Annotated in this window: 59 protein-coding genes (1 of these 59 only partly in view); 32 read left to right on the top strand and 27 right to left on the bottom strand. The window is 67.9% G+C overall.

The features are described from left to right. The 4 genes in view from AC3ENO_RS09360 to allB are tightly spaced (each overlapping or abutting the next) and all read right to left on the bottom strand, a layout consistent with a single transcriptional unit that may run on beyond the window. Positions 1-323: the 5' end (the start) of a pyridoxal-phosphate-dependent aminotransferase family protein gene (locus AC3ENO_RS09360; RefSeq protein ID WP_434970358.1), read on the bottom strand. 910 nt of this gene lie to the left of the window's left edge; only the first 323 of its 1,233 coding nucleotides appear in the window; the start codon lies at positions 321-323; the stop codon falls past the left edge of the window. Further along, positions 320-1,975 carry an AtzH-like domain-containing protein gene (locus AC3ENO_RS09355; protein WP_434970357.1) on the bottom strand — a complete coding sequence of 552 codons (1,656 nt, stop codon included), beginning with the start codon at positions 1,973-1,975 and terminating at the stop codon, positions 320-322. Before AC3ENO_RS09355 ends, AC3ENO_RS09360 begins: the two co-directional genes overlap by 4 nt. After that, positions 1,968-3,059 (bottom strand): acetamidase/formamidase family protein, encoded by a 1,092-nt coding sequence (locus AC3ENO_RS09350; protein ID WP_434970356.1) that lies wholly within the window; start codon positions 3,057-3,059, stop codon positions 1,968-1,970. Before AC3ENO_RS09350 ends, AC3ENO_RS09355 begins: the two co-directional genes overlap by 8 nt. Further along, positions 3,056-4,459: an allantoinase AllB gene (gene allB / locus AC3ENO_RS09345; protein ID WP_434970355.1), complete on the bottom strand. Its 1,404-nt coding sequence runs from the start codon at positions 4,457-4,459 to the stop codon at positions 3,056-3,058. The genes AC3ENO_RS09350 and allB overlap by 4 nt, the downstream gene beginning before the upstream one ends. 83 nt (positions 4,460-4,542) lie before the next feature. Between allB and uraD the strand changes: the two genes are divergently transcribed. The 3 genes from uraD to hpxO are packed head-to-tail and all read left to right on the top strand — an operon-like array spanning position 4,543 to position 6,628. Next, positions 4,543-5,073, top strand: coding sequence for a 2-oxo-4-hydroxy-4-carboxy-5-ureidoimidazoline decarboxylase (gene uraD / locus AC3ENO_RS09340; RefSeq protein ID WP_434970354.1), 531 nt, complete (start codon positions 4,543-4,545; stop codon positions 5,071-5,073). Then, complete coding sequence (uraH, locus tag AC3ENO_RS09335) at positions 5,070-5,390, top strand: hydroxyisourate hydrolase (RefSeq protein ID WP_434970353.1); 321 nt, start codon at positions 5,070-5,072, stop codon at positions 5,388-5,390. The genes uraD and uraH overlap by 4 nt, the downstream gene beginning before the upstream one ends. A gap of 59 nt (positions 5,391-5,449) precedes the next feature. Further along, entirely contained in the window at positions 5,450-6,628 is a 1,179-nt protein-coding gene (gene hpxO, locus AC3ENO_RS09330) for an FAD-dependent urate hydroxylase HpxO (RefSeq protein WP_434970352.1), read from the top strand. A gap of 17 nt (positions 6,629-6,645) precedes the next feature. Here hpxO and AC3ENO_RS09325 read toward each other — a convergent pair whose 3' ends face one another. After that, positions 6,646-7,167, bottom strand: a complete 522-nt coding sequence (locus tag AC3ENO_RS09325; protein ID WP_434970351.1) for an adenine phosphoribosyltransferase — start codon at positions 7,165-7,167, stop codon at positions 6,646-6,648. Between the two features lie 23 nt (positions 7,168-7,190). Here AC3ENO_RS09325 and AC3ENO_RS09320 point away from each other — a divergent pair, with 23 nt between their 5' ends. The 5 genes from AC3ENO_RS09320 to AC3ENO_RS09300 all read left to right on the top strand — a co-directional run bounded on the left by AC3ENO_RS09320 (position 7,191) and on the right by AC3ENO_RS09300 (position 13,787). Then, entirely contained in the window at positions 7,191-8,843 is a 1,653-nt protein-coding gene (locus AC3ENO_RS09320) for a glycoside hydrolase family 13 protein (protein ID WP_434970350.1), read from the top strand. Between the two features lie 65 nt (positions 8,844-8,908). Further along, positions 8,909-11,005: an APC family permease gene (locus AC3ENO_RS09315; RefSeq protein ID WP_434970492.1), complete on the top strand. Its 2,097-nt coding sequence runs from the start codon at positions 8,909-8,911 to the stop codon at positions 11,003-11,005. A 54-nt stretch (positions 11,006-11,059) separates the two neighbouring features. Continuing rightward, the gene (locus AC3ENO_RS09310) at positions 11,060-12,343 is read left to right on the top strand and encodes a SufS family cysteine desulfurase (RefSeq protein ID WP_434970349.1); all 1,284 of its coding nucleotides are present in this window, start codon (positions 11,060-11,062) and stop codon (positions 12,341-12,343) included. Continuing rightward, positions 12,343-12,792, top strand: coding sequence for a Fe-S cluster assembly sulfur transfer protein SufU (gene sufU, locus AC3ENO_RS09305; RefSeq protein ID WP_434970348.1), 450 nt, complete (start codon positions 12,343-12,345; stop codon positions 12,790-12,792). The genes AC3ENO_RS09310 and sufU overlap by 1 nt, the downstream gene beginning before the upstream one ends. Before the next feature lie 158 nt (positions 12,793-12,950). Then, positions 12,951-13,787 (top strand): alpha/beta fold hydrolase, encoded by an 837-nt coding sequence (locus AC3ENO_RS09300; RefSeq protein ID WP_434970347.1) that lies wholly within the window; start codon positions 12,951-12,953, stop codon positions 13,785-13,787. 74 nt (positions 13,788-13,861) lie between these two features. Here AC3ENO_RS09300 and AC3ENO_RS09295 read toward each other — a convergent pair whose 3' ends face one another. The 6 genes from AC3ENO_RS09295 to AC3ENO_RS09270 form a co-directional block, all read right to left on the bottom strand. Next, positions 13,862-14,623: an ABC transporter permease gene (locus tag AC3ENO_RS09295; protein WP_434970346.1), complete on the bottom strand. Its 762-nt coding sequence runs from the start codon at positions 14,621-14,623 to the stop codon at positions 13,862-13,864. Next, positions 14,620-15,417, bottom strand: coding sequence for an ABC transporter ATP-binding protein (locus tag AC3ENO_RS09290; RefSeq protein ID WP_434970345.1), 798 nt, complete (start codon positions 15,415-15,417; stop codon positions 14,620-14,622). The genes AC3ENO_RS09295 and AC3ENO_RS09290 overlap by 4 nt, the downstream gene beginning before the upstream one ends. Continuing rightward, the gene (locus AC3ENO_RS09285; protein WP_434970344.1) at positions 15,414-15,803 is read right to left on the bottom strand and encodes a DUF1048 domain-containing protein; all 390 of its coding nucleotides are present in this window, start codon (positions 15,801-15,803) and stop codon (positions 15,414-15,416) included. The genes AC3ENO_RS09290 and AC3ENO_RS09285 overlap by 4 nt, the downstream gene beginning before the upstream one ends. A gap of 2 nt (positions 15,804-15,805) precedes the next feature. Then, complete coding sequence (locus AC3ENO_RS09280; protein ID WP_434970343.1) at positions 15,806-16,153, bottom strand: PadR family transcriptional regulator; 348 nt, start codon at positions 16,151-16,153, stop codon at positions 15,806-15,808. A gap of 149 nt (positions 16,154-16,302) precedes the next feature. Next, positions 16,303-17,283 (bottom strand): SRPBCC family protein, encoded by a 981-nt coding sequence (locus AC3ENO_RS09275; protein WP_434970342.1) that lies wholly within the window; start codon positions 17,281-17,283, stop codon positions 16,303-16,305. 2 nt (positions 17,284-17,285) lie between these two features. Beyond that, complete coding sequence (locus AC3ENO_RS09270) at positions 17,286-17,654, bottom strand: ArsR/SmtB family transcription factor (RefSeq protein WP_434970341.1); 369 nt, start codon at positions 17,652-17,654, stop codon at positions 17,286-17,288. Between the two features lie 185 nt (positions 17,655-17,839). Between AC3ENO_RS09270 and AC3ENO_RS09265 the strand changes: the two genes are divergently transcribed. The 3 genes from AC3ENO_RS09265 to AC3ENO_RS09255 are packed head-to-tail and all read left to right on the top strand — an operon-like array spanning position 17,840 to position 20,863. After that, positions 17,840-18,664: a TnsA-like heteromeric transposase endonuclease subunit gene (locus AC3ENO_RS09265; RefSeq protein ID WP_036294967.1), complete on the top strand. Its 825-nt coding sequence runs from the start codon at positions 17,840-17,842 to the stop codon at positions 18,662-18,664. Continuing rightward, a complete protein-coding gene (locus AC3ENO_RS09260) occupies positions 18,657-20,693 on the top strand; it encodes a Mu transposase C-terminal domain-containing protein (protein ID WP_036294965.1) in 2,037 nt (678 codons plus the stop codon). The genes AC3ENO_RS09265 and AC3ENO_RS09260 overlap by 8 nt, the downstream gene beginning before the upstream one ends. Positions 20,694-20,695: 2 nt before the next feature. After that, positions 20,696-20,863: a hypothetical protein gene (locus AC3ENO_RS09255; protein ID WP_228179297.1), complete on the top strand. Its 168-nt coding sequence runs from the start codon at positions 20,696-20,698 to the stop codon at positions 20,861-20,863. Here AC3ENO_RS09255 and AC3ENO_RS09250 read toward each other — a convergent pair. Next, positions 20,860-21,552, bottom strand: coding sequence for an AMP-binding protein (locus tag AC3ENO_RS09250; protein WP_228179298.1), 693 nt, complete (start codon positions 21,550-21,552; stop codon positions 20,860-20,862). The genes AC3ENO_RS09255 and AC3ENO_RS09250 overlap by 4 nt on opposite strands. Positions 21,553-21,693: 141 nt before the next feature. Here AC3ENO_RS09250 and AC3ENO_RS09245 point away from each other — a divergent pair, with 141 nt between their 5' ends. Beyond that, a complete protein-coding gene (locus AC3ENO_RS09245) occupies positions 21,694-22,491 on the top strand; it encodes a helix-turn-helix transcriptional regulator (protein WP_454107979.1) in 798 nt (265 codons plus the stop codon). Between the two features lie 232 nt (positions 22,492-22,723). On the opposite strand, the gene AC3ENO_RS09240 is transcribed toward AC3ENO_RS09245, so the two are convergent. The 5 genes from AC3ENO_RS09240 to AC3ENO_RS09220 form a co-directional block, all read right to left on the bottom strand. Further along, positions 22,724-23,653, bottom strand: coding sequence for an alpha/beta hydrolase (locus AC3ENO_RS09240; protein ID WP_228179299.1), 930 nt, complete (start codon positions 23,651-23,653; stop codon positions 22,724-22,726). Positions 23,654-23,795: 142 nt separating this feature from the next. Next, positions 23,796-24,182, bottom strand: a complete 387-nt coding sequence (locus AC3ENO_RS09235; protein WP_195692601.1) for a RidA family protein — start codon at positions 24,180-24,182, stop codon at positions 23,796-23,798. A 55-nt stretch (positions 24,183-24,237) separates the two neighbouring features. Beyond that, on the bottom strand, positions 24,238-24,813 hold the full coding sequence (locus AC3ENO_RS09230; RefSeq protein ID WP_228179300.1) for a flavin reductase family protein: 576 nt from the start codon (positions 24,811-24,813) through the stop codon (positions 24,238-24,240). Between the two features lie 32 nt (positions 24,814-24,845). Then, positions 24,846-26,138 carry an acyl-CoA dehydrogenase family protein gene (locus AC3ENO_RS09225; RefSeq protein ID WP_434970340.1) on the bottom strand — a complete coding sequence of 431 codons (1,293 nt, stop codon included), beginning with the start codon at positions 26,136-26,138 and terminating at the stop codon, positions 24,846-24,848. Between the two features lie 272 nt (positions 26,139-26,410). Further along, complete coding sequence (locus AC3ENO_RS09220; RefSeq protein WP_195692603.1) at positions 26,411-27,067, bottom strand: TetR/AcrR family transcriptional regulator C-terminal domain-containing protein; 657 nt, start codon at positions 27,065-27,067, stop codon at positions 26,411-26,413. Between the two features lie 86 nt (positions 27,068-27,153). On the opposite strand from AC3ENO_RS09220, the gene AC3ENO_RS09215 reads away from it, so the two are divergent. From AC3ENO_RS09215 to AC3ENO_RS09165, 11 genes are all read left to right on the top strand, one after another. Further along, positions 27,154-27,621 carry a DUF6326 family protein gene (locus AC3ENO_RS09215; RefSeq protein WP_195692604.1) on the top strand — a complete coding sequence of 156 codons (468 nt, stop codon included), beginning with the start codon at positions 27,154-27,156 and terminating at the stop codon, positions 27,619-27,621. 8 nt (positions 27,622-27,629) lie between these two features. Continuing rightward, complete coding sequence (locus tag AC3ENO_RS09210) at positions 27,630-28,835, top strand: CPBP family glutamic-type intramembrane protease (protein ID WP_228179302.1); 1,206 nt, start codon at positions 27,630-27,632, stop codon at positions 28,833-28,835. Continuing rightward, positions 28,832-29,014, top strand: a complete 183-nt coding sequence (locus AC3ENO_RS09205) for a hypothetical protein (protein WP_133177950.1) — start codon at positions 28,832-28,834, stop codon at positions 29,012-29,014. The genes AC3ENO_RS09210 and AC3ENO_RS09205 overlap by 4 nt, the downstream gene beginning before the upstream one ends. 536 nt (positions 29,015-29,550) lie before the next feature. Further along, the gene (locus AC3ENO_RS09200; protein WP_434970339.1) at positions 29,551-29,691 is read left to right on the top strand and encodes a hypothetical protein; all 141 of its coding nucleotides are present in this window, start codon (positions 29,551-29,553) and stop codon (positions 29,689-29,691) included. Beyond that, entirely contained in the window at positions 29,688-29,777 is a 90-nt protein-coding gene (locus tag AC3ENO_RS09195; RefSeq protein ID WP_434970338.1) for a potassium-transporting ATPase subunit F, read from the top strand. The genes AC3ENO_RS09200 and AC3ENO_RS09195 overlap by 4 nt, the downstream gene beginning before the upstream one ends. Then, complete coding sequence (kdpA, locus tag AC3ENO_RS09190) at positions 29,777-31,459, top strand: potassium-transporting ATPase subunit KdpA (RefSeq protein ID WP_434970337.1); 1,683 nt, start codon at positions 29,777-29,779, stop codon at positions 31,457-31,459. The genes AC3ENO_RS09195 and kdpA overlap by 1 nt, the downstream gene beginning before the upstream one ends. A gap of 1 nt (position 31,460) precedes the next feature. After that, on the top strand, positions 31,461-33,617 hold the full coding sequence (kdpB, locus tag AC3ENO_RS09185) for a potassium-transporting ATPase subunit KdpB (protein ID WP_434970336.1): 2,157 nt from the start codon (positions 31,461-31,463) through the stop codon (positions 33,615-33,617). Between the two features lie 21 nt (positions 33,618-33,638). Beyond that, positions 33,639-34,247, top strand: a complete 609-nt coding sequence (gene kdpC / locus AC3ENO_RS09180) for a potassium-transporting ATPase subunit KdpC (protein WP_434970335.1) — start codon at positions 33,639-33,641, stop codon at positions 34,245-34,247. Between the two features lie 2 nt (positions 34,248-34,249). Further along, entirely contained in the window at positions 34,250-36,763 is a 2,514-nt protein-coding gene (locus AC3ENO_RS09175; RefSeq protein ID WP_434970334.1) for a DUF4118 domain-containing protein, read from the top strand. Then, complete coding sequence (locus tag AC3ENO_RS09170) at positions 36,760-37,452, top strand: response regulator (RefSeq protein WP_434970333.1); 693 nt, start codon at positions 36,760-36,762, stop codon at positions 37,450-37,452. The genes AC3ENO_RS09175 and AC3ENO_RS09170 overlap by 4 nt, the downstream gene beginning before the upstream one ends. Before the next feature lie 218 nt (positions 37,453-37,670). Beyond that, positions 37,671-39,080, top strand: coding sequence for a cytochrome ubiquinol oxidase subunit I (locus tag AC3ENO_RS09165; protein WP_434970332.1), 1,410 nt, complete (start codon positions 37,671-37,673; stop codon positions 39,078-39,080). Positions 39,081-39,158: 78 nt separating this feature from the next. On the opposite strand, the gene AC3ENO_RS09160 is transcribed toward AC3ENO_RS09165, so the two are convergent. The 4 genes from AC3ENO_RS09160 to AC3ENO_RS09145 all read right to left on the bottom strand — a co-directional run bounded on the left by AC3ENO_RS09160 (position 39,159) and on the right by AC3ENO_RS09145 (position 41,911). Next, a complete protein-coding gene (locus AC3ENO_RS09160; RefSeq protein WP_434970331.1) occupies positions 39,159-39,998 on the bottom strand; it encodes a F510_1955 family glycosylhydrolase in 840 nt (279 codons plus the stop codon). A 66-nt stretch (positions 39,999-40,064) separates the two neighbouring features. Beyond that, positions 40,065-40,769: a DUF305 domain-containing protein gene (locus AC3ENO_RS09155; RefSeq protein ID WP_434970491.1), complete on the bottom strand. Its 705-nt coding sequence runs from the start codon at positions 40,767-40,769 to the stop codon at positions 40,065-40,067. Beyond that, entirely contained in the window at positions 40,769-41,137 is a 369-nt protein-coding gene (locus AC3ENO_RS09150; RefSeq protein WP_488185773.1) for a DUF6153 family protein, read from the bottom strand. Before AC3ENO_RS09150 ends, AC3ENO_RS09155 begins: the two co-directional genes overlap by 1 nt. Before the next feature lie 135 nt (positions 41,138-41,272). Continuing rightward, complete coding sequence (locus tag AC3ENO_RS09145) at positions 41,273-41,911, bottom strand: PadR family transcriptional regulator (protein WP_434970330.1); 639 nt, start codon at positions 41,909-41,911, stop codon at positions 41,273-41,275. A gap of 198 nt (positions 41,912-42,109) precedes the next feature. Between AC3ENO_RS09145 and AC3ENO_RS09140 the strand changes: the two genes are divergently transcribed. Then, entirely contained in the window at positions 42,110-42,790 is a 681-nt protein-coding gene (locus AC3ENO_RS09140; protein WP_434970329.1) for a DsbA family protein, read from the top strand. A 1-nt stretch (position 42,791) separates the two neighbouring features. Here AC3ENO_RS09140 and AC3ENO_RS09135 read toward each other — a convergent pair whose 3' ends face one another. Continuing rightward, positions 42,792-43,700, bottom strand: a complete 909-nt coding sequence (locus AC3ENO_RS09135; RefSeq protein WP_434970328.1) for a TerC family protein — start codon at positions 43,698-43,700, stop codon at positions 42,792-42,794. Positions 43,701-43,773: 73 nt separating this feature from the next. On the opposite strand from AC3ENO_RS09135, the gene AC3ENO_RS09130 reads away from it, so the two are divergent. The 7 genes from AC3ENO_RS09130 to AC3ENO_RS09100 all read left to right on the top strand — a co-directional run bounded on the left by AC3ENO_RS09130 (position 43,774) and on the right by AC3ENO_RS09100 (position 50,115). Further along, complete coding sequence (locus AC3ENO_RS09130) at positions 43,774-44,337, top strand: DUF4395 domain-containing protein (RefSeq protein WP_434970327.1); 564 nt, start codon at positions 43,774-43,776, stop codon at positions 44,335-44,337. 111 nt (positions 44,338-44,448) lie between these two features. After that, entirely contained in the window at positions 44,449-46,788 is a 2,340-nt protein-coding gene (gene purL / locus AC3ENO_RS09125; protein WP_434970326.1) for a phosphoribosylformylglycinamidine synthase subunit PurL, read from the top strand. 9 nt (positions 46,789-46,797) lie between these two features. After that, positions 46,798-46,929, top strand: coding sequence for a hypothetical protein (locus AC3ENO_RS09120; protein ID WP_267189853.1), 132 nt, complete (start codon positions 46,798-46,800; stop codon positions 46,927-46,929). A 58-nt stretch (positions 46,930-46,987) separates the two neighbouring features. Then, positions 46,988-47,923, top strand: coding sequence for a hypothetical protein (locus AC3ENO_RS09115; protein WP_434970325.1), 936 nt, complete (start codon positions 46,988-46,990; stop codon positions 47,921-47,923). A 178-nt stretch (positions 47,924-48,101) separates the two neighbouring features. After that, complete coding sequence (locus tag AC3ENO_RS09110; protein WP_434970324.1) at positions 48,102-48,482, top strand: GntR family transcriptional regulator; 381 nt, start codon at positions 48,102-48,104, stop codon at positions 48,480-48,482. Further along, entirely contained in the window at positions 48,479-49,432 is a 954-nt protein-coding gene (locus AC3ENO_RS09105) for an ABC transporter ATP-binding protein (RefSeq protein ID WP_434970323.1), read from the top strand. The genes AC3ENO_RS09110 and AC3ENO_RS09105 overlap by 4 nt, the downstream gene beginning before the upstream one ends. Next, complete coding sequence (locus tag AC3ENO_RS09100; RefSeq protein ID WP_434970322.1) at positions 49,429-50,115, top strand: hypothetical protein; 687 nt, start codon at positions 49,429-49,431, stop codon at positions 50,113-50,115. Before AC3ENO_RS09105 ends, AC3ENO_RS09100 begins: the two co-directional genes overlap by 4 nt. 79 nt (positions 50,116-50,194) lie before the next feature. Here the strand turns inward: AC3ENO_RS09100 and AC3ENO_RS09095 are convergent, their stop codons facing one another. The 4 genes from AC3ENO_RS09095 to AC3ENO_RS09080 form a co-directional block, all read right to left on the bottom strand. Further along, positions 50,195-51,112 (bottom strand): glycine betaine ABC transporter substrate-binding protein, encoded by a 918-nt coding sequence (locus AC3ENO_RS09095; RefSeq protein ID WP_434970321.1) that lies wholly within the window; start codon positions 51,110-51,112, stop codon positions 50,195-50,197. A gap of 94 nt (positions 51,113-51,206) precedes the next feature. Continuing rightward, positions 51,207-52,166 carry an ABC transporter permease gene (locus AC3ENO_RS09090; RefSeq protein WP_434970489.1) on the bottom strand — a complete coding sequence of 320 codons (960 nt, stop codon included), beginning with the start codon at positions 52,164-52,166 and terminating at the stop codon, positions 51,207-51,209. Continuing rightward, entirely contained in the window at positions 52,163-53,464 is a 1,302-nt protein-coding gene (locus AC3ENO_RS09085; protein ID WP_434970320.1) for a quaternary amine ABC transporter ATP-binding protein, read from the bottom strand. Before AC3ENO_RS09085 ends, AC3ENO_RS09090 begins: the two co-directional genes overlap by 4 nt. A 236-nt stretch (positions 53,465-53,700) precedes the next feature. Then, a complete protein-coding gene (locus AC3ENO_RS09080; protein WP_434970319.1) occupies positions 53,701-54,000 on the bottom strand; it encodes a chorismate mutase in 300 nt (99 codons plus the stop codon). 72 nt (positions 54,001-54,072) lie between these two features. Here AC3ENO_RS09080 and AC3ENO_RS09075 point away from each other — a divergent pair, with 72 nt between their 5' ends. Next, positions 54,073-55,236: an AI-2E family transporter gene (locus AC3ENO_RS09075; protein ID WP_434970318.1), complete on the top strand. Its 1,164-nt coding sequence runs from the start codon at positions 54,073-54,075 to the stop codon at positions 55,234-55,236. On the opposite strand, the gene AC3ENO_RS09070 is transcribed toward AC3ENO_RS09075, so the two are convergent. Further along, positions 55,233-55,956 (bottom strand): response regulator transcription factor (locus tag AC3ENO_RS09070; RefSeq protein WP_434970317.1); only part of this gene is annotated, 724 nt, incomplete at its 5' end. The two genes, AC3ENO_RS09075 and AC3ENO_RS09070, sit on opposite strands and share 4 nt — an antisense overlap.

Here is a 55,956-nt window from a genome sequence, read left to right as displayed (position 1 = left end):
GAGATCTCGGCCAGCAGATGCCCGAACCGGCCGAAGATCGGCACGAGCACGCGATCGCCGGGGCGCACGAGCGAGACGATCGCCGCCTCGATCCCGGCGCGCGAGGTGCCGTCGACGACGACGGTCGCGTCGTTCGCGGTGCCCCACACGCCGCGGTACAGCTCCTGAGTCTCGGTCATCGTCGCCGTCATGAACGGGTCGTACTGCCCGGTCAACGGTGCCGACAGGGCTCGCAGCACGCTCGGGTAGGCGTCGATGGGGCCGGGCCCCATGAGCAGGCGACGAGGCGGATCGATCGGTCCGGGCAGAGCGGCGACGGTCATGAGAGCGGGTGTCCTTCGTGGGAGTGAGCGTCGTTCAGTCGCGGGGGGACGAGGGCGGCGAGGCGGCGTGCGGTGCGCACGAGGGCGATGTCGGTGCCGGCGCGCGACACGAGGCAGACTCCGACGGGTGCGGCGCCGAGCGGGGAGGGCACGGTCAGAAGCGGAACCGACACCGCCGGCACGCCGGCCACGGCGGCGGGGGTGGTCATGCGCAGCGTCGCCTGACGAGTCCGGTCGACGGCGGCGGGGTCGCCGGTGCGCGCCGGGGCGGGCCCCGGCACCGTCGGCAGCAGCAGGACGGCGTCGCGCACGAGCTGCGCGACGTGCTCGCGCAGCGGCTCGAGCCTGTCACGTGCGGATGCCTCCGCCTCCGCGGTCACCTCCGAGGCGATGCGGAAGCGCTCGGCGACCGCCGGACCGACAGCACCCGGGTGTTCGCGCAGCCACGCGGAGTGGTTGCGCCAGGCCTCCGCGCCCTGCACGGTGCGGAACGGCTCGTAATACTCGTCGAGGTCGCCAAGCGAAACCCGCGCGAGTCGTGGCGGGTGATCGGATGCCGCGAGGCGCACGAGCAGTGCGTCGAAAGCCGCCCGGGTCGCCGGGTCGGCGGCGTCGAGGATCTCGTCGGGAACGAGGAAGCGCCACGGCAGGTCTTCGTCGGACTCGCCGTAGACGCTCTCGGTCGAGGCGGAGCCGTCGTAGCTCAGGCACCAGTCCGCGACGCGCTGCAGCGTGGCCCCGTCGCGGGTGAGCCACCCGACGGTGTCGAAGCTCTGCGCGAGGGGGAGCACACCCTGCCGCGGCACGAGACCGTGCGTCGTGCGCAGCCCCCACAGCCCCTGGTACGAGGCGGGGACCCGGATCGACCCGGCCGTGTCGGTGGCCAAGCCGATGTCGGCGTGGCCGGCGGCAACGGCGCTGGCCACGCCGCTGGAGGAGCCGCCCGGCAGCGCTCCGGGGAGAGCGACATTGGGCGGGGTGCCGTAGTGGACGTTGTCGCCGGCGATCGAGTAGGCGAACTCGTCGGTGCGGGCGATGCCCCGCACCGACGCCCCCGCGCGCAGCAGGTCGGTCAGCGCGGGAGCTGTCGTCGTCTCGGCTCGTGCACTGTTGAGGTGCGTCGGGTTCCCGGCACCGATGCGGTAGCCGGTGAGCGCGAACAGGTCTTTCACGGCGACGGTCAGTCCGGCCAGTGGGCCCTGCCAGGCGCCCTGCCACAGCGGCTCACCGACGTTGCGCCAGATCGACCGGTCCATCGCGGGGGTGCGCGGCGTGACGTGCGCGGCGGTGATGAGCCAGCGCCCGTCGAGGCGCTGCCACACCTGCGTCTGGATCCCCGTGCCGCCTGCGGCGTAGCGCGAGACCGCGACCAGCAGCGCGACATCCGGTCCCAGCGGGCGGTACTCGAGCCGCTCGATCGTCCGGGCCCCGACTCCGCCGCGCAGCGACCGGAACGCGCTGATCGCGTCGTGGCCGACGAGCAGACCGGCGGCGTCGGCACGCAGAGTCTCTGAGCCCGGCGCGAATGCGGCATCCAGGGCGTCGAGGTCGTTGGCGAGGATCGCCCGTTCGTACGCGTCGAACGCCGTGAACAAGTCAGCCGGGATGCCGTCCGGGATGCCGCTGGGAGTGCCGCCCGCCGGTTCAGTCACGATCGACCCCCGAGAAGTCGGCCTCACGGATCCGGGCGTGGACGCCGCAGACGATGTCGACGACCTGGGAGATGTCGAAGTCGGTCGCCGCCGACAGGTACGCGTAGGCGATGTGCTCGTCCAGTCCCCAGCGCGCCTCGATGAGGTCGACGGCGGCGCGCACGCAGTTGCGCATCGCGATGTCGAGGTCACGGTCCATACCCGTCGGCACGAGGTACTCGTCGGTGCGGACGAGGGGTCCCGCGAGTTCGCCGAACTCGGCGAGCGCGACATCCTTGGGCACGACCTCGAAGCGCAGGGTCGCGCGCAGGGATGCCTCCAGTGCGGTGAGAGCGACCTCCCCGTCGCCCTGGGCGAAGTGCGGGTCGCCGACGTAGGCCAGCGCGCCGGGCACCTGCACGGGCAGGTAGAGCACCGACCCTTCGGTCAGCAGCTTGATGTCGATGTTGCCGCCGTGCGCACCGGGCGGCACCGAGTGGGGGCGTTCGTCATCGGCCACGGCGACGCCCATGATCCCCAGGAACGGATCGAGCGGGAACTCGATCGCGCCAGGCCCGCCCTCGGTGACCGGGAGCACACCGACCAGGCCCGCGGCGCGCTGCTCGACCGGGGTGAAGACGCTGACGTTGCGGGCATCGCGGGGAAGCTCGCCGACGAGGGCGCCCTTGCCGTGACGGTTCGAGATCACCCCGTACGGCACGCGCGGGGCGAGGGAGACGACGGTGATCTTCAGCAGGTCGCCGGGTGCGGCATCCGTCACGCGGATGGGACCGGTGACCACGTGAGGTCCGTCGTCCGCGCCGCGAGTGACCGATGCCGCGATCTCGACCGCGTCGCGCAGCACGGCATCCTCGGGCACGCCATGGCCCCCGAAATAGGCCCGCGGGTCGGTGCCGTGGTCGTCGAGGATGCCCTCATGACTGACGGTGTCGATCGTGACGGTCTGGCCCGACGCGATCGTGAGCACGGGCGCATCGGTCGCACACGGCAGCCGACCCCACATCACGGTGTCGGGGGTGGAGGGCAGGTAGTGCTCGCCGGGGATCTCGCCGATGCCCGGCTGCAGGATGGGGAACGGGGTCATCGGGCTCCTTCGTCCGAAGCGGCGGGAACGGTCGGGGCGGAGTGCACGGCCAGAGCGGGGTGCACGGCCAGAATCTCACGGCCGACGCGGGCACGGATGCCGACCTCGGCGTTCCAGGCCACCTCACCGTGCACCCAGGTCGTGTCCACCACACCACGAAGACGGGCGCCGTGCCACGGCGAGAGCTTGTTGCGGTACTCGAGCGTCTCGGCGTCGACCAAGGCTTCGGCATCCGGATCGAACGCGACCAGGTGCGCGGGGTGGCCGGCGGCGATCTCGCCGAGCCCGTGCAGCCCCGCGATGCGGGCGGGGCCGGTCGTGAGCCACGGCAGCACCGTCTCGAGCGGGATGCCGCGGCGCGACGCCTCAGTCCAGACCGCACGCAGTCCGGTCTGCAGACCCGAGATACCGCCCCACGCGAGCCCCAGATCGCCGTCCTCGCGCTCCTTGAGCTCCCGGGTGGCAGGCGAGTGGTCGCTCACGACGGCGTCGATCGTGCCGTCCAGCAGTCCCGCCCACAGCAGGTCCTGATTGGCGCCGTCACGCACCGGCGGGCAGCACTTGACCGTTCCCGACCCGTCGGGCAGGTCCTCGGCGCGCAGGGTGAGGTAGTGCGGGCAGGTCTCGACGGTCAGGCGCACGCCGGCGGCCTTGGCGTCGCGCACAAGGTCGAGGCTCTCGGCATCCGAGACGTGCACGATGTGGGCGCGCGCGCCGGTGCGACCAGCGGCCTCGATGACCTGCGCGATGGCGGATGCCTCGCTCACGCCCGGGCGCGAGGCGAGGAAATCGGCATAGCGCGGGCCGAGCGCGCCGTCCGGCGTTGCCGGCGGGTGCAGGTGCGCGGGGTCTTCGGCGTGGACGATGAGCAGGCCGTCAAAAGCCGCGATCTCGGCGAGTGCCGCCTCGAGGCCCTCCGGATCGAGGTGGCCGAACTCGTCGATGCCGGACGGCGAGAGGAAGCACTTGAATCCGACGACGCCCGCGGCGGCGAGGTCGGCGAGTCCGCCGCGGTTCTCGGGCACGGCCCCGCCCCAGTACGCGAGATCGACGGCGAGCTTGCCGGCCGTCGCCGCGCGCTTGGCGGCGAGCGCCTCGACGGTCGTGGTGACGGGGACGGAGTTCAGCGGCATGTCGACCACCGTCGCAATGCCGCCCGCGGCCGCAGCGGCGGTGCCTGTTTCGAAGCCCTCCCAGGCGGTGCGTCCGGGTTCGTCGAGATGCACATGGGAGTCGACCAGTCCCGGGAGCAGCACGAGGTGGGCGGGAAGGATGAGCGCGGCATCCGGGTCGAACGGACCGACCGCGGCGATACGACCCTCCTCGACGTGCACCGTCGCCGGACGGAAGCTCCCGTCGACGAAGACGCGCTCGGAGGCGATGGTGGACGCGGCGGTCATGCCGCCACGGTAGGACGCCCGCATTTCTCGCATGTTACCTCTGTCAACATTCTGGACACATTCGAGACGTTACGGTGATGCCCATGGATGTGCGCGCGTTCAACGACCTGAGTCCCGCCGAAGCGACCGAGATCGTCGGGGTGTGGGCGGCGATTCCGGCGTGGGTGGGCGGCGTGGTCGCCGGGCGGCCCTACGCGAGCGCGGCCGAGCTCGAGGCATCCGCCGCTGCAGCCGCCGGGGACTGGACCCGCGCCGACCTCGACGCGGCCCTCGCGCATCACCCCCGCATCGGCGAGCGCCCCGGCGGAGCCGGGGCCGAGGCCGACGCCTCCCGGCGCGAGCAGGCCGCGATGACGGATGCCGCCGCCGACGTCGCCGCACGGATCGCCGCGGGTAACGCCGCCTACGAGGAGCGGTTCGGCCGGGTGTTCCTGATCCGGGCCGCCGGCCGCTCGCCCGAGGAGATGCTCGCCGAGCTGGAGCGGCGCCTCGGCAACGACGACGAGACCGAGGCGCGCGAGGCGATCGAGCAGCTGCGACAGATCGCGCTGCTGCGCCTGCGCACGAGCGTGACGGACGCGTCCGAGACCGATCCCGAGGGAGACTCCGCATGACCCACCTGACCACCCACGTGCTCGATGCGGCCCGCGGCATCCCGGCAGCCGGCGTCGCGGTGTCGCTCAGGGCGGCATCCGGCGACCAGATCGCGGCGGGCCAGACGGATGCCGATGGCCGCCTCGCCCTCGGGCCTGACCTTCTCGCCCCCGGGGACTACGCGCTGACCTTCGCGACCGGCGCGTACTTCGATGCGCAGGGCGTGGACAGCTTCTACCCGGAGGCGACCGTGACCTTCCGCATCCGTGACGACCGGCACTATCACGTGCCGCTGCTGCTGAGCCCGTTCGCCTACTCGACCTACCGTGGCAGCTGAGACCCGACGCGCGCCGGCTCGTAACGCGGTCGTGACACGACATCCCTAATGTTCACCACATGAAAATCGTCATCATCGGCGCCGGGATCGGCGGAGCAAGCGCCGGGATCGCGCTGCAGCGGCTCGGTCACGAGGTCGTCATCTACGACCGGATGCGCGAGAACAAGCCCGTCGGGGCGGCGCTGTCGCTGTGGTCGAACGGTGTCAAGGTGCTCAACTGGCTGGGGCTTGCGGACGAGGTCGCGGCCCTCGGCGGACGCATGGACGACATGGCCTACCTCGAGGGGCGCACCGGCGAGATCATGTGCCAGTTCTCGCTCGAACCCATCACGGCGCAGACCGGCCAACGCCCCTACCCCGTCGCGCGCGCCGACCTGCAGGCCCTGCTCATGGAGCGGTTCGGGCCGGAGCGGATCCACCTCGGATGCACCGCTGTCGGCATCCGGGATGACGGCGAGACGGTCACGGTGACCTTCGAGGACGGCTCGACCGACACCGCCGACCTCGTGATCGGCGCGGACGGTGCCCGATCGATGGTGCGCGATCACGTCACCGGCGGTGGCATCGAGCGCGTCTACTCGGGCTACACGAACTTCAACGGACTGGTGGCCCAGGACCCCGCGATCGGCCCCGCGACCCAGTGGACGACGTACGTCGGCGAGGGAAAGCGCTGCGCCGTCATGCCGGTCGCCGGCGACCGCTTCTACTTCTTCGTCGACATCCCCCAGCCCGCGGGCCTGCCCTACGACCGCGCCGACGGCATCGCCCCGTTGCGGGAGGCGTTCGGCGGCTGGGCTCCGGGCGTGCAGGCGCTGCTGGCGGCGATCGACCCCGAGGTCTCCTTGAACCGGGTCGAGATCTGGGACATCGACCCGTTCCACACCTGGGTCAAGGGACGCGTCGCGATCCTCGGGGATGCCGCCCACAACACCGCACCCGACATCGGACAGGGCGCCTGCTCGGCCCTCGAGGACACCTTCGCGCTCGCGATCGCCCTGTCGACCAACACGATCTCGGTCGAAGACAGCCTGCGCCGCTACGAGAAGAGCCGCACCACTCGCGCGGGGGAGCTCGTCTCGCGAGCCCGCAAGCGCGCGCACGAGACGCACGCGTTCGACCCGGCCGCGACGGATGCCTGGTACGAGAGCCTGCGCGGCACCGACGGCAGCGACATCATCCGCGGCATCGTCGGCAACATCGATGGCAGCCCCATCAACCTCGGCGCCGGCATCCTCTAGGCCCGACGGCCGAACCCTCAGCCGTGGAAGACGGCGTGCGCATCGCCGACGAGCCTGCGGCCCCCGAGGGCGTCGAGCTCCATGAGCACAGAGATTCCCGCGACCTGCCCGCCCAGCTGCGTCACCAGATCGCGGGCGGCGGCAAGGGTTCCCCCGGTGGCCAGAACGTCGTCGATCAGCAGCACACGCGCCCCGACCGGGATGTCGTCGTGCGCTTCGATGACAGCCTGACCGTACTCGAGGGCGTAAGCGACGGATGCCGCGGGCCGGGGGAGCTTTCCCGCCTTACGGATCGGCACAAGACCGGTCCCCGATGCCGTCGCCGCCGCGCCCGCGAGCAGGAACCCGCGCGCCTCGACCCCCGCGACCAGATCGAATCCGCCCGCGAAGGGTTCGATGAGAGCGCCGATGACCGCGCGCAGGCCCGCGGCATCCGCCAGCAACGGAGTGATGTCGCGGAACAGCACCCCCGGCTCGGGATAGTCGGGGATGGCACGTATCAGCGACTCGGCACGAGTGAGCTCAGGGTTCGCGGGCACGGGCTCAGGATACGGTGGACGGCGTGAGTTCTCCCGAGGCACCCGGCAGCGAGTGGTGGCGCACCGCCGTCATCTACCAGATCTACCCCCGTTCCTTCGCCGATCGCTCCGGTGACGGCATCGGAGACCTCCCCGGAGTGACCTCCCGCCTCAACGACCTCTCTGCGCTCGGTGTCGACGCCATCTGGCTGAGCCCATTCCAGCGCTCGCCGCAGAAGGATGCCGGCTACGACGTGTCGGACTACTGCGACGTCGACCCGATCTTCGGCACGCTCGCCGACTTCGACGAGATGCTCGCGCAGGCGCATGCGCGCGGCATCCGTGTCATCGTCGACCTCGTCCCGAACCACTCGTCCGACCAGCACGTGTGGTTCCGCAACGCGCTCGCGGCGGCACCGGGCAGCCCCGAGCGCGCCCGCTACATCTTCCGTGACGGCAAGGGCCCGCAGGGCGAGGAGCCTCCCAACAACTGGGAGTCCGTGTTCGGCGGGCCGGCCTGGACCCGGGTCACCGAGGCCGACGGCACGCCGGGCCAGTGGTACCTGCACCTGTTCGACACCTCGCAGCCCGACTTCGACTGGACCAACGACGAGGTGCGCCAGGAGTTCCGCCGCATCCTGCGATTCTGGCTCGACCGTGGCGTCGACGGCTTCCGCGTGGATGTCGCGCACGGCCTCGTGAAGAAGGAGGGGCTACCCGACTACACGCCGCCCACCGACGCCGGCTCCATGGGCGGCGGCGAGACTGCGGTGCCGTACTGGGGGCAGGATGGCGTGCACGAGATCTACCGCGACTGGCACGAACTGCTGGCCGAATACGACGGCGACCGCGCGCTGTGCGCGGAGGCGTGGCTGCCCTCGGTGGCGCAGACCGCGCTGTGGGTGCGCCCCGACGAGATGCATCAGGCGTTCAACTTCGAATACCTCGAGACGCCGTGGGATGCCCAGAAGCTGCGGCTGGTCATCGCCGACTCGCTCGCGGGCTTCGGCGCCGTGGGCGCACCGAGCACGTGGGTGCTGTCCAACCACGACGTCGTCCGCCACGCGTCGCGCCTCGCACTGACCGTCGAGAACCCGCAGGGCTACGGCATCGGCCCGAGAACGCCCGGCAAACCCGACCCCGTCGTCGGTCTGCGCCGCGCCCGCGCCGCGACGACGCTGATGCTCGCCCTGCCCGGCTCCGCCTACCTCTACCAGGGCGAGGAGTTGGGTCTTCCCGAGGTCATCGACCTGCCCGACTCAGCGCGCCAGGACCCCACATGGTTCCGCACCCACGGCGAGCGCTACGGCCGTGACGGATGCCGCGTGCCCCTTCCCTGGACCGCGGATGGCCCCTCCTACGGATTCAACGACACTGGCGAGTCGTGGCTGCCGCAGCCCACCCAGTGGGCGGCGTTCGCCCGGGACGTCCAACGCGACGACCCCGACTCCACGCTGACGCTGTACAAGACTCTCCTGGCTGAACGGCGCGCGCGGGGGCTGGGGGCCGGGCAGCTGGAGTGGATCGACAGCCTGCCGGAGCATGTCGTGGCGTTCCGCAACGGGTCCATCACCGTCGTCGCGAACGTCGGCACGGAGCCGGTCCCCCTCCCCGGCGGCACCGTCGTCGTCTCGAGCGGACCCGTGGCAAGCGGCATCCTTTCCCCCGATCAGACGGTGTGGCTCGCGGGCGACTGACCCACTGACGTGGCACGCGGGGCCGCGCGTGAGCCGGATCTTGCGCAGGCGACGCAACAGGCGTAATCTCGCCCGCCGTGACCACCGAGGGGCGTGATCCCGCCCTGCCCGAGACTCCTGCAGCCAAACGCATCCTGCTGGGCGAGCCGTTGTCGTCCGACGCAATGGACGAGCACCTCCTCGCCAAGAAGATGGCCCTGCCGATCTTCGCCTCGGACGCCCTGTCGTCGGTAGCCTATGCGCCGCAGGAACTGCTGATGATCCTGTTGACCGGCGGTCTCGCGTTTCTCGCGTTCTCGCCGTGGATCGCCGCCGCCGTCGTCATCCTGCTGACAGTGGTCGTGCTCAGCTACCGGCAACTCATCAAGGCGTACCCCTCGGGGGGCGGCGACTACGAGGTCGCGCGCACCAATCTCGGAGAGGTGCCCGGTGTCGTGGTCGCCGCGGCGCTGCTGGTGGACTACGTCCTCACCGTGGCCGTCTCGGTCGCCTCCGGGGTGGACAACATCATCTCGGCGTTGCCCTTCCTCGATCCCGCGCGCGTCGAGATGGCCGTCGGGTTCGTCATTGTCATCGTGCTGATCAATCTGCGCGGCGTGCGCGAGGCCTCGCTCGTGTTCGCGATCCCCACGTACGTGTTCATCACGTCGGTGGTGATCATGATCGGTGCCGGTCTCGTGCGCACCGCGCTCGGCGACCCACCCGTGGCGTCGTCGGCGGAGTTCGCCGTGCAAGCCGAGAGCCTCACGCAGGCCGCCGTCATCCTGCTGGTGCTGCGGGCCTTCTCGAGCGGCTGCTCCGCCCTCACCGGCGTCGAGGCGGTCTCCAACGGCGTGCCCGCGTTCCGCCGACCCAAGGTGCGCAACGCGCAGCTGACGCTCACGATGATGGGCGGGATCGCGATCTTCCTGTTCGCGGGCCTCACGACCATCGCGCTGGTCGCCGGCGTCCACTACGCCGAAGACCCCTGCACGCTCATCGGGTTCGACTGCGAGAACCAGCCGCAGCCGAGCCTCATGGCACAGGTCGCCGCCGCAACCTTCGGCATGGGCTCGGTGCCGTTCTACATCATCCAGGCGGCCACCGCGCTCGTGCTGCTGCTGGCGGCCAACACCGCGTTCAACGGGTTCCCGCTGCTCGGTGCCGTGCTGGCCCGCGACGGGTACGCCCCGAAGGCACTGAACACCCGCGGCGACCGCCTGGTCTTCTCCAACGGGATGCTCGTGCTCGGCCTCGCTGCCGTCGCCGTGCTCGTGATCTATCAGGCAAACCTCACGACACTCATCCAGCTGTACATCATCGGTGTCTTCGTCTCGTTCTCGCTCGGTCAGCTCGGGATGGTGCGCCACTGGCGCGGCATCCTTCGGGCAACGACGCGGATCGAGGCGCGCCGCGACCCGGCATCGGCGGTCGAGCGTCGCGGCGCCTTGACCGGGCTGGTCATCAATTCGACCGGGGCGACCTTCACCGCGGCGGTGCTCGTCATCGTGACCGTCACCAAGTTCACCCACGGCGCGTGGCTCGTCTTCCTGGCCATCCCGATCCTCGCGACCCTCATGCTCGGGGTGAATCGCTACTACCGCGACGTCGAACACGAGATCCGGATGGACGACGATGTGCACTTCGGCTCCTCGGGGGATGTCGCCCTCGTCATGGTCAACCGGCTGCAGAAACCTGTCGCCAAGGCGATCGACTATGCGCTGGCGGCCCGACACGACACGACGATCGCTCTCCATGTCGCCACGGACCCGCAGGAAGCCGACGCACTGCAACGGGAGTGGGCACAGCACAGCATCCCGCTGCCGCTCGTGATCATCGACTCGCCGTACCGCACCTACGGCGGGCCCGTCGCAGAGTTCATTCGTCGGTATCGCGAGAAACACGGCTCGGCCGTGGTCACCGTCTATCTGCCGCAGTACATCGTGGGGCACTGGTGGGAGACGCTGCTGCACAACCGTCGGGCGCGACGCCTGGCCCAGCAGCTCATGCTCGTCCACGGCGTCTCGATCACTCTCGTGCCCTGGCTGCTCGACTCCTCCGAACTCATCTATGGCCGGCGCTCCCGCCCGCTTCCCGGTCAAGAACGCGCCGGGCGCCCGTTCGACCCGGTCGAGCACTTCGAACACGCCGAGCACTCGAGCCTCGAGCGCCCCGACCTGTAGCGGCAGCATCCCGCGCCCCGAACCGCCCGCCTCCACGGCGCGTACGCTGGAGGGGTGACCGTTCCCGCCGTGACCCCGCTGGATCTCGACGCCATCCGCGCCGATTTCCCCCTCCTCGCGCAGGAGGTGAACGGCCACCCGCTCGCATACCTGGACTCTGCCGCGACCAGCCAGAAGCCGCAGCAGGTGATCGATGCCGAGGTGGAGTTCCTGAGCCGCACCAACGCCGCCGTGCACCGCGGTGCCCACACGCTGGCAGCAGAGTCGACGGATGCCTTCGAGGACGCCCGGGCGGCGGTCGCCGCATTCGTCGGCGCCGGCGAAGGTGAGCTCGTGTGGACATCCGGGGCGACCGCCGGCATCAATCTCATCGCATACGCCATCGGGAATGCGACGCTCGGGCGAGGCGGCGAGGCGGCGAGGCGCTTCGCGCTGCGTCCGGATGACGAGATCGTCGTCACGGAGTCCGAGCACCACGCGAACCTCATCCCGTGGCAGGAGCTCGCCGCCCGCACCGGCGCGCGCCTGCGCCACATCCCGGTGCTCGACGATGGCCGGCTCGACATGGCGGCCGCGCGCGAGCTGATCGGCGAGCGCACCCGCATCCTCGCCTTCCCCCACGTGTCGAACGTGCTCGGCATCATCAATCCGATCGACGACCTCGTCGCCCTCGCCCGGAGCGTGGGCGCACTGACAGTCATGGATGCCTGCCAGTCGGTGCCCCACCTGAGCATCGACATGCCATCGACCGGCGTGGACTTCGCCGTGTTCTCCGGACACAAGATGCTCGGCCCGTACAGCATCGGCGGACTCTACGGCAGGCGCGAACTGCTCAACGCCCTGCCGCCGTTCCTGACCGGCGGATCGATGATCACGACCGTCACGCTCGACGAAGCCCAGTACCTCCCATCCCCCCAGCGCTTCGAGGCCGGAACACAGCCCGTGTCGCAGGCGGTGGGCCTGGCGGCAGCTGCCCGCTATCTGCAGGCATTCGGAATGGATGCCGTGCACGCACACGAGGTCGAGCTCGAGCGGCGAATGCGCGACGGGCTGCGCGAGATTCCCGGCATCCGTCTGCTGGGCGATACGGATGCCGCGCCCCGCGTGGGCCTTGCCTCGTTCGCCGTCGAGGGGGTTCACGCGCACGACGCGGGCCAGTTCCTCGACGCCCAGGGGATCGCGGTGCGCGTCGGCCATCACTGCGCCCAGCCGCTGCATCGCCGATTCGGGTTGACCGCGTCGGTGCGCGCCTCCGCCGCGCTGTACACGACCCCCGACGAGGTCGATCGATTCCTGGATGCCGCCAGCGGCATCCGTTCCTACTTCGGAGCCGCCTGATGAGCCTCGAGTCCCTGTACCAGGAGCTGATCCTCGACCATTCCAAGCGCCCGCACGGGTTCGGCCTCGCCGAGGCCGACGACCACAGCGGCACGAGCTACCAGCGCAACCCGATCTGCGGCGACGAGGTCACGCTGCGGGTGCGCGTGAGCGATGACGGGCAAACGATCCGCGACGTCACGTGGGAGGGCCAGGGCTGCTCGATCTCGCAGGCCTCGGCATCCATGCTCGTCGACCTCATGGACGGCCTGCCGCGCGAGCAGGCAGCCCAGCTGATCGACGGGTTCCGTGAGGCGCTGCGCTCCCGCGGCACGATCGAGCTCGACGAGGACACCTACGAGGACGCCGCGGCACTCTCGGGCGTCTCGAAGTTCAGCGCCCGCGTGAAGTGCGCGATGCTCGCCTGGGTCGCCCTCGAAGAGGGCCTGGCCCAGACCGCGGTGAACTGATTCCGCGCCGTCGAGTGGTCACGCCGTCCGCCGCAGGACCGTCCGTGCCCCGATACGCGCTGGGGGATGTGCGGGTCCGGGTCAGGCGAGTGGGGCCGCCAGGTGCCTACACTCGTGTTTCGGAGGTACGGGGGTTCGGCCCCGTCGACTTCGTACTGGTGCCCGGCATCGGGATGAGCGTCGGCGTGTTCGAGCGCCTCGCACCACGGCTCCTTCCGTATGGGAGCGTGTATGCGCTCGATCTGCCCGGGTTCGCTGGCACCCCCTGCCGCGCGCGCGATCTCGACATCGTCGGCTACGCGCATCTCGTCGGCGCCGCTGTCGACGCACTGGGTCTTGCCGCTCCTGTCGTCATCGGGCACTCGATGGGTGCCCAGGTGGTCACCGAACTCTCCGCCGGGCGGCCTGACCTCACCCGGCTCGTACTCGTGAGCCCGGTTGTCGCTCCCGCGCAACGCTCTGCAGTCCGGGTCGCACTCGCTTTCGCGCTCGCGGCTTCAAAAGAGCCGGTCGGGGTCGCCCTCTTGGCCGTGATGTCTTACCTGCTGACAGGTCTGAGACCGTTCTTCGCGAGCATGCCCCGGATGATCGCCTTCCGCCTGGAGCAGCGCATATCGGATGTCGAGGCCGACGTGCTCGTCCTTCGGGGAGAGCTCGATGCGGTGTGCCCGCGGGGATGGACGGCGCTCATTGTCAGCCGTGCCAGAAGCGCCCGCGCCGTGACCATCCCGGGCGCCGCGCACTCGATCGTGCATCGCAACGCTGGGGAGGTGGCGCGACTGTGTGCCGAGCACGCAGGGCTGACACACCCCTCCCGCGCCTCGATTCCACGTGCTCGGTCCCGCCGGAGCCCTCGGCTATCGCTGCTGGCAACGGTGGCACGAGCTCGAGAGTTCCTCGCCATCCTTTGCCGCGACGATGTCGCGCTCGCTCGCGCCAAGACCTCACGGATGAGGGTAGCGATCGTCTCCGCGGAGGGGATGTCCAGCGATTGAGCGGTCGCAGCGCGGTGAGTCGCACTTTGCTCGCGGCGGGATCGCCCCTCGGCTGATCGCCCGCGCCCCCGCCGTCAGCGGATCCGGCGGCGGTACTGGAGCATGGCGAGGACGTAGCCGACGACCAGGATGGCGAGCATCCAGGCCAGGGCGATCCAGATGTCGGCGTCGACGGGCTGCCCCGCCAGCAGCGCACGGATCGTGTCGACGATCGGGGTCACCGGTTGGTACTGCGCGAACCAGGCCACCGGGCCGGGCATCGTGTCGGTGGGCACGAATGCCGAGCTGATGAACGGCAGGAAGATCAGCGGGTACGAGAACGCGATGGCTCCGTCGGCCGTTTTCGCCGACAGCCCCGCGAGCACGGCGAGCCACGTCAGGCTCACGGTGAACAGGAACAGGATGCCGACGACCGCCACCCACGCGAGGATCCCCGCACCCGAGCGGAAGCCCATGAGCACGGCAGCGCCCACGACGAGCGCGAGGGACACGCCGTTGGCCACCAGAGACGTGAGGACGTGGGCCCACAGGGCGCTGGAGCGCGCAATGGGCATCGACTGGAACCGCTCGAAGATTCCCCCCTGCAGGTCGAGGAAGAGGCGATACGCGGTGTACGAGACCCCCGAGGCGATCGTGATGAGCAGGATGCCGGGAAGCAGGTAGTCGATGTAGGACTGGCTGCCCGTCTCGATGGCTCCCCCGAGCACGAAGACGAACAGCAGCAGGATGCCGATCGGCATCACCGCTGTCGTCATGATCGTGTCGGGGCTGCGCAGGATGTGCCGAAGCGAGCGGCCCGTGAGCGCCGCCGTGTCGGTGAGAGTGTGCATGCTCATTGCTCGTTCCTCTTCGTGATCGCCAGGAAGATCTCCTCCAGGGTCGGCTGCTTCTCGACGTACTCGACGGTCGCCGGCGGCAGGAGCGCCTTCAGTTGCTCGAGGGTCCCGTCGGCGATGATCCGGCCCTCGTGGAGGATCGCGATGCGGTCGGCAAGATGCTCCGCTTCGTCCAGATACTGCGTCGTCAGCAGCACCGTCGTGCCGGCTGCCGCGAGTCCTCGCACCGCGTCCCAGACCTCGAGGCGCGCCTGCGGGTCAAGGCCCGTCGTGGGCTCATCGAGGAAGACGACCCGCGGGTCGCCGATGAGGCTCATCGCGATGTCGAGCCGGCGGCGCATCCCGCCCGAATAGGTGCCGGCGGGGCGGCCCGCGGCATCCGTCAACGCGAACCGCGCCAGCAGCGCGTCGGCGACCGATCGCGGATCGGGCAGGTGCCGCAGCCGCGCGACGAGGGTGAGGTTCTCTCGCCCCGTCAGCACGTCGTCCACCGCCGTGAACTGCCCCGTGAGGCTGATCGCCTCGCGCACCCGTCCGGGCGCGGACGCCACGTCGTTGCCGGCGACCTCGGCAGTCCCGGCATCCGCGTGCAGCAGGGTGGCAAGGATGCGGACCAGGGTCGTCTTGCCCGCGCCGTTGGAGCCCAACAGGGCGACGATCGACCCGGCGGGAACGTCCAGATCCACCCCGCGCAGCACCGCCAGCTCTTTGTAGGCCTTCGTGATGCCGCGCGTGCGGATCGCCGGGGGCGTCGCGGTGCGCGGGGCGACGGACGTTACCGACGCGGCGCTCATGGCGCGACCTCGCCGGCTCCGGAGGCGGCCTGCGTGTCGGCTTTCGCGATGGCATCGGCGAGCCGCTGCTGCTCCTTCGAGAGCCACTTGCCGAGGCCGTAGTTGCTCTTGAACTCCTCGACGAACGCGACGGGGTCCTCGCCGACGATTTCGCGCACCGGGGTGCCATCGATCGCTGCGCGCTCGAACAGGTCACCGAGGTCGTCGAACATCGCCATCAGCCGGGCGCCGCCATCGGGGCCTCCCGTGTACATGAGGTAGCGCTCGATCCCCTCGATCGCCGTGCGATACGGAGTGGGCAGCTGCTTGACGCGCGCCTTGTACGCGCGCCAGCGGCGTTTGTCATCCAGCGAGCCGGTGACCAGCTCGATCCAGTTCGCGGCCATGGTCAGTTGTTCCCTTCGTCGGATCCGTCGTGCGTGTGGAGCTGTGCCAGGCGCTCGGAGAGGAAGCCCCAGGTGCGCCAGAACTCGTCGAGGTCCTCGCGGCCCCGTTCGTTGAGCGTGTAGACCTTGCGCGGCGGCCCCTTCTCGGAGGGAACCTTCTCGACGTCGACGAGACCGCGCTGTTCGATGCGCACCAGGAGGGCGTAGATCGTGCCCTCGGCGATGTCGGTGAAGCCGCGCTCGCGCAGCCTCGCCGTGATCTCGTACCCGTAGGCCGAGCCGGTCGCCAGCAGCGCGAGGACGATGCCCTCGAGCGTGCCCTTGAGCATCTCGGTCATCTGCTTGCCCATCGGCATCCTCACTACTCAGTGTTATTGACTACCGGTAGATAGTAACACTGAGTACCGCGAACGCAAACCCTCGGCATCCGGATGCCGTCACGCAACGACGAAGAGGGGGCGGATGCCGCCGCATCCGCCCCCTCTTCGTTGCGTGCCCCTCAGCCGGCGAGCACCTCGCGCTCGAGCCGCGCGTAGCTCGTCTCCATGCCCTCGGTCATCCCGGTGGCCAGGACCATGTCGCGCGTGTCTTTGTCGGGATACTCGATGAGCACCGTGATGAGCGTCGCGCCGTCCTCCTCGTAGAGATTCAGGTCGTTGACGGTTGACGGATAGTCGGTGCCGGTCATGTGCTCGGTCGTCACCGCACGCACCGGCGGCACGCTCACGAGCGTCTCGCCGTCGAACCCGAACCCCTCCCCCTCAGTGCCCTCCAGCGGCTCCCACGCGTAGCGGTAGCGACCTCCGACTGCCGGGTCGATCTCGCACACCGACATCCGCCATCCGTCGGGACCGAGCAGCCAGCGCTTCATGAGCTCGGGCTCGGTGTGGGCGCGCCACACCAGCTCGCGGGGGCCGTTCACCAGGCGCGTGATGCGCACGTGCGTGTCGCTGAGGATCTCGGTCTGCGTGCCCTTGCCCTGCGCATACTCGCGCAGATCCTGCAGCACGCGGTCGAGCTGGTTGATCGCGAGGGTCGACCCTTCGATCGCGCCCATCGCGATGACCTGCTCGAGCGCCTCGGAGGACGTGAAAGAGGTGACGTTGGTCAGCCGCGAGCCGGTCTCGGTCGCCTCGAACCGGAACACCATGCGCTGCAACGGCATCTCGTCGTTGCGCGCCCCGCTCTCGTCGGTGAAGTAGTCGAGCACGCTGAACGAGACCGGCTCGTCGATGTCGATGAACTCCCACCCACCGCCGTAGCGGTCGCCCTGGGGGCTGGTCATGACGTAGGAAGCCCGCCCTCCGGGGGTGAAGTCGAACTCGCTGAAGGTCGCGGGGTACCCGGGAGGCCCCCAGAACCGTTCCAGCTGGGCCGGCTCGGTGAGCGCCTTCCACAGGCGCTCGACCGGCGCCGCGAAGTCGCCGACGAGGGTCATCGTGAGCGCTTCGGGGTCGGTGGTGACAGAGGTGACGGGCATCGTCAGGTCCCTTTCGTGGGGGTGGGGGGGAGGTCGGTCGGTTCGGCGAGCAGGTCGTCGAGGCGCTGAATGCGGGCGCGCCAGAGGTCTTCGTAACGCGCGAGCAGGGCGCGAGCGCGGGCGATCATCTGAGGATCGGCGCGCACCAGTCGCTCGCGCCCCTCCGCCCGCTTGATGATGAGCCCGGCCTCTTCGAGGACGGCGACGTGCTTCTGCACCGCCGCGAAGGACATGTCGTACTCACGGGCGAGTTCCGAGACGGAGTGCTCGGACGCGATCGTGCGACGCAGGATGTCGCGCCGCGTCGCCGCAGCCAGTGCGTGGAAGACACGGTCGACCTCGGCATCCGTCAGATCACTTTCTACAACCATTTGGTTGTAGATTAGGCTCTCGAGACAGCGGAGTCAAGATGCGCGTTGTCGGGAACGGGTTTGCGTGACACAACGGCTCTTTACCTGACATACGGCATGAGCTCGATGACACGGAATGTCACTTACTCCGCGAGTCGCGCGTGTCACCCGCCTCTCCGCATATAGACCGGTGCCAGGAGGTCCCGGTGCGTCCAGTCGAAACTGCGAAGCAGATCACGGTGCGGCGTCGCTCGCCGTACACGGAGGCCCACTGGCTGCCCCGCTCAATCGACGACACGGTCCGATCCCCCGTTCGCCAGGACTACGCGATCGTCACACGAGACGTTGGAGAGCGGGACTGGGCGTCGATAAATCCGAGGCGTGTTCGCACATCGAAGGGTGTCCGGCACCGCTTCACCAACTCGATGTACTTCTGGCAGCGGACGCGTAGCCATGTCTGGTGCGAGTCTCAGGAGGAGCGCTGGGAATTGCTATGGCTCGACTTCGGTGCACAGGTGGAGCGCCTTTGGGCGCAGCCGATGGCGATCGCCTTTGGGCACGGTTCGCGCCTAGCGGGATATTCGCACGTTCCCGACTTCCTGGCTCAGTTCACAGACGGTAGCTACGGGCTGTTCGATGTCCGCCCGGAGGAAAGCCTGAAGCACGCGACGCGTCTACAGTTCGACGAAACTGCTAAGACCTGCGAGACGCTCGGCTGGCACTACCGAGTTCTCACCGGTCACGACACGCTTGCGACGCGGAACCTCGACTGTTTGTCTGCATCGCGCCATGAGCGCTGCGCGCCGGTCCCTGAGATCGAAGCGCTGATCCTCGATGCCGCCCGGGGCGGGCGCACTCGACGCGAGTTGTGCGAGATCGCGTCTCCGGAATGCCCACCGCTGGCGGCAGCTTGGGTCGACAACCTCGCGTGGCGCCGTCTTCTCCACCTGGATCTAGGAGCTGTCTTCAACAGCGACACCGTGTTCACGTCGTCGGAGCGCGTTCTGGAAGGGGGGAGATCCAATGCCTGAAGAGCACAAGCTGCGGCTGGGCGACATCGTTGAGATCGACGGGGAGTCGTGGGCGTGGGAAGGAGTGCGTCGGGGTACCGAGGCCAAGTTGCGCCGCGAGGGAACCGCCGACGACTGGATGGTCATCTCGGTTCCCGAGTTACTTGCTCATGCGGGCAGCTCGAAGCGTGATGTGGATCTTCCGCTGCGGATCGCTGGCGGCGATTGGCCAAGTGACGTACTCGACATGGAGAGGCACTTGCTGGAAGCATTTCGGGGTATCCCGATGGCCCCGACTGCAACCGGGCCGCGCCCGCAGTATGACCCTGCCATTACGACACAGGAGCAGCGGATTGCGTCGAAGATCGCGGAGACGGCCGGCACGTCATTGGCCCGCTCGCGGAAGGCGCTGTTCAACTTCTGGAAGGTCTATCAATCGCACGGTGTGGCGGGGCTGGACGCCCGGATGCACAGACGGGGCAAGCGAAGACTTGTGATCGCGAGGGCAGATCCGCGACTGGTCGCCGTCATCGACCGTGCGCTGGACGATCGCAGGGATATGCCGACTACTACTCGACGCCACTGCGCGTTGCTGGTGCGTCGGATGCTGGAGAGCATGTACCCGGGCGACCCGGTCTGCGATATCACTGACACCACGCTGCAGGGTTACATCAATGAGCGAGACGCGGGTCGGTACAGCTTCGATAAGGCCACCACTCGGCGCACGGCCGCGAACAGTCCGGATCGCCAACACTTCTCCGGCAGCGCCTTCCGACTCGGAGCGGTGTGCGAGATCGACTCGACGCTGCTGGATGTGCAGGTGTGGGATGACAGGGGCAACACCTACCGCCCCACTGCGACCGTGCTTTTCGATGTCGCGAGTCGAGTGCCTCTCGCATGGGCGATCCACGCTAACTCGCCGAACGGATTCGATCACTCACTTCTGCTGGCTCGTGCCATCGTGGGGCGCCGTGCGATTCCAGGGTCCGCTGCCGCGGTGCTTTCCGGATCCGCAACTCTTCCCATTGAGCTGATGAAGAGAGTGAATCCGTACCTCGACGACGACTCGTTGGCTGTGCCCTGGATCTTCCCTCACGCGATCACGATCGACGGAGGCGCCGACTTTCGCTCTGCGACGTTTGAGGCTGCGTGTCGCGCGTTCGGCATCACCCTGGTGCTGGCGCCCCCGAACGCCGCTACGGTGAAGCCGCATGTCGAGCGCAACTTCGGAACCACATCGACCAGCTTTGCGACCTGGCTGGCCGGCGCGACTGGCAGTTCGGTCGCGAACAGGGGTAAGCGGGATAACCCGACGCTGACGCTTGACTCGGTGCGGCTTGCGTTCGAGACATGGATCACGACGGTCTACTTGAACACACATCACGGCGGGTTGAAGTCGCCGCTGTTCCCGGGGCGGGAGTGGACTCCCAACCAGATGTACGCAGTACTGTTCGAGGTCGGCCCGGGCGTGCAGTTGCCGTTCCGCGCGGAGGACTTCTTCGCCCTCCTGCCTACAAAACCCCGCGTGATCAGCAGCGAAGGCATCGAGTTCAACAACCGGACCTACGACTCGCCGTTGCTGGCCGAACTGCGCGACCGCTCGTTGACAGGTGCGGCCACCGGCTCAACCCGGGCGCGGAAGTTCGACATCAGTTACGACCCTTACAACTCCAACGCCGTGTGGGTGCGCCACCCAGAGACCGACGAGTGGATCGAGTGCTGGGACACCGCGCTCGACGACAAGGCGGCGTGGATGGTCGCCGAGGCTGCAGTCAAGCTGGTCGAACGATTCGGCTCCGGTGACCCAGGCGAGACCCCGAAGAGGACGGAGCTCCTGGATGTCATGGAGAGGCGGGAGCGCAGCGACAAGCGCGCCCGCAATCGCAACCTTCGCGACAGGGCCACCGGCGCAACGGCGCCCTATATGTCCGATTCCGGCGCGACGGACCCGGAGCCGATCGACCTGGACGGATGGACCGACCCTGCCGATGTCGGTGACATCGACTGGGACTCGCCGGAGTACGACATCGTCACGGTGAAGGAGTTCTGAAGGTGATCGTCCAACCTCTGGTGCTACACCACGCGCGCAAGACCACCCTGCTCGGACTGCGTGAGGCGTTCACCGCTCTTCCGCCCCCGCCTCCCCCGCTGTCGTTCGCCGAGTACTCCACCCTGCCGACGAGAGGGCGGGCTGCGTACGATCAGGCCCGGGACGACTAGAGCGGCACCGGGAGGCAGAGGCGATCGTACTCCGTGTAGTGCAGACCTTCTCCAACGGAGTACCCGTTGTTGAGAATGTTGTGGTGTGAGAGTGTCGCACCTTTGGGGAAACCGGTCGTTCCCGATGTGTACTGGATATTGATCGGCTGGTCGAACGTGAGTTCCGCGGCCCGGTCGCTCAGCCGGCCGACGTCCTCGGTGGTGCCGGGTTGGAGGAGTCGCGTCCAGCCGGGTGATCCAACGAATACGACGTCGTGGTAGTTGATCTCGGCGAGCATGGCGGCGTAGTCGGTGTCGCGGAAGTTGGTCGCGCTGATCATCAGCCGCATGGTTGATTGCTTGATGACGTAGTCCAGCTCTGTCGTGCGATACGCCGGGTTGACGTTGACGAGAATGGCGCCGATTTTCGCGGTTGCGTACTGGACGAGAACCCACTCTGCGGAATTGGGCGACCATACGCCGACCCGATCGCCTCTTGCGATTCCAGCCTTGATCAGGTTGGCAGCCAGCGCCTCGACATCGTGGAGCAACTCTGCGAACGTCCAACGCCTCCCACTGAAGGTCTCGACAAGCGCTTCTCGCTCAGGGAATTCCTGTGCAATCTGGTCGAGGAGTACCCCGATCGTCTGCCCGAGCAAAGGTGAGGTGCCGGTGCCGGACGCGTAAGAGATGAGTGCTTCATTGCTCATTCGCACATCATCGACGGACTCTCGCGACCTCATCACCCCCATACAGGGGTGGATTACCGATCTCAAAACTGTGACAGTTGACCGCAGTAGAGAACGGGAGTATTCAGAGTGGAATCCGTCCTATCGTCATCCCTCGCGTCGATGCGGCGCGAGACCGGATTGCCTATCGCCTTCGGGGGCGAGGTCTCCGCGAACGGCACACGGATGGTGATCAACGAGTCTGTGGGAAACGCGAGTCGCGCGCTCAACGGGCTCGTGATTCGTGCCGGGCACGGACTTGGAGGCAAAGCGCTGCGCGGGGCGAAGATCGCGGCCGTCGCCGACTACCTATCGGAACCCAGCATCACCCACGAGTACGACCACGCCGTCGCTGCTGAGCGCTTGCGATCCATCGTCGTAGTGCCCGTTGTCGTCAACGGAACGGTGCGGGCAATGCTGTACGGGGCACTCCGTGTGCCAGCGGAACTGGGCTCGTCCGTCTTGCGTGGAGTGCGCGAGATCGCTCGCAGGGTCGAGTTCGATATCGCCGTCGCCGACGAGGTCGCCCGGCAACTACGCACTCTTGAGGCTGCGACGATCACGGAAGCGGCGCGTTCCTCACCGGCCGATCCCGACCGGGCGGCGGTCAGCGCCGCTTATGCGGAACTGCGTGCTCTTGCCCGCGAAACCGATGACCGCGATCTACGCGTTCGCCTCGCGCGAATCTCGCACGGTCTGTCAGGCGGGCAGGCAGTCCATCGCTCACGCGTGTTGTCTCCCCGTGAGATCGACGTGCTCTCCCTCGTTGCGGTGGGCTACACGAACAAGGAGATCGCGGACCGCCTCGGAATCGAGGCAGAGACGGTCAAGAGCTATCTGCGGTCGATCATGCACAGACTGTCCGCGCACAATCGCACGCAAGCCGTCGCGCTCGCCCGGGCAATCGGCGAACTCCCCTAAGCGGACTACTTCGGTGCATCTCGCCACGGCGGAGGGACTGGACCACCTGCTGGCCCGGCCCACGCCGGCCCGGTGCAACAAGAGCGAACCCCCAGCGATCGCCGACGCTGGGGGTTCGCTCCTTCATCCTGGCGCGATCAGGGCGTGCTCGCACCGTCGTGCTGATCGGCTCCCTGCGGCTTGCGCGGTAGCGCCTTTCGAACTCCGACATTGCCACCGACCCGCGGCTTGTTCATCCCGTCTTCACGAGGGAGGCCATGAGCGCGGCCTGAAGCTGCACACCGACGAATCGGCGCGCGCTGTTGCCGCCATCGATGACTCCCGCCATGTAGAAGAAGCCGTGAACCAACCCGTTGAATCGGACTGAAGTTACCGTGTTGCCTGCCTCCGCCATTGCCTGTGCGTAGGCCTCGCCCTGGTCCCGCAACGGGTCATACCCCCCTGTGATCACTGTCGCGTCGGGGAGGTTGCTCAGATCTGGGTTCAAGCCCGGCGACGCCAACACATCGCGCCGGTTTTCGCCTGCGTATGTCGAGTAGCAGTACTCGCTATCGCGGGCCGTGAGGAAGTAACCTTCCGCGAACTCCTCGAAGCTTCCGGTGAGGTCAGTCGATAGCTCGGTCGTGGGGTAGATCAGCGCCTGGTGCACGAGCGCGGGTTGGTGCCCTCGAAGCTGCTGCGCAGTGACTGCTGCGAGAGTGCCGCCGGCGCTGTCTCCCGCGACGGCGACGCGCGAGACGTCTATCGGCAGCGCAGAGTCTCCACGAAGCACGGCCTCAGTTACCGCGAGAGCATCCTGAATCGCGGCGGGGAATGGCGCCTCCGGCGCCCTTCGGTAGTCAACGCTGACTACGAGGGCACCTGAGTACTTCGCCAGGTCGCGTGCGGTCGTATCTGCGATTTCGAGATCGCCGAGAACAAAGCCTCCGCCATGGAAGTAGATCACGGCTGGCGCGTCATGCTCCACAGGGGTAGCGCTGTACAGCCGCACGGGAACGCCGGCAATCGTCGTGTCCTCGACATATGGAAGTTCCGTTGTCGCACCTGTGAGTGGGAGCGCGTTGCTGAGGGCGGCGCGGTTCTGTTCAACTGTCTGAGTGTCCGCCGGCGGTGAGCCTGCGACGATGTCGAGGAACCTTCTGGCATCAGGGTGCACTGTCATTGTGTCTCCTTCATTTTCATTTGCGCGAGTCGGCAACCGACGCTAGCAGGTTTTCCCCTGAATAGCAGGGCTTGTGTTCGCCGGATACCCCGGCGGCGGGTGAGTTTGCTGTTGGGTGAGATTCGGCAGTGCGCACCTATGGCTAGACCGCCGCGATCGCGTCGATCTCGATTGTTGCTCCGTTGTACAACGAGTGCACACCGATGACGGTGCTCGCTGAGGGCTCGGCCACTTGCACAATTGCGTTTCGAGTCCGGCGCCACATGGCGAGCTTGTCTTGATCGAGCTGTGTGATGTAGACGTTCACGCGAACGAGGTCTTCGTAGGTCGCTCCGCCTGCCGCGAGTGCGCGCTCGAGTTCTGCATAGGTGAGCTCGATGGCGCGAACGAAATCGCTGGGGACCGAACCGTCCGCTTCGAATCCGACCTGGCCGGAGATGAAGAGAAGGTCACCTGCGGTTACTCGGACACTGTCCGAGATGCCAGGTACGACGGGCGCTCTCGTATGCGCAATTCTTCCGTTCGCCATTCATTTCTCCTTTGGATGCGGTCGAATGGGCTCGATCTTGGGTAGCGCGGATCGCCTAGTCTCCACGGCCATATACGACGTAGAACGGAACCAGCGATTCGGGCAGCATCGACTTTCTGTCGAGCACGAACCATTTTCGGTTGTGGTACACGAGCGGGTTCGGCTCCTGGCACGGTCCGTCCGCCCTACGTGGACTTGCCCCGATGGCTTCTACGACGACGAGCGTGGCGTCCCTCACTTCGAACCGGTCCGCGACTCGTCCCCGTATCCACGAGTTGGCTCGCGGGTAGTATGGTTCCCCCGATGGGAGCCTGTCCCATTCGATGTCTTCACCAAAGCGCTCAGCTCCGCTGCGAGCGCCCAGTTTGGCAAGCTGAACCTGGTCCGACGCCAGCATGTGCACGATCAGGGTCTCGGCGCGCGCGATGGTGGGGGTGCTCGACGAGCGCGCCGAGGCGGAGAAGACCAGCGTTGGCGGATCGATCGAGACGGAGGCTACCGAACTGACGGTCATCGCTACCGGTCCGTCACCTGCGTCGGCGGTGACAATTGCAACCCCGGCGGGGTGGTGGCGAAAGGCGTAGGTGAACTCCTCCGCGGAGATGTTCTGATCGGCTCGTTCTCGGGACATCGATTGTCCTTCTCGCTGGGTCCGCGCGCCGATTAGACGATCGGAAGCACGAATCGTGCTTCCTCTTCGCGTCCGCACAGCACCTTTCCGTATGCTTCGTACCCACTCATCCCGAGGGTGTGTCCATGGCGACTCGCCGTTGCCTGATCCCGCCATATGCGCTGGAGAACGGACGCTTCAGCGAAGCCCGCAGACCCGTGCGCGGTCATCAGTTCGTGGATCATGGTGGTGATGGTCTCGACCACCCACCCGGCCTTCGCGCGCATCTCGATCCGCTCGGCATACGGCGCATAGTAGCCTCGCTCGGCGGCATCGTAGATCTGATCCGCCACCTCCTCCGCCACCCGTTCGGCTGCGTCCAACTGGAGCGCGGCCTTCGCGATCTGTACCTGGAAGGAGGCGGAGTCTGATTGCTTCTCATAGCCGGTGTAGGCGATGGCCTTCGTGTCCGCCTTCGCGATCACAAAATCGAGTGCCGCGCGGCCCATCCCAAGGTGGGGTCCAACCAGCTTCATGAACAGCGACGGAACGAACACCGTCTGGTAGGTCTGTTCGGGATTGTCGCCAAGGTGTTGGCCGTCGACGGCGGCAGTGAGCGGCAAGATGCGATGGTCTGGGACGAAGACGTTCTCGGCTACTTGGATGACGCTGCCGGTTGACTTCATCCCAGCGACGAACCAGTTGTCCTCCAACGTCAGGTCAGTGGTCGGGATCAGCGCGAGGCCAGCATCGACCACTTCCCCCGCGTCATTCTTCAGAGGGATGCCGAGCAGCGACCAACCTGCGTGACGGCTCCCGGTCCCGTACGCCCATCGGCCGGTGACTTTGAGCCCGCCGGGCACCTGCTCCGTGTCGGATGTCGTCGCGAGAACGATCGATATGAAGGAATCCACACCGCCCTCCCCGCCCCAGACATCCTGCTGCGCCTGCTCGCTCATGAGGCTCAGAACCCAGGCGCCCGAGTCCAAGATTCCGCAAACCCATGCCGTGCCGCCGTCGCCCCGTCCGATCGCCCGCGCCACGGCGTTGCACTCCCGCGTGTTTGCCGCAAGACCGCCGAACTTGGTCGGGGCGGAAACGCTGAATGCGCCGGTCTTCGCGACGGCAGAGAACATCTCGTCGGGGATCCGCCGCAAGTCCTCGCCGGCCCTACCTCCAGCCGCAAGCGCCGCACGCATGTCATCAATGCGGTCGATAACAGCGGCAACTTCGGGCCGAATACCTGCGTCTGACATCAAGTGACTCCTTCGTGGTCGACACTGGTCGCTGACAATCTCCAACTCATTGCCTGCTCGCTCATCATCGAGGGAGTGCAGCGACGTCATCACCCCCATTCAGGGGTGGGCCGCTGATCAGGTGCGTCCGCTCGGCGAATGCGCGAGGGACACCCTCGGAGGCGAGATGGCCAGACATGATGTCGTCGGAAGGCCGGACACGGTGCGCCGGTCCAATCAGGCGCGTGAGGATCGCGCAAACAGAACACTGCATGTGAACGGGCGCGACGCGGCAGTCGAGTGGGTGACCGAGGCGAGACGAATTCCGTGCCCACGCCGTGCCCACAACTGAAACGATCCCTGACGGCCCCTCTCCGGCGGTCCTATGCGACTCGGGTGGCGTCGAGCTGAGCCTGGATGGCGTCGAGGATGAGGGTGAGGCCGTTGTCGAATTCGCTCGGATAGGTGTAGTCGCCGCTGCTCAGCAGTTCGGTCAGCGACCGTGAGAGGTTCGGGTAGGCGCCCGGGTCGGGTGAGACGGTTGCCGCGAAGTCAGCTTCTGCGCCCGGGTTGGGCTGGAACGGGAGATTGGTCTCACTGAGCGCAAAGCCGTAAACGAAGGCGTCCACGGTTGAAAAAGCGAGCGTCGCCAGTGGAGCGGTGAAGCCGGCGGCGAAGAGCCATCCGAGGACCCTGTCGTGATGAGTCAGCAGGGCCGCGCTCGGCGCAGGCCGTGATTCGATCATCGCGATCGACCACGGGTGTGCGACGAATACGGCGCGGGCGGATCGAGCGCGCGTTTCCATTGCCTCTCGCCATGGCGCATCTGGCGGAGGAAGATCGATCTTGGCGATGGCCCATTCGGCGAGCGCGTCGAGGAGAGCGTCTTTGCTCGATACGTGGTGATAGAGCGACATGCCCTCGACTCCGAGCTCGCCGCCCACGCTGCGCATCGAGACACCAGCGAGACCGGACCGGTCGGCGACGGCAGCCGCCGCGGCGATCACGCGTTCCCTTGTCAGGGTCCCTCGTCGGCTCACTGTGACATCTTTGCGTAACTTACGGTCGTAAGAGTAGGATCGGGCGGCAAGTCTTACATGTGTAAGTTTTATCGCTGGGAGCCCGCATGATCGTCGATCCTTCTTCCCCGTTCCGGCCGCTCGACCCGAGAGTCCGGCTCGCCGCGCTCTGGACGAGCGTCATGTTCCTCGTCGCGTTCGTCGACATCTTCGCGTTCTACCGCGCTGACCTCCGAGAGCAGATCGAGGCAGGACGCGCTTTCGTATTCACCATCAACGAAGCCTTCATGTTGGGCATCGTTCTGTACGTCGCAGTGCCCTCACTGATGATCGCCGCGTCGGTACTGATCCCGCGCACGGTCAATCGGTTGATGCAAATCGTGGTCGCGGCAGTGTTCGCCCTCACGATCATCGGCGCTGCGATCGGCGAGTGGAGCTACTACCTCGTTGCCAGCGGCATCGAGCTCGCACTCCTCGCAGGGGTCATCGCCGTCGCGGTCCGATGGAAGGACACTCCACTGGTCGCGGCGCGAGACCTCGCGGCAGCCCGAACCTCCCGGGACGCGCGAGGGTGAGCCCGCGAGTGACCCGCTCACGACAAGCGCGCACGTTCCTCACCATCACCTTCAGCGCTGTCCTGCTGCTGTGCCTCCCGGCGCTGCTCGGCGTCGATGCCGACTACCTGGGGGTTGCCACGCCTCTTGCGCAGTGGATTCCCGCACTTGCGGTCATTCTTGCGGTCAGACCCGTGCGCGGCAGCCGAGCCCTACGAAGCTTGTGGCGCGCCTCACCCTTCGGCGGGGCACGCACCTGGATTGTCATCGGGCTCACCACGGCCGCCATCCTCGTTGTCGCCGCGGCGCAGATCGTTGTGGGCGTCGCCGTGGGCGTCGTCTCGTGGTCACCCGATCCCGCCCTCGGCGAAACCGCTTTGCTTGTTCTCCCCGTGGCGCTGCTCGCCTTCCTCTCCGCAACAGGTGAGGAGTTCGGCTGGCGGGGATTCCTCTGGACCCGCGTCCGAGGGAATCGTGGGTTCTGGTGGACCGCCCTCGCTGTCGGTGCCGTCTGGACGGCCTGGCATCTCCCACTGCTCGTCGCATACGGCGCTCAGGGGGACCTGTCCTGGCGAACCGTGCTCGGAACGACGGTCGACCTCTTGGTGGCCTCACTCGTCCTCGGCGCCGGGCGCGAGCTTTCCGGGAGCGCGTGGCCGGCTGCATGGGGCCATGCACTGGTCAATTCCGTCCTCGTCTTCGCGTCGACCGCCTTCGTCACACCCGCGACGCAACTTCCCGATCCAGCGTTCTGGGTGTATAAGGCTCTCGGCTGGGCGGCGTGGGTGGGCGCGGCGGCGGGGATGCTCGCTCTTCGAAGGCGCCTCCTTATCGCACCCGCGCGAGACGTCACCGGGCGCAGCCTCGACGAAACCGAGGATGCGCTGCTGGAAGCGCTGCGCACGAGCGATGTCGACGCCCTGCGCGCTTTGCTTGCCGAGGATCTGCGTTTCCGCCTGCCCGACGGTTCGGTGGTCGATCGCGCAGCCGATCTGCACGCACACGCGTCCGGAGCACTGAGGTTTCTGCAGATCGACGAGACGCACCGAACGACGGACCAGCAGAAAGGGAAGGGAAGCACAGTGTCGAGATCACGCGTTCACGTTGTCGACCGCGGGCGCTTCGCGGAGGCGACGATGACCTATCGCCGTTCGTGGGCGATCGTCGGGGGCCGCTGGCAGGTCGTCGCGGGCAGCGCCGAGGTTGTGAACGACGAGGAAGCGGTGGCACTGTGACTACTTACGCTGAAACAACTCCTCCACCCACTGCGAGCAACTCCGATCTCCAGTACACGGTGCGGCAGGTGCTGGGGATCTGGGCCGCTGCGGCGATCCCGATGGCATCACTTGCGGCAGAGTGGGCGAACGACTTCATTCAGCGAATCGACGCGGCAATGACCAACGAGACAACCTGACGTCGGGCCCCTCGCGAGACAACATCCGCGGCCGCGGCCGCTGCCTCGACATCCGCCTCCGCGGCATTCTCCTCCTCGTCTTCGGCCGCATCCCCGGCGTTGACGTCGTCTGCGGCGCCTTCCTCGGCCCACGGCGCCCTCCGCGGCGTCTTCGCTCTCCCCGGATTCCTTCACATCGCCCGCGGGCAAAGAGCGGATCGAAGTGACCGTCGTCGACGAACCACTCAAAGCCAGGTCTATAAAGCGCGTCGGACGCGGGTCGCTCTACGCCCGACTCGAGTTCGAGCAAGGCGTCTCGGGAAAGTGTCACGACAAGGGCGGCTCGATGCTCTCAACGCATGCCCGTTACGCGTGACATCCAGTGTCATCCCACCGCGTTACCGACACGCGTGTGCACCCCGTCGGGATCGACGGGTCCGCCCGTATGGAATCCGTGAGGACCGTCGACCTAGGGGGGACGGAGCGGTTTCCTCGTCACGTGCCCCGGCACCCGCACGGATTCCCCGCGCGGGCCTCGACGCTCCGAAAGAGACACCGTGCTCGACATCCTCGTCGTGGCCGCCACCGTCGCCCTGTTCGCGCTGGTCGGCCTCCTCATCCCCGGCCTCGAAAGGCTCAGCCCGCGCCAGACCCGACCCGCTCGTCATCACGTGACCGACGGAGGCGACCGGCCGTGATCGTCATCTCGCTCCTGTCGCTGCTGCTGGCCATCGGCGCCGTTGTGTACCTGGTCGCCGCGCTCCTGGCACCCGAGAAGTTCTGATGGACGCTGCCGACATCTGGTCCGGGGTGCTGCAGTTCGCGACCGTGGTCCTGCTACTCGCCCTGCTCTACAGGCCGCTGGGCGACTACATCGCGTTCGTCTACACCTCGCCCCGCCACGCCCGCGTCGAACGCTGGCTGTACCGCGCGACGGGGGTCGATGAGACCTCCGAGCAAACGTGGCAGGCGTACGCCCGCAGCGTGCTGTCGTTCTCGCTCATCGGCGTCCTGTTCGTCTACGCCCTGCAGCGGCTGCAGGAGTTCCTGCCCTACGCGCTGGGCCTGCCCGCCGTCCCCGAAGGGCTCGCCTTCAACACCGCGGTGTCGTTCGTGACGAACACGAACTGGCAGTCCTCCTCACCCGAGCTGACCCTCGGCTACACCGTCCAATTCGCGGGTCTCGCGGTGCAGAACTTCGTGTCGGCCGCCGTCGGGATCGCCGTCGCGATCGCCCTCGTGCGGGGGTTCGCGCGCCGCGGCTCCGCCACGATCGGCAACTTCTGGGTCGATCTCGTGCGCGGGTCCGGCCGAATCCTGCTGCCCCTGTCGATCGTGGCTGCCATCGCGCTGCTCACGGCGGGAGTCGTCCAGAACTTCTCGGGGTTCACGGCGGTCGACACCCTCGCCGGCGCGACGCAGACCATCCCGGGCGGTCCCGTCGCCTCCCAGGAGGCGATCAAGGAGCTCGGCACCAACGGCGGCGGGTTCTTCAACGCCAACTCGGCGCATCCGTTCGAGAACCCCGCCCCGTGGACGAGCGCCTTCGAGGTCCTCCTGCTGCTGGCGATCCCGTTCGCGATGCCTCGCGCGTTCGGCAGGGTGGTCGGCGACAACCGGCAGGGCTACGCGATCGTCGCGGTCATGGGGTCGATCTTCGTCGCCTCCATCGCCGCCGTCTCATGGCTCGAGAGCCTCGGCCTGGGCACGGCACCGCACCTGGCCGGCGCCGCCATGGAGGGCAAAGAGACGCGGTTCGGCATCCTCGGCTCCACCCTCTTCGCCGGCGCGACGACCCTCACCTCCACTGGCGCGGTCAACTCGATGCACGACAGCTACACGGCCCTGGGCGGCATGATCCCCATGATCAACATGATGCTCGGCGAGATCGCGCCCGGCGGCGTCGGTTCCGGACTGTACGGGATGCTGGTGCTTGCCGTCATCGCGGTGTTCGTCGGCGGCCTGCTGGTGGGGCGGACGCCCGAGTACCTGGGCAAGAAGGTGGGCCCCCGCGAGATCAAGCTCGCGAGCCTGTACATCCTGGTCACTCCGCTCCTGGTACTCGCGGGCACGGCACTCAGCTTCGGCATCCCGGCCATCCGCTCGGATGTCGAGAACGTCTCGATCTGGAATCCCGGGGTGCACGGCCTGAGCGAGGTGCTCTACGCCTTCACCTCGGCGGCCAACAACAACGGCTCGGCCTTCGCCGGGCTGACGGCCAACACCGTGTGGCTCAACAGCGCACTGGGCGTGGCCATGCTCCTCGGGCGATTCGTCCCGATCGTCCTCGTGCTGGCCCTGGCCGGATCCTTCGCGGCACAGCAACGGATGCCGGTCAGTGCCGGCACCCTGCCCACCCACCGACCGCAGTTCGTCGGCCTCCTCGCGGGAGTCGCCGTGATCGTGACGGCCCTGACCTACTTCCCCGTTCTCACGCTGGGTCCCCTGGCGGAAGGGCTCCTCTGACATGTCCACCCTCGCCTCCCCCTCACCCCGCGCACGCTCCCCCCGCACTCGTACGGACCGCGCCCGAGCCTTCAGCGCACAGGCGCTCGTGCGCGCCCTGCCCGGGGCTCTGCGCAAGCTCAACCCCGCGTCGCTGTGGCGCAATCCGGTCATGCTCCTCGTGTGGGTCGGGGCTGCCCTGACGACGCTGATCGCAATCGCAGAACCGTTCCTCGGCGGCCCCGAAGCCTCGGGCGGTTCGGCGGTTCCCGCCGGTTTCACCTGGGGGATCGCGGTCTGGCTGTGGCTCACGGTGCTGTTCGCGAACCTGGCCGAGTCTGTCGCCGAGGGCCGCGGCAAAGCGCAGGCCGCCTCCCTGCGCAAGATCCGCACCCAGACCCTCGCCCACCGCGTGGCACAGTACGACGGGACGTCGGATGCCGCCGCCGAGCACGCCGCCGTGATCGACGTCGCCTCGAGCGACCTGCGCCTCGGAGACGTCGTCGTGGTCGGACCCGGCGAGCTGATCCCCGGGGACGGCGACATCGTGGCGGGCATCGCGACCGTCGACGAGTCAGCCATCACGGGCGAGTCCGCACCGGTCGTCCGGGAGTCCGGCGGCGACCGCTCGGCCGTCACCGGCGGCACCCGGGTGCTCTCCGACCGCATCGTCGTACGGATCACCTCCCAGCCCGGGCAGACCTTCGTCGACCGGATGATCGCACTCGTCGAAGGAGCGGCGCGCCAGAAGACGCCGAACGAGATCGCGCTCAGCATCCTGCTGGCGAGCCTGTCGATCGTGTTCGTGGTCGTCGTGGCGACGATGAACCCGATCGCGTCGTACGCCGCCGCTCCCGTGAGCATCCCCGTGCTCGTGGCGCTGCTGGTGTGCCTCATCCCCACCACGATCGGCGCGCTCCTGTCGGCGATCGGCATCGCGGGCATTGACCGACTCGTCCAGCGCAACGTCCTGGCGATGTCGGGTCGCGCCGTCGAGGCAGCGGGCGACGTCACGACCCTGCTGCTGGACAAGACCGGGACGATCACCTACGGCAATCGCCGCGCGGTCGAGGTCATCCCGGCACCCGACGTCCCGGCCGAGGAGCTCGCCCGGATCGCCGCGCTCTCGTCGCTGTCGGACCCCACCCCCGAGGGCAGCTCCATCGTCGAGCTGGCGGCTGCGCGCGGCATCCGCGTCGACCTGCCGTCCGATGCCGTGCCGGTGCCGTTCACTGCCCAGACGCGCATGAGCGGGATGGACCTGGCGGACGGCACGCAGGTGCGCAAGGGCGCGGGGTCGGCGGTCATGGCGTGGCTCGATGAGGCAGGAGCCGGTCCCGAGCCGGCGGTGCGCGCGGCGATCTCCTCGGCAGCGGATGCGATCGCGGCCGATGGCGGGACGCCCCTGGTGGTCGCGACCCTGGATGCCACCGGCCGGGCCGCCGTCCACGGGGTCGTGCACCTGAAGGATGTCGTCAAAGAGGGCCTGCGCGAGCGATTCGACGAGCTGCGCGCGATGGGCATCCGCACCGTCATGATCACCGGCGACAACCCGCTCACCGCCCGCGCCATCGCGGCCGAGGCCGGTGTCGACGACTTCCTCGCCGAGGCGACGCCCGAAGACAAGCTCGCGCTCATCCGGCGAGAGCAGACCGGCGGCAACCTCGTCGCCATGACCGGAGACGGCACGAACGATGCACCCGCGCTGGCGCAGGCCGACGTCGGGGTCGCGATGAACACCGGCACCTCGGCGGCGAAGGAGGCCGGGAACATGGTCGACCTCGACTCGGATCCGACCAAGCTCATCGACATCGTCCGGATCGGCAAGCAGCTGCTCATCACGCGCGGGGCGCTCACGACGTTCTCCCTCGCGAACGACGTCGCCAAGTACTTCGCCATCATCCCGGCGATGTTCGTCGGGATCTTCCCGGGGCTCGCCGCGCTGAACATCATGCAGCTGAGCAGTCCGGCATCGGCGGTCACGAGCGCGATCATCTTCAACGCCCTCGTGATCATCGCGCTGATCCCGCTGTCGCTGCGAGGCGTGCGCTACCGCGCCGTCAGCGCCTCGGCCCTGCTCGGGCGCAACCTGCTCGTCTACGGCCTCGGCGGCATCATCGCGCCATTCGCCGGCATCAAACTCATCGACCTCGTCGTCAGCATCCTGCCCGGATTCTGACCCGCACTCCGGGAGAACCTCATGTCTTTGCGGATCCTCGCTCGCACCCTCGCGGTGTCGCTTCGCGCCATGGTCGTCGCCACCGTCGTGCTCGGCATCGGCTACACGCTTCTGATCACCGCCGTCGGCCAGCTCGCCCTGCCCTGGCAGGCCGGCGGCTCCCTCGTCACCGACTCGACAGGTCGCGTCGTGGGCAGCGCGCTCATCGGGCAGTCCTTCGCGGATGCCGAGGGCGTGCCCCTTGCGCAGTACCTCCAATCACGCCCTTCGGCAGCCGGCGACGGGTACGACGCGGGAGCCTCCGGCGGCAGCAACGAGGGGCCCGAGAACGCGACGTTGATCGAGCAGATCGCGCAGCGTCAGGCGGCGATCGCGACCCGCGACGCGGTGGCGGTCGCCGCGATCCCTGCTGACGCCGTGACCGCGTCGGCGTCGGGCCTTGACCCCCACATCAGCCCCGAGTACGCGTTGCTGCAGGTCCCCCGCATCGCCGCTGCCCGGGACCTGGACGAGGCCACCGTGCGCGAGATGATCGAGTCTAGGATTCAGTCACGCGACCTCGGCTACCTCGGCCAACCCAGGGTGAACGTCCTCGAGGTCAATCTCGCGCTGGATCGTCTGGAGGGCTGACCATGGGCGCAGGGCGGCTCCGGGTCCTGCTCGGCGCAGCGCCCGGGGTCGGCAAGACCTACGAGATGCTCAGCGAGGGCCGCCGCCTGCGCGACGAGGGCCGCGACGTCGTCATCGCCGTCGTCGAGACGCACGGGCGCGCAGCCACTCTCGCGCTGACGCACGGACTCGAGGAGGTCCCGCGCCGCGTCGTCACCCATCGCGGGGTCGAGCTGCGCGAGATGGATCTGGATGCCGTGCTCGCCCGCCGACCGCAGCTCGCCCTGGTCGACGAGCTCGCCCACACCAACGCCCCCGGCTCCCGACACGCGAAGCGCTGGGAGGACGTCGACGAGCTGCTGGCGGCAGGCATCGACGTGATCGCCACCGTGAATGTGCAGCACATCGCGTCCCTGGGCGCGGTGGTCGAGCAGATCACCGGGGTCCCGCAGCGGGAGACGGTGCCGGATGCCGTCGTACGCGCCGCCGATCAGATCGAGGTGGTCGACCTGGCGCCGCAGGCGCTGCGCGACAGGCTGGCGGCGGGCCTGGTGTACCCCGCCGAGCGGGTCGACGCGGCACTGTCGAACTACTTCCGGCTCGGAAACCTCACGGCGCTGCGGGAGCTCGCTCTACTCTGGCTCGCCGACGAGGTCGACTCCGCGCTGCAGCAGTACCGGCGACAGCACGGCATCGAGGGCACGTGGCAGGCCCGCGAGCGCGTCGTCGTCGCTCTCACCGGCGGACCCGAAGGCGATACGCTGCTGCGCCGCGGAGCCCGTATCGCCGCCCGGTCGGCGGGCGGCGAGCTCCTGGCCGTCCACGTCGCCGGCCAGGACGGTCTGCGCTCGGCCGCACCGGGCTCGCTCGCTGACGCGCGCGCTCTGGTCGAAGCCCTCGGCGGGACCTATCACCAGCTCGTCGCAGACGACATCCCGCGCGCGCTCGTGGATTTCGCGCGGTCGGTCAACGCGACCCAACTTGTGATCGGGGTGAGCCGCCGGAACCGGCTGTGGTCGGCCCTCGGCGATCCTGGGATCGGCGCGACCGTGATCCGGGAGTCCGGCGATATCGACGTCCATATCGTGACGCATGCCGCAGCCGGCAGAGGCTCGGTCCTTCCCCGTCTGCGTGGCGGTGCGCTCAGCGTCAAGCGGCGCATCCTCGGCTTCGTCGTCGCGGTCGTCGGCGGACCCCTCCTGTCATGGTTTCTCCTGAGCTTCCGCAGCGCGGACTCGATCACCGCCGATGTCCTCGCGTATCAGCTGCTCGTCGTGATCGTCGCGCTCGTCGGGGGGATCTGGCCCGCGCTGTTCGCCGCCGTCCTCTCCGGTCTCACCCTCGACTTCCTCTTCGTGGAGCCGTATTTCACCGTCACGATCGCCGATCCCGCCGAAGCGGTCGCGCTGGCGCTTTACGTCGTGATCGCAGTGTTGGTCAGCTACGTCGTCGATCAGGCAGCCAGGCGCACGCGGCTCGCCCAGCGCGCGTCGGCGGAGTCGGAACTGCTCGTGACGGTCGCGGGCAGCATCCTGCGCGGGCAGAGCGCGTTGCGTGCCCTCGTCACGCGCGCCCGCGAGGCCTTCGGGATGACCGGCGCGCGCCTGGTCGCCGCCGACGGCACGGTCCTCGCCACCGACGGCGAACCCGTCCCCGACGGCAGGTTCACGACCCTCGAGGTGCGCCGGGGCGGCGAGACCCAGGCCGTGCTCGAACTGCACGGAGGGGACCTGGATGCCACGACCCGGCGCCTGGCCGACGTCATCGTCGCGCAGCTGGGCGCGGTTCTCGAGCAGACCGAGCTGGCCGAGTCGGCACGGGAGGCTGATGTGCTCGCCGAGACCGATCAGGTACGCTCAGCGCTCCTCTCGGCAGTCAGCCACGACCTTCGCCGACCGCTGGCGGCCGCCGTGGCCGCGGTCGGGGGACTGCGCGCCCTGGGCGTCGAGCTCTCGGCTGCGGACCGCGGCGAGCTGCTGGCCACAGCCGACGAGAGCCTGCGAACCTTGACGCAACTCGTGACCGACCTGCTCGATGTAAGCCGGGTGGAGGCGGGCGTCCTGGCGGTGTCGCTGTCGCCCGTCGACGCCATGACGGCCATCTCGGCGGCGCTGGACGAGCTCGGCGCCGGTCCGGACGCGGTCGAGCTCGCCATCGACACAGACCTGCCTCCGCTGCGCGCCGACCCCGTGCTCCTGCAGCGCGTCATCGTCAACGTCATCGCCAACGCGCTGCGTCACGCTCCCGCCGGAACGCGCGTGCGCATCTCCACGAGCGGGCTGGCCGAGGCGGGCGAGATCCGTATCATCGACCACGGGCCCGGCATCCCGTCGGATGCTCGCGATCAGGTGTTCGTCCCGTTCCAACGCCACGGCGACAGCGACAATGCCGTCGGGCTGGGCCTCGGTCTCGCCCTCTCGCGCGGGTTCACCGAGGGCATGGGCGGAACTCTCACCCCCGAGGACACTCCCGGAGGCGGACTGACCATGGTCATCTCGCTTCCGCTCGTACGCCCCGTAGGCACGGAGGAGTCGTGAAGATCCTCATCGCCGACGACGATCCCCAGCTCGTCCGGGCGCTTCGGATCACCCTGACCGCCCACGGCTACGACGTTGTGACGGCGGGGGACGGGGCGGCCGCTGTCGTCCTGGCCGCGCAGACTCATCCGGATGTCGTCCTGCTCGACCTCGGGATGCCGAACCTCGGCGGTGTCGAGGTCATCGCGGCGCTGCGAGGCTGGACGCAGGCGCCGATCATGGTCGTGTCGGGCCGGACGGGGTCTGCGGACAAGGTCGAGGCGCTGGATGCCGGAGCCGACGACTACGTGACCAAGCCGTTCCAGATCGACGAGCTGCTCGCGCGGTTGCGCGCCCTGGCGCGCCGCAGCGCCTCGGTACCCGGCGATGCGCGCGTCGCGTTCGCCAACGTCGAGGTCGATCTCGCGGCCAGGTCGGTCCGCCGCGCCGGCGAACGCGTGCATCTGACACCCACCGAGTGGCGCATCCTCGAGTTCCTCGCGCGCCACCCGGGCGCGCTCGTGACGCGTCAGACACTGCTGAAGGAGATCTGGGGCACCGATCAGGTCGCCGACACCGGCTACCTTCGCCTCTACCTGTCGCAGCTTCGCAAGAAGCTCGAGGTCGACCCGTCGCATCCGGTGCACCTGCTGACCGAGTCGGGCATGGGCTACCGGCTGGTGCTCGACGCCGACCAACGCGAGGGGTGACGACAGTCGCGACGGGGTGCGCGCACTCTGCGAGCAGCCTCCGCGCCGCGGTGATCACCGCCGGCTCGCCTCTGTGGTCTGACCACGTGTTAGTCTGTGGTCTGACCACTCTGGTCGTCACACCTGCACCGTGACGACATCCCTGCTCGCGCCGACCGCGCCCTGACCAGCGCACCCGTCGACAAGCGTGGGGACCGCACCGAGACGGAGACCACCTCGTGGACCTTCTGGACCCGCTACTGCTTGCCCGGTGGCAGTTCGGCCTGACGACGCTCTATCACTACCTGTTCGTGCCGCTGACCCTGGGGATGGCGCCTGTCGTCGCGATCTTCCAGACCGTCTGGTACCGCACCGGAAACGTGAAGTGGCTGCACCTGACGCGCCTGTTCGGGAAGATCTTCCTCATCAACTTCGCGATGGGCGTGGTCACCGGCATCGTGCAGGAGTTCCAGTTCGGCATGAACTGGTCGGCCTACTCCCGCTTCGTCGGCGACGTCTTCGGCGCACCGCTCGCATTCGAAGGACTCATGGCCTTCTTCTTCGAAGCCACCTTCGTCGGCCTGTGGATCTTCGGCTGGGATCGCCTCCCCCGCCTGCTGCACCTCGCCTCGATCTGGATGGTCGTGCTCGGCTCGACCCTCTCGGCCTACTTCATCCTCGCGGCCAACGCGTTCATGCAGAACCCCGTCGGCTATCGCCTCGCCGAGGACGGCAGTCGCGCCGAACTCACCGACATCCTTGCCCTGTTGACCAATCCGGTCGTCCGGGCGGCGTTCCCGCACACCGTGTTCTCGGCGTGGATGTTCGCCGCAGCCGTCGTCGTGGCCGTGTCGGCCTGGCACCTCTCGCGCGGTCAGCACCTCGACACGATGCGCGCGTCGCTACGGGTGGCGCTATGGGGCGTGGTCGGATCTTTCGCGCTCGTGGCACTCTCGGGCGACCAGCTGAGCCTCGTGATGGTCGAGACCCAGCCGATGAAGATGGCCGCCGCCGAGGCGATGTGGAACACGGCCTGCGGGGCGGATGCCTCCTTCTCGGTCTTCTCGCTCGGTACGCCGGATGGCAGCGAAGAGATCTGGTCGCTGCGCGTGCCGTACCTGCTCTCGCTGCTGTCGACCCATTCGCTCGACGGGTGCGTCGAGGGCATCAACGATCTCCAAGCCCTGTACACCGCCGAGTTCGGCGCCGGCGTCGACTACACCCCGATCATCTGGGTGACCTACTGGTCGTTCCGATGGATGATCGCGCTCGGCGGCCTGGCGGCCCTCGTCGCGGTCGCCGGTCTCTGGGTGACCCGGGCGAAGGCGACCCGCCCCGTCGCGCCGTGGATGTGGAAGGTCGCGGTCTGGTCGGCGCCGCTGCCGCTGCTGGGCGCCCTGGTGGGCTGGGTGTTCACCGAGATGGGCCGCCAGCCATGGATCGTGTTCAGCCTCATGCTGTCCGAGGATGGCGTGTCCCCGAGCGTGCCGGGATGGACGGTGCTGATCTCGCTGCTCGCGTTCACGCTCATCTACGCGTCGCTCGCGGTGGTGGAGTTCGGCTTGATCGTGCGGGCCGCGCAGAAGGGACCGGTCGAGGAGGCAACGGATGCCGAGGGCAGTCCCCAGGTCGCGACGACGGTCTACTGAGCCGCGGCCGCGGCATGCGTCTCCTGCTGCGGTAGAACGGCACCGGTGTTGACCGAGGCCGTTGCCGATCGATCGGAGTCAGGGTCCGGCCGGCAGCAGGGTGAGGCCGCTGTCGTCGGCGACGAGAATGCTTCCGGTATCGGTGATCGCGGTCGCTTGAGCGGCGCCGTGCACGGTGCCCACCTCATTCCACGCGCTCGCCCCGACCGCATGGACCCAGATCTTCTCATCCGCATCCACGCCCGCGATCAACTCACCGTTCGGCGACACAGACAATGCGTAGAGCATGGGCGCACCTGGCCATGGCTGGAACGACCGCGCCCCATCCGTGCTGACCCGCAGCCCGTCTGGTGTTGCGGCGACCACGTTCCCGCCACTAGTGACCACAAGGCCGACCGCCATCAGCTGGCCACCCGTCGGAGCCCACGAATCGCCCCCATCCGTACTGGCCAGTATGTCGATGGCGTCGGTGGCCAGACCGTACACGGTGCCGTCGCCGCCGGCAGCGAGAGCGTGGAAGTCCTTCTCGCCGGTAAACGCCACCGGCTCCCAGCTCTCCCCGGCGTCTGCGCTACGGATGATGCCGAGATTGTGATCGCCGAGCTCGGTAGGGGTGTCTGGTCGGGGGTGCCCCGAGGCGATCAGATCCTCGCCCACGACAGTGAGTCCCATCGCATCGAAACCGTAGGCGCCCACCCGCGAGAGCAGTTCTCCGTCCGCGCTGGCCGCGAAGATGCCGTCGTGAGTGCCGAGGAGAAACCCGTCGCGCTCGGGATCAGGAACGATGGCGTGTACATGGGATGCCATCGCGGCGTGAGCGGTGCCCGTCGACGGTGGTCCTCCCGTTGCGCATCCGGCCAGCACGAGCAGCCCGGACAGAGCAAGGGCGGCCGTGGTCGCACGCAGGTGAACTGGCATATGCGTCCCTTTCAGGTTGCGGCAGGGGAGCCACCGGAGCAGGCCCGATGACACCCCTGCCGAGTGTCAGATCTGCGCCAGCAGATCCCGCATCAGGGCGATCTCGGCCGTCTGCGCATCGGCGATCGTCTGCGCCAGAGCAATCACGTCCGGGTGTCGACCTTCAGACAGTTCGACCTGCGCCATCTCGATCGCGCCCTCGTGGTGAGTGATCATCTGCTCCAGGAACAGCCGGGCAGCCTCCGCACCTTCGGCGGCGTCCAGCGCCGCCATGTCGTCGGCGGACATCATGCCGTCGCCCATGTCCATGCCATCCGTGCCACCGGCATGCGACATCCCCCATGCCTCGAGCCACGACTGCATCAGCTCGATCTCCGGGGCCTGCGCATCTTTGATCTGTTGCGCAAGCTCCCGTACGCGCGGATCGACGCCGGACTTCGCCAGCACCATGTCGCTCATCTCCACCGCCTGCTGGTGATGCGGAATCATCATCATCGCGAACATCGAGTCCGCCGTATTGAACTCCGCCTGCGCCTCTAGCGAGGATGGCGCGGAGGGAGACATCCCCTCGCCGTGATTCATGCCCGGCATCGAACCCGATCCGGCCTCGGTGCACCCGGCAAACACCAACGCCAGTGCGAGCGGCGCCGCCGACAGCGCGACCAAACGAGACTTCTTCATGACAAACCTGTCCTTCTCATCGAACGTGAAATGCGCCCGCATGCGGGCATGACTCAGCTCCCCACCGCAGGGGTGGAGGACGAGTCCCATCACGTACGACTGATCGACAATTCGAGAAGAGACGGCGGTCTCGGGCGTACCGGAATCGGGGGCCGGATGGCGAGGGCGACAATGCCCGGTCGACCGAACCTGCGGACCACCCCTGGCCCGGTCCGAGCGACCAGCATGACCGTGACGAGCAGACCGAGCACGCACGCCAGCATCATCGCGCCGTGCTCGCCGCCGCCGCAATCGGCACAACCGACCTCGGGGGCCCCGGAGGGCGCTGCCATCGCATTGTGATCGTGCCCGCCTCCATGCTCGACGGCCGAGACAGGCACCGGCTCTGAATGACCGACGGAAAGAGTATGCATACCCAAGAGGCCCACGACCACAAGAGCGGCGAACACCACCGACATCGCCCACTGCCAGAACACTGGCGGGCGAAGCTCACGAGCGACGGGACCCAGCATGATGTACCGATCTCAGAATACCCCGCCCCGGTATGCATCCGATACGTGAGGCGGAGGACCTATGCCCGACCGATTCCACCCTCACGGACTGGCGTTGACGGGACCGGTCTTGACGGGGTCGGTCTTGACGGAGTCGGTCTTGACGGGGCGGCCGCGCTTGGGTCGCTGGGTGGCGATCTCCAGCGCCATAGTGTGCGAAGGATGCCTCGCCAGGCGTTCCTGCGCTTGATCGAGCCAGCGCACCTCTGCCTCGGCGGCGAAGATCATCGCGTCGAGCACCAGCGACCAGGCGAACTCCTCGGGACCGCCCGCGGTGCCGCCCGAGAACGCGGTGCCCCGCAACGACGAAAGGTGCGCGAGCGATGCGTCGCGCTGAGCTCGGATGAGCTCCGCGACATCCACCCCGGGAAGAGTCGCGGCCACCGCGAGTTTGATCGCAAGTTCGTCACGGGTGCCTTGGCTCCGCGCGACGGGCGAGGTGAGCCACTCCGCGGCAGCCGCCGAGCCGGCATCCGTGATCTCCCAGTACGTGTGGCCGTCCTTGTCGACCTCGCGCCGCGACACCAGGCCATCCCGTTCCAGCCGCTCGAGGGTGCTGTAGATCTGGCCGACGTTCAGAGGCGAGGTCGACCCCGTGCGGCGATCGAACTCGGACCGCAGCTGATACCCGTAGCAGGGTCCTTGATCGAGGATCGCCAGCAGGCTCTGCCTCACCGACATCCGCGCCTCCCTGGCGGCGATGTGCATACCGGGTAACCCATCGCTCACTCCATGGATACCGTCCGATGACGGGGCGGCGCAGCTGCGTATCGCGCGTTTGGCGAAATCCCCTATATGGTCTGACCACAGACAGGCTCCGATCGTCGGGATCCACCGAAGGATTGGGCCCCGCGGGCATCGCGGGCGTAGAACGGCATCGTGTTCGGTTCCCCTCGGCAACGCCTCCTCGGATGCCTCACCCTCCTGCCGGTCCTCGCCGTTGCCGCTGCAGCCTGCTCCCCGGCGGCGGCCACCGCCCCCTCGCCCGCGTCGGTCGATCCGGTCGCGGGCATCACGGTCGGCGAAGGAGAGGTCGACATCCAGCTGTGGAGCGATCCGTCCTGCCCCCACTGCATGACCCTGGACGACGCGATCGGAGACGAGCTGGCCGACGTCATCGCGAACGGCACTGCCACGTGGACGCTGCATCCGATGACGTACGTGAGCGCCAAGCGCGGCGACACGACCGACTACTCGACGCGCGCCGCAGCACTCCTGTTCGGGGTGGCCGCGGCGGGGGATGCCGACGCGGTCCTTCCGCTGTATGAGCTGATCCAACAGAACCAGGTCAGCGCCGAGGGCGCACCGACCGACGCGGACCTGGTCGGTTTCGCGGCCGCAGCGGGCTCGTCATCCGACCTGTCGACGGCGATCACGGACTACGCGGCTATCGCGACCGCCGCCAACGAGGCGTGGTTGTGCGCGGCGATCCCCGGCACGGATCAGGTCGTCGACCATGTGCCCTTGCTGGTCATCGACGGCACTGTGTTCGAGGTTCGCGAAGACGGGACGGATGCCGCGCGCTTCCGCGCCGCGGTCACCGACGCGACAGCGGACTGATTCAGCCCAGCCCCTCGCGGTGCGGCACGTCGGAGCCGACGGTCTCGCCGGCGACGGGCTTGCGCGAGAGCCCGACCGAGCCGGACGCCGGATCCTTCGACAGCGCCGCGGCCACCGCAACCGATTCGTCGACATCCGGATACTGCGGCCGCAGCTGCACGGCCTGACGCTTCTTCTGCTCGCGCTTGGCTTTGCGCGACGAGTACGTGAGATTCAGCGCCTCGACAAAGATCGCGAACACCATCGGTCCGTAGATGAACGCCTTGTCGATCTTGATGTGGAAGCCCTCGGCGATGAGGAAGACGCCGATCAGCAGCAGGAACGACAGCGCCAGCATCTTCACGGTCGGGTGCGCGTTGACGAACGCGAAGATGAACCGCGACGCGAAGAGCATGATGCCGAACGAGAGCACCACGACGGTGATGATGATGACCATGTTGGAGGTCATTCCGACGGCGGTGATGACCGAGTCGAGCGAAAAGACGATGTCCAGCAGCAGGATCTGTGCGATCACCGAGCCGAAGGTCACGCCCTTGCGCCCGCCGGCGCCGTCGCCGTGCTCCTCCTCCGACCCCTCGAGCTTGTGATGGATCTCGGTGACCGCCTTGTAGACGAGGAACAGGCCACCCGCGATGAGGATGAAGTCCTTCCACGAGAACGAGATGCCCCACAGGGTCACGACCGGCTCGGTCAGGGTGATGATCCACCCCGCCGCGAACACGAGGCCGACGCGGATCAGCATCGCAAGCGTCAGCCCGAGGTTGCGCGCCCGCGCCTGTTGCTCCTTCGGAAGCTTGGAGGCGAGGATCGAGATGAAGATGACGTTGTCGACGCCGAGCACGACCTCGAGCACGAACAGCGTCACGAAGACGGCGATGAGGTCCGGCGTGAAGGCAAAGGAGAAGTCCACGGGGACAGCGTAGGGGGTGGATGCCGAGAGCCTGGCATCTTCCCCTTATACCCCCACGGGTATTATGGACGGCATGTCCTCGCCCTCCCCGGAACGCCTCACCAGACCCGTCATCGGCGAATGGGTCGACGGCATCGACATCCCGGTCATGAATGAACGTGTCGTGCGCGCCTCGGCCGGCATCCTGTTCCTCCTCGGCTTCGCCGCGTGGCTGTCGGGCGCGATCACCGGCGATCTGCAGTACATGCGCGGATTCGGCATCCTGTTCGCGCTCGAGATGTTCCTGCGCCTGTTCATCGGCACCCGCTTCACCCCGACGCTGCTGCTCGGCGCCCTCATCACGCGTCCCCAACGGCCCGAGTGGGTGGATGCCGTCCCCAAGCAGTTCGCCTGGGGATTGGGGTTCGTGATGGCGCTCCTGGGCTGCCTGTCGCTGGGGTGGCTGGGACTGCCGGCGGTCATCGCGCAGACGATCTGCGCCGGATGCCTGCTGCTGCTGTTCGCCGAGTCGGCCTTCGGCATCTGCGTGGGCTGCGAGCTCGCACGCCGGTTCAGCAGGCGCAAGCCCCAGCTGTGCGCCGGCGACACCTGCACCTACACCCCGCCGCGACGCGGCGAGCGCCACTCGATCCACTGACTCCGCTCCCGGTGAGCAGGGACACGGATGCCGAAAGCGCCCGCCGCATAGACTGGACGTGCCCGCACGCCGGCGCCGGTCTCGGCACATAGACCACTGGAGTCCCCCCTCGTGAGCACCCCGAACACTCCCGCGCGGCCCGCCGCAGATACCGTCGAGAACGCCGCCGCGACCCCGGAACGGGAGCAGCCGTACGGTGCGCTCGGGCTGAAGGATGACGAGTACGCGCGCATCCGCGAGATTCTCGGCCGGCGTCCCACGAGCGGCGAACTGGCGATGTACTCGGTGATGTGGAGCGAGCACTGCTCCTACAAGTCCAGCAAGATCTACCTGCGCCGGTTCGGGCAGAAGGTCAGCGACGAGATGCGCGAGCGCCTCATGGTCGGCATGGGACAGAACGCGGGAGTCGTCGACATCGGCGAGGGCTGGGCGGTGACCTTCAAGGTCGAATCGCACAACCACCCGAGCTACATCGAGCCCTTCCAGGGGGCAGCAACCGGCGTCGGCGGCATCGTCCGCGACATCATCTCGATGGGCGCGCGCCCCGTCGCCGTCATGGACCAGCTGCGCTTCGGCGCGATCGACCACCCCGACACCGCGCGCGTCGTGCACGGCGTCGTCTCGGGTATCTCGTTCTACGGCAACTGCCTGGGCCTGCCGAACATCGGCGGCGAAACCGTGTTCGACGCGGTCTACCAGGGCAACCCCCTCGTCAACGCCCTCGCGGTCGGTGTCCTCCGTCACGAGGACCTGAAGCTCGCCAACGCCTCCGGCGCCGGCAACAAGGTCGTGCTCTTCGGCGCCCGCACCGGCGGCGACGGCATCGGCGGGGCATCCATCCTCGCCTCCGACACGTTCGCCGACGGCGGCCCCACCAAGCGCCCCGCCGTGCAGGTGGGCGACCCCTTCGCCGAGAAGGTGCTCATCGAGTGCTGCCTCGAGCTGTACCGTGACGGCCTCGTCGAAGCGATCCAAGATCTCGGCGCCGCCGGCATCTCGTGCGCCACGAGCGAGCTGGCCGCCAACGGCGGCAGCGGCATGCGGGTTGACCTCGACAACGTGCTGCTGCGCGACCCCACGCTCACTCCCGAAGAGATCCTCATGAGCGAGTCGCAGGAGCGGATGATGGCGATCGTCGCGCCCGAGAAGCTCGACGCCTTCCTGGAGGTCACCGGCCGCTGGGAGGTCGAGACGAGCGTGCTCGGGGAAGTGACCGGCGACGGCCGTCTGCAGATCTTCTGGCACGGCGAGCAGATCGTGGATGTCGACCCCGCGACCGTCGCGGTGGACGGCCCGGTCTACGAGCGGCCCGTGGCGTACCCGACCTGGATCGATGCCCTCCGCGATGACTCCGCGAGCGCGCTGCAGCGCCCGAGCGAGCCCGATGACGTGCGCGAGCAGTTCCTGGCCCTCGTGGCCAGCCCCAACCTCGCCGACACCTCCTGGATCACGAACCAGTACGACTACTACGTCCTGGGCAACACGGCGCTGGCCTTCCCCGACGACGCCGGCATGGTGCGCGTGGATGAGGAGTCGGGCCTGGGCTTTGCGATCGCGACCGACTGCAACGGCCGCTACTGCCAGCTCGACCCATATCAGGGAGCGCAGCTGGCCCTCGCCGAGGCGTACCGCAACGTCGCCGTCACGGGCGCGAAGCCCGTCGCGGTCACCGACTGCCTGAACTTCGGCAGCCCCGAGAACCCCGAGGTCATGTGGCAGTTCGGTCAGGCGGTCGACGGCCTCGCCGACGGATGCCTTGAGCTCGGCGTCCCGGTCACCGGCGGCAACGTGTCGTTCTACAACCAGACCGGCGATCAGCCGATCTTCCCCACCCCCGTCGTCGGCGTGCTCGGCATCATCGATGACGTCGCCCGCCGCATCCCGTCGGGGTGGCAGGATGCCGGCGAGAACATCTACCTGCTCGGTGTCACCGCGAACGAGCTGAGCGGATCCGCGTGGGCCCAGACGGTGCACGGGCACCTCGGCGGCCGTCCGCCGGCGGTGGACCTTGCCGCGGAACGGCGCCTGGCCGACCTCCTGCACGCGGGGGCGCTGCAGGGCCTGATCTCGAGCGCGCACGACCTGTCCAGCGGTGGCCTGGCACAGGCCCTGGCCGAGAGCGTGATGCGGTTCGGGGTGGGCGCGCGCGTGTGGCTCGATGAGATCATCGAGCGCGACGGCGTGGATGCGGCATCCGCCCTGTTCTCGGAATCGACCGGGCGCGTGATCGTCTCGGTGCCTCGCGAGGACGACGTGAAATTCCGGGGTCTGTGCGAAGGGCGAGGCTATCCGGTGCTGCGCATCGGCGTCACCGATGCCCCTGGCGACGGTGCCGGCCCGAGCCTGGAGGTGCAGGGGCTGTTCACCGTCTCGGCGGCTGAGCTGCGCGACGTGGCCAGAGCGACCCTTCCCGCCGCCTTCGGGCCGACGATCGTCGAACCTGCCCTCTAGACTGATCGCATGTCCGACGACGACACCAACGTCTACAGCGAGACCCGACAGCGACGCATCAAGATCGTCGCCTGGGTCGTGATCGTCTCGCTCATTCTCGTGGGCGGCGGCGCCACCGTCCTCGCCCTGCTGTTCGGCTGAGCCCCTCTTCCGGCTTCCCCCCGTGCCCGGCGGGGGATGACGCGGTTAGCATGAGGGCGTGGAACCGATGTTCCAATTCCTCGGCAGCTACTGGTGGCTCGTCTTTCCGCTCATGGGAGTGATGGCCTCGATCGGTAGCGCCTGGGAGCGATCGGCCCGCCGCCGGCACAAGCGGCGGCTCGAGATCATCGCAGCCAAACGCGAGTTGCGCGCCGCGCAGGCAGCCGCGCGAGGCCGACCACTCATCGGTTTCGTGCCGCCCGGCGCGAGGGCTGGCGCCTCTCGTTCGACGGGCCACGACGGTGCCTCCGAGGCGGCCGCGGCGCAGACGGCGGGCCCGCCGGCGAGCACCAGTACCTCGGCGACACCGCTGCAGAAGCTGATGGCGACGCATGATGCGGTGACGGCGCGGTGGCTCGAGTACGAGCTGGATGTCGCAAAGCTCATCGCGTTCCCCGCCATGAGCGATGGCCGCCAGCCGCTGACGGCCGCGTTCCTGCGCGCCAAGAAGATCGCCGACCGGGCGCGTCCGGAGTCCGCTACCGCCCGCGTCAGCGCGGAGCAGCTCGCGGAGTACCGGGCTGCCGTCACCGACTACGAGGTGGCCTTCGAGCTCGCGGAGCGGGATGCGCGCCGCATCCGTGACTCGTCCTTCAGCGCGGGTGAGCGCAAGCGGCTCACCACCGCGAAGCAACTCCTGACGGTCGCCGTCGACCAGGCCGCGACCCCCGCGGAACGACAGCTCGCCTATCGGCGCGTCCGCGAGGAACTCGACGGGCTGCTTGCCCTGTCGGATGACGCCATCACCGTGCTCGAGAAGCGCGTCGCTCTCGAGTTGGCGCCGGGCAGCGCGACGACCTCGGGCGAGCCGGATGCCGCGGCGTCGGCGCCGTCGTCCGAATCCGCTCCCGGCGGCGCGGCCGACCGGCCGGCTCCCCCGACCGCACCGACGCCCCGCGTGTGGCCGGTCCCTTCCCGCACGCCGCGCTCCTGACCGCCTGACACGAGGGTCTCGCCGCGGCACGAGTTCCTCGCGCGCGCATCGCTCCTCGCCTCGGCGGACTCCCCCCCCCCCCCCGGGGCAACCTCGCACGACCACGACACTTGACGCATCTCTCGTTCTATGGTTACCTACTTGAGTAACTAACCCAAGGACATCGCCGGAGGCGCGGATGATCGAAGAAGGCAAGGCCCTCTTCCTGCAGATCGCAGAGAGCGTGGAGGACTCGATCGTCGACGGCAGCCTGCCCGAACAGACGCAGGCACCATCGACGAACGAGCTCGCCGCCTTCTACCGCATCAACCCGGCCACGGCCGCGAAAGGAGTGACGATGCTCGTCGACAAGGGCGTGCTCTACAAGCGACGGGGGATCGGCATGTTCGTGGCCCCCGGGGCCCGCGAGAGCCTGCTCGCCGAACGGCGTGCGGCGTTCCGCGAGCGGTACCTCACCCCCCTCCTGGCCGAGGCCCGAAAGCTCGGACTCGGCACCGAAGACCTCGCGCAGCTTCTCCGTGAGCACGCGCAGACCACAACGACGGAAGGCACACAATGACCATCCCTGACGCCGCAGGTGCGCACGAATCGGTGATCGAGGTGACAGGCCTCACGAAGCGATACCGAGACGCCGTCGCCGTCCAGGACGTGAGCTTCTCGATCCGCAAAGACACGATCTACGGCCTGCTCGGACGCAACGGCGCCGGCAAGACGACTGTCATGTCGATCCTCACGGCCCAGAACTTCGCCACGTCTGGTGAGGTGCGGGTCTTCGGCGAGCATCCGTACGAGAACGCCCGCGTGTTGCGCCGAATGTGCTTCGTGCGCGAAAGCCAGCGCTACCCCGACGATGCGAAGCCCATCCACGCGTTTGCGACGGCGAAGCTGTTCTTCCCGAACTGGGACCAGGACCTCGCCTACCGGCTCATCGCCGACTTCCGGCTGCCGGTGCGCACGAGGATCAAGAAGCTCTCGCGGGGGCAGCTCTCGGCGGTGGGCGTGATCATCGGCCTCGCCTCTCGCGCCGAGGTCACGTTCTTCGACGAGCCGTACCTCGGACTGGATGCCGTCGCCCGGCAGATCTTCTACGACCGGCTGCTGGAGGACTACACCGAGCACCCCCGCACCGTCATCCTCTCGAGCCACCTGATCGACGAGGTCTCGAACCTCATCGAGCGAGTGCTGGTGATCGATCGGGGACGCATCATCATGGATGCCGCGACCGACGACGTCCGCGATCAAGCGACCGCGATCGTCGGCGATGCCGCTGCCGTCGATGCCTTTGTCGCTGGGCGCGAGGTGCTCCACCGCGAGAGCCTCGGCCGCGTCGCCTCCGTCACTGTCGCGGGCGCACTGTCTGCAGACGAGCGCTCCCGCCTGACCGCGGCCGGGCTGGAGATCGGTCCGGTGTCGCTGCAGCAGTTGATCGTGCGCACAACCCAGCACGCCGATGAAGCGGATGCCGCAGCATCCGATGCCCGCATCACCACGAAGGGAGGCCCGCGATGAACCGGGTCGGAAACGTCGTTCGCATGCAGCTGGTCAACAAGCAGACGTTCATCTGGGTGCCGCTGCTCGTGCTCGGGGGCACGCTCGCGGTCACCCTTCTGATCTGGGCGATGCTCCCCCCGGAAGCAGTGAAGTACGGCGGCGGTGCTCAGGCGCCGATGTGGTACTTCTTCGCCGTAGGCATCATGGGCATGACACAGACGTTCCCGTTCTCGCAGGCGATGAGCGTCACGCGACGTGAGTTCTTCCTCGGCTCGCTGCTCACCGCCTCTTTGACCTCGGCCATCCTGACGGCGATCTTCGTCATCGGCGGGTTCATCGAGAAGGCGACCAATGGGTGGGGCGTCAACGGGTACTTCTTCTACCTGGACTGGATCTGGAGCGCGGGGGCGGTCGTCGCGGCAGCGGTCATCCTGTTCATGACGATGACCTTCTTCGTCACCGGCTTCGCGATCGCCACGATCTACAAGCGGTTCGGCCCTACCGTGCTGACGATCATCCTCGTCGGGCTGGGTCTTCTGCTGGTCGGAGCGTTGTGGCTCATCGGGCGCCTGAACGCCTGGGGTCAGGTGTTCGGCTGGATCGTGACACAGGGCCCGCAGGGCCTCGCGGTCGGGCTGCTCATCGCCCTCGTCGCCCTCTCCGGCATCGGGTACGGCCTCCTCCGACGCGCGACCCCCTGATCGGCCCCGCTGATCGCAGGGATGACAGAAGGGGCTCCCGGCCATACGGCCGGGAGCCCCTTCTGTCACGCTGAGCAGGTCACTCGACGATGATGGTGCTGAAGGCGTTCGGGTTCTCCGAGATCCACGCCTCGACGGCCTCGGCCTCGCGGCCCTCACCGTACTCGTTCACGACCATGTCCTCGAGCGAGGCGTAGTCGGCGTCATCCAGCTGGATGCCGGCGATGAGCTCCGCAGCCTCGGCGCAACGCTCCGAGAATCCGGTGGTGCCCAGGAAGTGCAGAGCCTCCGGCTCGCCCATGGCGCCCATGGGGTCTTCGAGGTCCTTCAGACCGTAGGCCTCGTTGGCCCAGAAGGGACGCCAGGAGGTCACCACGATGTCCTCCTGCGCGTCGACGGCGTTGCCGAGCTCGGTGAGCATGGCGGCCGTCGAGGAGGTGACGAGCTCGTACTCGCCCTCCAGGCCGTACTCCGGGATCATCACGTCCTGCGTCTGGGCCGTCAGGCCCGCGCCGGGCTCGATACCGACGATGCGGCCACCGAAACGGTCCGCGTTGCCGGCGAGGTCCTCGATCGAGGTGATGTCGACATACTCGGGCACGGCGATGGTGAGCTTCGCGCCCTCGTAGTAGGCACCGAGGTCTTCGATGTCGTCGCCGTACTCGTCCATGTAGTCGGCGTGCGTGAGCTCGGGCCATGCCGACGGGTAGATGTCGACGTCGCCCTGTGCAAGCCCCGCGTAGAGGGGTCCCGCCTCGGTCAGCGTCTGCATCTGGACGTCGATCCCGAGCGCGCCCAACTGGTTCTCCAGCAGGTATGCGGTGCTCAGGCCGTCGGTCCACGAGGGGAGGAATCCGAGCGTGACGGTGTCGCAGGTGACATCGCCGGCGGCATCGGTCTGGCCGTCGTCCGTGTTCGCGGTGCCGCTGCAGCCCGCCAGCGCGAGCGAAGCCGCCGCCCCGAGGACCAGTGCTGTGCTGAGGTGTCGCTTGTTCATGTGAAACGCATCCTTCATGTATGTCTCGTTCGTTCCGTATCTTCTTCTCTTGGTGGGAAGCGGCATGAGGTGCACGCTTCCGTTCAGCCGGTAGTCACCGGCTGCCCGCGGGGCGGAGATCCTCCGCCCGCGCGTGGTTCTGGGAGTCCTCGTTCGACGGCTGCTCCGGTGTGGCCGAGCGGGCGCTGCGGCGTCGCGCGAGAACGCCCAGCAGCGACGAACGGTAGTCGGCGGGATTGCCCAGCGCGGCGGTCACCCGGTCCAGGTAGACGGCGATGATCACGACGCCCAGACCCGCTTCCACACCCAGCGCCAAGTTGACCGTCGACACGGACTGGACGACGATCTTGCCCAGCCCATCCGCACCGACGATTCCGGCCAGCACCGCCATCGACAGCGCCAGCATGATGACCTGGTTGACGCCGGCCATGATGGTCGGCGTGGCAAGCGGGAGCTGGATCCCCCGGAGGATCTGCGACGGGGTCGCGCCGAACGCCTGTCCCGCCTCGACCGTCTCCGAATCCACCCCTCGGATGCCGAGCTCCGTCAGTCGCACGCCCGGAGGCAGCGCGAAGATCACGGTCGCGACCAGACCCGGCACGACACCGATGCTGAAGAAGGTGATCGCGGGGATCAGGTAGACGAAGGCCGGCATCGTCTGCATGAAGTCCAGGACGGGCTTGAGGATCGCGCGCACGGTGTCGTTGCGCGCGGACCAGATCCCGAGCGGGATGGCGATGGCCAGGGCGACCACCGTCGCCACGAGCACGAGGGAGAGCGTCTGCATCGTCGCGACCCACAGGCCCATCGCGACGATCAGCAGGAACGCGACTGCGGTGCCGACGGCCATCTGCCAGGAGCGCACCAGCCATCCGATGAGCGCGAAGATGAGGATCATGGCCGGCACCGGGACGGCCAGGAGAATGTCGGTGAGCCCATCGACGAGGAAGCGCACGACGACGGTGATCACGTCGAACAGGCCGCTCAGGTTGTCGCGAAGCCAGTCGACGGCGGTCTCGACCCACTCGCCCAGAGGGATGCGGAAATCCATCAGACCACCTCTTCCGTGTCGCTCGACCGGGCTTCGTCATGGGGCAGCTGTGCGAGCACCTCGTCGATCTCGGCACCGGGGACGGGCAGCACCGGGATGGTGATCTCACCGGTGGCGCCGGGCCCCGGCCCGAGCGCGGCCAGCAGCGTCACGCGGGGGATCACCCCGGTCAGCCGCCCGCGGTCGTCGACCACGGCAAGCGGCAGGGGGGACTCCACAGCGGGGACGAAGAGGTTGATGAGGACCTCGTCCTCCCGAACGCTCTGGGGAACGCGCTTGATCACCGAGGCGATCGAGTTCTCTCCTGCCCGGACGAGCTTGATCGCGTCGCGGTCGCTGACGACACCCAGGAGCGTGCGATCGCGCCCCACGACGTAGGCAGCAGCCGAGTATGCGTCACGCATCTGTCGCAGTGCGGTTCGCGGCCCGGCGTTCTCGGGAACCACGGCGCGGGCCCGTTCCATCACATTGGCGGCCGTGAGCACCCGAGCCCGGTCCACGTCCTGCACGAACTGCTCCACGTAGTCGTTGGCCGGGTCGGTGAGGATGTCCTCCGGTGTGCCGATCTGCACGATCCGACCGTCCCGCATGACGGCGATGCGGTCGCCGAGGAGCATCGCCTCGTTCAGGTCGTGCGTGATGAAGACGATCGTCTTCTGCAGCTTCTGCTGCAGATCGAGCAGTTGTTCCTGCATCTCTCGGCGGATCAGCGGATCCAGGGCACTGAACGCCTCGTCCATCAGCAACACATCCGGATCGGCGGCCAACGCGCGCGCGATTCCGACACGTTGCTGCATGCCGCCGGACAGGGCGGAGGGGAGCTTGTCGCCCCATCCCTCCAGGCCGACCAGCGCGAGAATCTCCTCCGCCTTGGCCAGGCGCTCGGCGCGCGGCACCCCACGCAGCTGCAGCGGATAGGCCACGTTGTCGGCGACCGATCGGTGCGGCAGCAGAGCGAAATGCTGGAAGACCATCGAGACCCGGTCTCGGCGCAGCTCGCGAAGCTTCGTGGGCGTGGTGTCGGTGACCGACTCGCCGCTGACCGTGACGGAACCGGCCGTCGCCTCGTAGAGACCGTTGAGCATCCGGATGATGGTGGACTTGCCCGAGCCGCTGAGGCCCATGATCACGAAGATCTCGCCCTTCTGGACGGAGAAGCTCGCGTCGATGACAGCCGCGGTGCCCTGATCCGACACGTCTGCGCGCGATTCACCCGCACGCAGACGTTCGACGACATGACGAGCGTTCTTGCCGAAGACTTTGTAGAGCCCTCGCGCTTCCAGAGCAGGAGATGTGGTCACTGTGCACCTTGGCAGCCGCTGCAGCTGGCTGCATCGGTCACGCCCGGGTGGCGATCACGGGCACGCGGAATCGGGCACGCATGCGCTGGCGTCGAATGTCGGATCCGAGCACGATCACCGACCGTACGCTCGCCGGCACCTGGGCCGACAACCGCGGACTGGGTCGAAGGGTTCGGGAACCCAGCGGCCCAACCTAGCAGGCTTCGCGGGCGATCTCCACCCCGTGGCGCCTCCGTTCAGCGCCCGTCGGCTGCCTCGGTGTGGTGGCGGATCACCTCGGCGACGACGAAATTGAACCACTTCTCGGCGAACTCCGGATCGAGATCCGCCTCGATGGCAAGCCGCCGCAGCCGGCCGGTCTGCTGCTCTTCCCGAGCCGGATCGGAGGGCGGCATGCCGTGCTCCGCCTTCAGCACTCCGACCTGCTTCGTCGCACGGAATCGCTCCGCGAGCATGAAGATCAGGGCGGCGTCGATGTTGTCGATCGTCGCGCGCAGGCGCATCAGGTCGGCGACAGGATCGCTTCGCTCGGACATCACCACTCCCTTCGAACTGTGTCGAGAGTATCGCCTCCCCTTCGGAGAGACGGCGGGCCATAGAGTGTGACCATGAGCGACCAGAGCCAGACCCCGTCGTCGCCGGCGGAGCCCGATGCGGACACTCCTGCGCAGGACGTTTCGGCAGCCGACAGCGCCCCCGCCCAGGTCCCCGAGCGGCGGTCGTTCTGGGTGGGTCTGAACCAGCCGTTCGCGGTCGGGTTCGCGGTCACCCTCGGCGGGTTGGCTGCCGTTCTGCTGGGTCTTGCAGTGTCGAACCTCGCGACGGTCATCATCTACATCAGCTTCGCGCTCTTCGCCGCGCTGGGGCTGGATCCGATCGTGCGGGCCCTTGAACGCAAGGGGGTCAAGCGGGTCTGGGGCATGGTGATCGTCTACGTCGGTTTCTTGCTCGCGATCGCGGGGGTGCTCCTGCTGATCATGCCGACTGTCATCGCCCAGGTCGCGCAGTTCATCCGCGACATCCCGACGATGATCGGCGACTTCGAGAAGTCCGACGCTTTCGCCTGGCTGCAGGCGAACTTCGGCGACCAGATCGGCACGATCCTCAACGACGTGGAGAGTTTCATCCTCAATCCCGCCAACATCGCGTCGATCACCGGTGGTGTGTTGGCGGTCGGTGCCGGGATCGCCACGGCGCTCTCGGGCATCGTGATCGTGATCGTCTTGAGTCTGTACTTCCTCGCGTCGCTGAACACGATCAAGGCGAGCTTCGTCCGCCTGACGCCCGCGAAGACACGCGCGAAGGTCGCCGCGATGACCGAGCAGATCACGGACGGCATCGGCGGCTACCTCATGGGAATGGTGATCCTCGCCTTCTTCAATTCGGTGGTCGCGTTCTTCCTGCACCTGTTCCTCGGGCTGCCGTTCCCCGCGCTGATGGCCGTGATCGCGTTCTGCATCACCCTCATCCCGCTCATCGGTCCCGTGCTGTACTGGGGCATCGCCACCGTGATCGCTTTGTTCTCCGACCCGATTTCGGCCCTGATCTTCGCCGCGCTGTATCTGATCTACATGCAGCTGGAGGCATACGTGCTGACGCCGCGCGTCATGAACAGGGCGATCTCGGTCCCGGGGTCCCTCGTGGTGATCGGGGCGCTCGTGGGTGGGACGCTTCTCGGTCTGCTGGGGGCCCTCGTGGCGATCCCCATCACCGCATCGATCCTTCTCATCATCAAGCAGGTCGTGATCCCGCGACAGGACGCCAAGCTCTAGGAGGCGTGCTCCGCCGCGCGCCGGGATCGTTCGAGCAGTCCCAGGCGGTAGGCGGCGGGCAGCGCATGGCGCCGCGAACTCACACCGAGCTTGCGGTAGATCCCGGACAGCTGCGTCTTGACCGTACTCGGCGACACCGACAGCGCCTTGGCCACGTCCGAGACCGATTCATGGCGCTCGAGCGCCTTGAGCACGATCGTCTCGCGCGGCGTGAGGCGGGGAAGATCGGCGACGACGAGGACGGCTGCAACGCGCTCCACGGCTGCCTCGAATCCCCCGCGCACCGATCGCTCCGCCCTGTCGGCGATTTCGTCCATCAGCCAACCCGGCAGGTGCGCGATGATCCGGACGAGTCCGGCCGCGACGACCATCCGACTGATCACTGCGCTGTCCCCGGTCGTGGGCGACCGGCCCAGGACGGCATCCGCCCAGATCCGAATCAGAAGCGCCTCCGCGCGTTCCACAAGGCTGCTCGTCGACAGGCCCAGGATGCCTGCGGCGATGCTCCTTGCCTCCGCCGCCCGACCGGACCGCATCTCGAGGTGAGCGGTTGCCAGCCGCACGAGCGGCCCCTGAGGCGCTCCGGTCAGCACCTCGCGCGCGCGCTCGGGTTCGGAAAGCTGCGACAGCGCGTGCGCCTTCATGGACGCCACGACGTCGCGCGCGAACGCGCTGTGTCGTCCCGGATGCGTCACCTCAGCGAACTCGACGATCTCTAGC

The organism is Microbacterium sp. bgisy207, assembly GCF_057706855.1.
The sequence above is the reverse complement of the archived record's forward strand: the minus strand, read 5'-3'. Positions and strand labels throughout refer to the sequence as shown.

Excerpts from the sequence above, each read along its gene's own strand:
- AC3ENO_RS09245 (WP_454107979.1), top strand. The coding sequence starts at position 21,694 with ATGCGGCGCGAGACCGGATTGCCTATCGCCTTCGGGGGCGAGGTCTCC.
- AC3ENO_RS09280 (WP_434970343.1), bottom strand. The coding sequence starts at position 16,153 with ATGGGCAAGCAGATGACCGAGATGCTCAAGGGCACGCTCGAGGGCATC.
- AC3ENO_RS09150 (WP_488185773.1), bottom strand. The coding sequence starts at position 41,137 with ATGTCGGTGGTGTTCGCCGCTCTTGTGGTCGTGGGCCTCTTGGGTATG.
- AC3ENO_RS09285 (WP_434970344.1), bottom strand. The coding sequence starts at position 15,803 with ATGGCCGCGAACTGGATCGAGCTGGTCACCGGCTCGCTGGATGACAAA.
- allB (WP_434970355.1), bottom strand. The coding sequence starts at position 4,459 with ATGACCGCCGCGTCCACCATCGCCTCCGAGCGCGTCTTCGTCGACGGG.
- kdpC (WP_434970335.1), top strand. The coding sequence starts at position 33,639 with ATGTCTTTGCGGATCCTCGCTCGCACCCTCGCGGTGTCGCTTCGCGCC.
- hpxO (WP_434970352.1), top strand. The coding sequence starts at position 5,450 with ATGAAAATCGTCATCATCGGCGCCGGGATCGGCGGAGCAAGCGCCGGG.
- sufU (WP_434970348.1), top strand. The coding sequence starts at position 12,343 with ATGAGCCTCGAGTCCCTGTACCAGGAGCTGATCCTCGACCATTCCAAG.
- AC3ENO_RS09160 (WP_434970331.1), bottom strand. The coding sequence starts at position 39,998 with ATGCCAGTTCACCTGCGTGCGACCACGGCCGCCCTTGCTCTGTCCGGG.
- AC3ENO_RS09155 (WP_434970491.1), bottom strand. The coding sequence starts at position 40,769 with ATGGGACTCGTCCTCCACCCCTGCGGTGGGGAGCTGAGTCATGCCCGC.
- AC3ENO_RS09290 (WP_434970345.1), bottom strand. The coding sequence starts at position 15,417 with ATGAGCGCCGCGTCGGTAACGTCCGTCGCCCCGCGCACCGCGACGCCC.
- AC3ENO_RS09235 (WP_195692601.1), bottom strand. The coding sequence starts at position 24,182 with ATGGCGAACGGAAGAATTGCGCATACGAGAGCGCCCGTCGTACCTGGC.
- uraD (WP_434970354.1), top strand. The coding sequence starts at position 4,543 with ATGGATGTGCGCGCGTTCAACGACCTGAGTCCCGCCGAAGCGACCGAG.
- kdpB (WP_434970336.1), top strand. The coding sequence starts at position 31,461 with ATGTCCACCCTCGCCTCCCCCTCACCCCGCGCACGCTCCCCCCGCACT.
- AC3ENO_RS09225 (WP_434970340.1), bottom strand. The coding sequence starts at position 26,138 with ATGACGTCGCTGCACTCCCTCGATGATGAGCGAGCAGGCAATGAGTTG.
- AC3ENO_RS09230 (WP_228179300.1), bottom strand. The coding sequence starts at position 24,813 with ATGTCCCGAGAACGAGCCGATCAGAACATCTCCGCGGAGGAGTTCACC.
- AC3ENO_RS09270 (WP_434970341.1), bottom strand. The coding sequence starts at position 17,654 with ATGGTTGTAGAAAGTGATCTGACGGATGCCGAGGTCGACCGTGTCTTC.
- AC3ENO_RS09120 (WP_267189853.1), top strand. The coding sequence starts at position 46,798 with ATGTCCGACGACGACACCAACGTCTACAGCGAGACCCGACAGCGACGC.
- AC3ENO_RS09100 (WP_434970322.1), top strand. The coding sequence starts at position 49,429 with ATGAACCGGGTCGGAAACGTCGTTCGCATGCAGCTGGTCAACAAGCAG.
- AC3ENO_RS09075 (WP_434970318.1), top strand. The coding sequence starts at position 54,073 with ATGAGCGACCAGAGCCAGACCCCGTCGTCGCCGGCGGAGCCCGATGCG.
- AC3ENO_RS09175 (WP_434970334.1), top strand. The coding sequence starts at position 34,250 with ATGGGCGCAGGGCGGCTCCGGGTCCTGCTCGGCGCAGCGCCCGGGGTC.
- AC3ENO_RS09130 (WP_434970327.1), top strand. The coding sequence starts at position 43,774 with ATGTCCTCGCCCTCCCCGGAACGCCTCACCAGACCCGTCATCGGCGAA.
- AC3ENO_RS09080 (WP_434970319.1), bottom strand. The coding sequence starts at position 54,000 with ATGTCCGAGCGAAGCGATCCTGTCGCCGACCTGATGCGCCTGCGCGCG.
- AC3ENO_RS09350 (WP_434970356.1), bottom strand. The coding sequence starts at position 3,059 with ATGACCCCGTTCCCCATCCTGCAGCCGGGCATCGGCGAGATCCCCGGC.
- AC3ENO_RS09250 (WP_228179298.1), bottom strand. The coding sequence starts at position 21,552 with ATGAGCAATGAAGCACTCATCTCTTACGCGTCCGGCACCGGCACCTCA.
- AC3ENO_RS09295 (WP_434970346.1), bottom strand. The coding sequence starts at position 14,623 with ATGAGCATGCACACTCTCACCGACACGGCGGCGCTCACGGGCCGCTCG.
- AC3ENO_RS09275 (WP_434970342.1), bottom strand. The coding sequence starts at position 17,283 with ATGCCCGTCACCTCTGTCACCACCGACCCCGAAGCGCTCACGATGACC.
- uraH (WP_434970353.1), top strand. The coding sequence starts at position 5,070 with ATGACCCACCTGACCACCCACGTGCTCGATGCGGCCCGCGGCATCCCG.
- AC3ENO_RS09260 (WP_036294965.1), top strand. The coding sequence starts at position 18,657 with ATGCCTGAAGAGCACAAGCTGCGGCTGGGCGACATCGTTGAGATCGAC.
- AC3ENO_RS09110 (WP_434970324.1), top strand. The coding sequence starts at position 48,102 with ATGATCGAAGAAGGCAAGGCCCTCTTCCTGCAGATCGCAGAGAGCGTG.
- AC3ENO_RS09095 (WP_434970321.1), bottom strand. The coding sequence starts at position 51,112 with ATGAACAAGCGACACCTCAGCACAGCACTGGTCCTCGGGGCGGCGGCT.
- AC3ENO_RS09105 (WP_434970323.1), top strand. The coding sequence starts at position 48,479 with ATGACCATCCCTGACGCCGCAGGTGCGCACGAATCGGTGATCGAGGTG.
- AC3ENO_RS09215 (WP_195692604.1), top strand. The coding sequence starts at position 27,154 with ATGATCGTCGATCCTTCTTCCCCGTTCCGGCCGCTCGACCCGAGAGTC.
- AC3ENO_RS09145 (WP_434970330.1), bottom strand. The coding sequence starts at position 41,911 with ATGTCGGTGAGGCAGAGCCTGCTGGCGATCCTCGATCAAGGACCCTGC.
- AC3ENO_RS09240 (WP_228179299.1), bottom strand. The coding sequence starts at position 23,653 with ATGACAGTGCACCCTGATGCCAGAAGGTTCCTCGACATCGTCGCAGGC.
- kdpA (WP_434970337.1), top strand. The coding sequence starts at position 29,777 with ATGGACGCTGCCGACATCTGGTCCGGGGTGCTGCAGTTCGCGACCGTG.